This is a genomic window from Methylomonas subterranea (assembly GCF_024505185.1).
In the GTDB taxonomy this organism is placed as follows: domain Bacteria; phylum Pseudomonadota; class Gammaproteobacteria; order Methylococcales; family Methylomonadaceae; genus Methylomonas; species Methylomonas subterranea.
Genome location: NZ_JANIBJ010000035.1, coordinates 1 through 44,580, shown reverse-complemented (window position 1 = coordinate 44,580; position 44,580 = coordinate 1). Strand labels below are relative to the sequence as shown.

Below are 44,580 nucleotides of genomic sequence, written 5' to 3'. Positions count from 1 at the left end.
TTAGCTATTCAAGAAAACGAACTGAATTCGTCACCTCAAAACAATAATTGAAAGGACTACATGCTTGCAATTCGAACCCAGCCATATTTTGAACGCCTTGGCTCGGCCAGAACCCGCCGAATGGAACAAAAGCACCAAGCGCAAATGTCCAGCCAAAAGCAGGCGTAGCATGTGGTGAGTTTATGAACCGCAAAACTTGCGAAAGATGAAGTACAGGTTGTTTACCGCATCGACGATCCTGCCGCTGCGCAATTCCTCGCCCAGATGTAGGCCGGAATAAGCGATAGCGTTTCCGGCAGAATCTTATAAACAGAACAAACATTGCCGGAAACGCCTATCGGCTTATTCCGGCCTACTTGGCTGGCGGTCGGCCAAAAGCCGTCATTCAAAACTGGCCTAACGATCATTAAACCGGCACTCAATTCAACAACTTTGCCCGGGGCAATGTCGGCGGTTTTTGGCGCATCCGTTCAAACAGGCGCTCGAATTCGGTCCGAGGTATCGGCCTGCTGTATAAAAAGCCTTGGTAGACATGGCAGCCGTGCGTTTCCAGGAACGCCTGCTGCGCCTCCGTCTCCACCCCTTCGGCGATACTCTCTATGTTCAAGTTTATCGCCATGCCGATGATGGTTTGCACAATCACGGCATCGCTTTGAGTCAGGCCGATATTACGCACGAAGGACTGGTCGATTTTCAATTGATCGATCGGCAGTTTGGTCAGGTAATACAGGGACGAATAGCCGGTACCGAAATCGTCCAGGGAAAAACTGATGCCGATTTCCTTGAGCCTGTGCATTTTGACGATAGTATCCTCGATATCGTCCAGCACCAGACTTTCGGTAAGCTCCAGTTTGAGCCGGTTAGGCGCTATCCGGTGTCGACAAATGGCTTGATCGACTTGCTGGACAAAATCGGCTTGATGAAACTGGCGGGCGCTTACATTGACGGCCAATTGCAAGACCGACTTGTCCGCATCGGCTTCCCACTGCTTTAGTTGCGCGCAAGCGGTTTCTATCACCCAGTTGCCAATAGGCAATATCAAGCCGGTTTCTTCGGCCAGCGGAATAAAATCCAGCGGCGATACCAAGCCGCGCAGCGGGTGTTGCCAGCGCATCAAGACCTCGGCCCCGATAATGCGACCATCCCGATTAATCTGCATCTGGTAATACAGCACGAACTGGTCCTCCAGCAGCGCGCGGCGCAAATCGTTTTCCAGTGCCGCGCGTTGCTCCAATGCCGCCTGCATGGCGGGATCGTAGAACAGCAAGGTATTGCGTCCGCCTTTTTTGGCCTGATACAGGGCGGTGTCGGTGTAGCGCAGCAATTCCTCCGCAGTCTTCTCCTGATTGTGAAACAAACCGATGCCCATGCTGGCGGAACAATGGTGCTCGAAGCCCTCCAACACATAAGGCTGGCCAATGGCCAACAGCATTTTGCGGCCGATTTTCTCCGTATCGGCGGATGCCTGCTCGGCATCGTCGCTCAAACCGTTCAAAATGACCACAAACTCGTCGCCGCCCAGTCGCGCCACGGTATCGCCTTCCCGCACGCAGGCCTGCAGGCGCCGGGCAACTTCGATCAGCAACAGGTCGCCGGCGTTATGTCCCCGGGTATCGTTGAGAGCCTTGAAATTATCCAGGTCGATAAACAAGGCCGCGCCGTGATGGGCATGCCGCGCGTTGGCGACTATGGCCTGTTGCAATCGATCGTACAACAGGCGGCGGTTGGGTAAATTGGTCAGCGGGTCGTAAAACGCCAAGCGCTCTATCTCCTGCTCGGCGCGTTTTTGCGCCATCGCCAGGCTAAAGTTCTCCAGGGCGAAATTGATGTCCATCGACATTTCCACCAGCAGATCCTGGGCGGCCGCGTCGAAGGCATTGATACGGTCGGCATACAGAATGAAAGCGCCTATCACCTCGCCGTCCTGTTTAAGCGGCAAGGAAGCCGACGCGGCCCAACCGGCCCGCAGAGCCAGTTCTTTCCACGGCGCGGTAATCGGGTCGTTGAGAAAATCCTGACACCAATACGGCCGCTGTTCGCGGATGGCCTTGGCGGTGGGGCCGTGTCCGAACGGGCTGTCGATATCCACCGAGGCATACAGCTGTTGCAGACTGTCGGCGCCCTCGCCGAAACTGGCGGCTGGCAAAATCAAGCGGCTGTTGGGTTCTATCCTGCCGACCCATGCCATCTTCATGCCGCCGAAATGCACGGCGGCCCGGCAAACCTCCAAAAACAATTCCGCTTCGCCGGTGCAATGGGCGATGGCCTTGTTGCATCTGCTCAAGGCCGCATACAGCCGCATATGGCGCTGAATCTGCTCCTCGGCCGCCTTGCGCTCGGTAATGTCGCGGGCTATACCCAACACCCCGATCAATTTGCCGGCCGAATCCCGCATCGGGGTTTTCAGAGTTTCGAACAGACCGCGATAGCCGTTGTCGGCAAAGGTCAGCCACTCTTCGTTGGCCTGGACCTGACCGGCCGCCACGGTCTTAAGATCGTTGGCGCGAAAACAATCGGCCAGTTCGCGGTCGACAAAGTCGTAATCGGTTTTGCCGATGATATCGGCTTCGGCGGCGCCGAGAAAACGCTCGAATTGCCGATTGCAGGTTAGAAAAACCCCATTGGGATCCTTCAACCAGACCAACTCGGGGATGGTGTGCAGCAAGGTGCGCAGTTGCGCATTGGCGAACATGGAGTCGTTCAGACTGCTCAGCAAGCGGGTTTCGCTTTCGGCGAGCCGCAGGCTACGCTCCAGCACCATATCTTCCAGATGGTTACGCAGGCGTTCGATTTCCAGATGGGTGCGCACCCGGCTCAACAGTTCCTCCCGCTGATAGGGCTTGGTGACGAAGTCGACCGCGCCCAGGCCGAAGCCTTGTACCTTTTCATCGGTATCCGACAAGGCGCTGATGAAAATGACCGGCACATGCCGGGTGTTCGGGTTGGCTTTCAGCCGACGGCACACTTCAAAACCATCCATGCCCGGCATCAGAACATCCAACAACAGCAGGTCCGGCGGATTGCTGATTGCCGATTCCAGGGCCAATTCGCCGCTGATGGCGGAACGCACCTCGTAACCTTCGGCTTTCAGCAAGTCGGACAACAGCTTCAAGGAAGCCAGCGTGTCGTCCACCACCAAAATTTTGCTTTTATTTGTCATGTTCGTCCTGACCTGATCTAAGCGCCTTGAGGATCGCCGGATAAGCGTAATTATAAACAAGCTGATTCAATTCGGCCGCCAACTCCCGATCGCACTCGGCTATCCGATTGACGATGAGATCGATACGCTCGCTTTCCAGGCTAACCAGCGCGTTTTCCAAGTCCCGCCGTAAATGTTCCGGCAAGGCCGATACGCTTTCCAGATTCGATACCCTGTCCGGCATGGCAAGCGCGGAAGTTTCGCTAGTCAGGAACTTTACCCCCAATTGCCTGGAAAGGCATTCATAAATCTCATAAGCGTGATAAGGCTTGCGAATAAAATCGTCCATGCCGGCCGCCAGCATTTCGCTGCGTTGCTCGGCAAATGCGGATGCGGTCACCGCGACTATTTTCACCTTATCTCCGCCGGGTTGCCGGCGGATGATTCGGCTGGCTTCCAGGCCGTCCATCACCGGCATCTGCCTGTCCATCCAGATAAAATGCGGTTGCCAGGCTTGAAAAATATCCACGGCCCGGCGGCCGTTTTCGGCCGATTTGACCTGGAAACCCACCCGTTCCAACAGCTTGACCAGCAACAATTGATTGTCGAGCTGGTCTTCGACCACTAAAATCCTGAAATCTGCCTGGCCCGGCGCCAGCGCCACCACGTCCCTTGCCTCCAGGTGTTGAAGCTGGTGTATATCCTGGGCATCGGCATGCCCCAACGGCAAATCGACTCGAAACAGCGCGCCATGCCCCGGACTGCTTTCCAGACTCATTTTACCCTTCATAAGCTGCACGAATTGCCGGGTGATGCTCAAGCCCAAGCCGGTGCCCTTGTTATCGGCGGTTTTACCCAGTTGGACGAAGGGCTCGAAGATCCTGGCCTGATCTTCCGGCGCAATACCGGGCCCGGTATCCTGGACTTCAATCAGCAAATGCGCCACGGCATTGTTCTTGGTGCCCAAGCGTATGGTCACCCCGCCCTGCTGGGTGAATTTCAAGGCATTACCGACCAGATTGATCAATATCTGCCGCAGACGGGCTTCGTCGCCAACGATAAACCGCGGAAAGTCCGAAGACTGGTCGATGGCCAGCCGCAGGTTTTTCTCCCTGGCCCGCACCTGCATCATGTCCGTGACGTCGCGCACCATGGCGCCCAGATCGAAGGCGGCTTCTTCCAGTTGCAGTCTGCCGGCTTCTATCTTGGCCATTTCCAACACCTCGTTGATCAGACTCAACAGGTGTTCGCCGCTACGGTTGATGATATCGATATTGTTCCTGTCGCTCTCGGCCAGCGCCGGATTTTTACGCATGAGGGCGGAAAAACCCAAAATGGCATTCAGGGGAGTACGCAGTTCGTGGCTCATATTGGCCAGAAAGGCACTCTTGGCTTTATTGGCCGCCTCGGCGGCGTCCCGCGTCAACAGCAATTCCGCCGTGCGTTGCTGTACGGTCTCCTCCAGTTGGTCCCGGTAACGCCGCAGGTCTTCCTCGGCCCGCTTGCGCTCGGTGATGTCGCGGGCGATTTTAGCGGCGCCGACGATTTCGCCTTGCGAATTGCGCAGGGGCGAAACGGTTATCGAGACATCGATCAAGCTCCCGTCCTTGCGGCGCCGCACGGTTTCATAATGACTGACGCGTTCTCCATTGCGGATTTTTTGCATGATTTCCTGTTCTTCGCTGTTCTGCTCCTCCGCAAAAAGCGTACTGATGGACTTGCCTATGATTTCATCGGCCGGATAGCCCAGCATGCGTTCCGCGCCCTTGTTCCAGCTGGTGATCATGCCGTCCAGGGTTTTGCCTATGATGGCGTCGTCGGTGGATTCGACAATGGCGACATATTCAAGCAAGGCTTTCTCCGTTTTTTTGCGTTCGGTAATATCCCGGCAAATCGCCAGATTGTAGATCTTGCCGGCGTATTCAAAATAATTTCCGGTCACTTCCACCGGGAAGGTGCGGCCGTTCCGGGTGCGATGCACGGTTTCGAACTGTATTTGACGGCGGCTGGCCAATTCAGGCCAGAATTCGCGCCAGACATCCGGCGACCAGGCCGGATCGATGTCGTATACGCTCATGCCGCCGGTCAATTCTTCCCGGCTATACCCCAAGGTCAAGGCAGTGCTCTGGTTGACATAGAGAAAATGCGGGTCGTTGTCGCCCATCAGCACGATGGTTTCCTTCACCCTGTCCAGGGCGAAACCCAACAGACGCAATTGATTTTCCGTCTGCTTGCGCTCGCTGAGATCGTAAGCCAACCCTAAAAAACCGCTGACATGTCCCGTTTCATCCCGCAACGCGGTAACGGACAGACTGACCGGAATGCGCGCGCCGTCCCGGCGGATGAAGGTCCACTCGCTCTGTTCCGGCAGATTACGTAGCGGCCGGGCCGTAAACACCTCGAAGCCGGGGGATATGCAGGTACCCAATTCGGCGGATAAACCGACGGCATACTGGTTTATCTCTTGCTGATCGTGCCAGAGCGCCGGACTGCGCACGCCCACTACCTCGCGCGCCGCGTAGCCCAGCAAGCGTTCGGCGGCCGGATTGAAGCTGGTGACGATGCCGTCCGGAGCGGTCGAAATGATGGCGTGGGCCGCGTGATCCAGAATGGTGCGCTGAAACACCGTCAACCGGCGCAAGGCCTCTTCCCTGTCCTGGATGGCCTGCATCATGGCGTTGAAGTTGCGGCCCAGAAGGGCGACTTCATCGTGACCCGTTACCGGCACACGCTGCTCGTAATCGGCCGCGGCCCTTGCCCGCTCGGTTGCCGTCGTCAACGAAGCGATGGGAGTCACTATGGTGCGCCGCAATACCAGCAACTGCCCCAGCGTGGCAAACAACAGCACCATAACACCGGCGCCGAATATCCATAGCGCCTGATGGGTTTGTTGACTGAGCTGCTCCAGGCTCATGATCAGGTGCAAATATCCGCCGCTGGGCAAGTCTTGCAAAAGCTCGGCTTTGTCGGAGCCGATGCTGATTTTGATGCCGTTTGGCTTGGCCGGCGTGGGCGCGGGCCGGCTATCCGTTTGTGCATTGATGCTGGCCAGCATGCGGCCATTGCTTAAATAAATCTCCGCTTCGCGGATGTACGGATTAACCCTGAGGGTATCGAGTATCTCCTGCGCGCGGTGCGGGTCTTCAAAAGCCACCGCCGCATCGGTACCGACGGAAACCAACTGGGCATAAGGTTCCATGATTTGCCGCACCCGGGTGTCCAGCGTCAACCGGTCGACCAGCAGGAAAGTCGCCGCCGCCACCATGAAAGCCAGCAGCGCCGACCCCCACAGCACCAGCGACAAGCGTTTATGTATATTCATCCGCATGGACATGATTTATCTGATCCGGCGAAATTCGCCGCCTTCGAGAATATCGCTGGCAACTTCCAGCATTTTGGTCTGGATAGTCAAGGCCGAGTCCCTGGCCCGATCTAGGTTGATCCCTATCCCTACCGTGTCGCCAACCCGCAGTTGAATGACGCCGCCTTCGCGCATAAATTCCGCGGCGTCGCCCACCGTCAGCACCGGTCTGCCCTTCAATTTATCCAGCGCCATGCGGCGCTGGTCGGCGCTGTCGTAGTTGATGAAAACGATCTGGCAGGGCGGCAGTTGCTCCGGACTGGCGGCCCGATAGAGCGCGAACCCGCGACCGTTCTCGCTACGGTCTTTAAAAGTCGCCTCCAGTATATCGCCGAAGGGGTCCGGGCCGAGTATGCCTATGCACCACGGCGACTGCTCATCCAAAAAAGCGTATGGGGGCCAGTTTACGTAGTGGGCGAAATTGCGCAGAAAAGCGGCTTCCACTTCCCGAAAATTCCGCGCCTCGCCTCGGCAAGGCGCGGCGGGCAGCAGCGTCAGCAGTAAAAACAGGACTAGCGCGTGTCGACAGCCGCCTTGGCGCACCGTCGGAAAGCGGTCGGAGCGAGACACGCTCAGCATTTGAGGTGATTGACGGTAAGGTAGTTATCGGTATTGCCGGCGCGGAGCAGCCTTGGTATGCCGGCTCTGATATAGTCATCGCACTTCAAATTTCGGCTTTTAATCCCCTCACCCCAACCCTCTCCCGGTGGGAGAAGGGGCAGGTGTGCCGAAATTTGAAGTGCGCAAGGTATAACTTCCGCATTTTGTTCCCTCTCCCTCTGGGAGAGGGCCAGGGTGAGGGAACAAGTTATTGTGGGCGGAATCCTTAAGCAGGTAGACAGTGTATGGGTAAATCCAAGCATCGCTGGCCGCCGGCTTCAGTATCTGACCGAGAAGGTGAAGAAAAACTCTCGCGGACGGCCGCGCGTACTTTGCGAGGGCCGGTATTGTTCGTCAAGCAGGTTTTTTCCCAGCAAATCCAGGCTCATCCGGTGACCGCCGACCTCCCAGGAATAGCCGATTGCCGCATTCAAAAGGGCATACGTCTGCCGCGCCGAACTGGGGGAGTCCGATAGCAGCGTCTGATCGAAAATCAGGTTGAAGCCGCCGCCGACATGCAGTCCGCGCAGGGTTTCGGATTCGAAATCGTAGCGCGTCCACAGATTGGCCAGATGCGGCGCACTCATTTGCAGCGGCGCGTTGTGAAAACGCAAAGCGTTCTTGTAATAAGCCCGCTCGGTGGCGTCCAGGGTATTGGGGTCTTGCGCCAGTATGGCGTCGTCGCGGCCGGTAAATTCAATGATCCTGGCATCCATGAAGCTGTAGGACAAATAGAGCTGCCATTGGTCGGTCAGTTTGGCGGTGGCGTCCCATTCGATGCCGCGCGAGCGCTGTTTGCCGCTGGGTACGCCGTAAATGGTGGTTACGCCGCCGCTGTCGGTCACCGCCAGGTCGTTGACGATGTTTTTGTTCTGGATGTCGAAATAGCTCAAGGTGGTCGACAGTCGGCCGTCGAACAGTTCGGCCTTGATACCGAGGTCGTAACCCCGGCCCTCGGTTGGGTCGGGAATTGAGGTGCTACCGTCCAAATTGTTGATTAAAAAAGTTCCCGGCACGAAGGATTCGGCATAACTGCCGAACAGCGCGATGTCCGGCGTCAATTTATACAGCAAGCCATATTGCGGCGTGACCTTGCTGGCGGCGGCTTTGGGTTGCGCCTCATTGTTCAGCAAATCCGTCAGGCGGCTTTCGGTTTCGCTCCAGCGCCAACCGGTCAGCACCAACAAACGTTCGTCGAAAAAGCCGAAGGTGGAACCGCCGTAAACCGATTTGTCCACCGCATCGACAGTTTGATCGAAACGGCCGGCGGTCAATTGCGCCAAGGGAATGAAGGTGTTGCGATTCCAGGTTGCGGGATCGCTCAAGTCCCACAAGGGTAAGGGCGAACCGGTCGGGTTGCTGCCCAGGGCCGGATCGTTGGGGGCCTGGCCGGCCCAGCGGTGAAAATTGCGGTCGACATACTGCCCGCCCAACAGCAGACGCAAACTGGCAAAGCCCAGATCGTACTTGCCGACACCCTGCACTTCTATGGTGTCGTCGCGGTTGCTGTAAACCTGATTTCTGACCCGGCGGCCCTGCAGCAGCGTATTGTTGTTGGCCATGCCGAGGTTGCCGGTAAACAAAGCATCGATATCGTATTCCAGATGCGAATAAGTACTGCGCACATTCCAGTGCTCGTCGACTTTGAAATCCAGCCAGGCATTGAGATTATGCGTGGTGCTGTTGCGAAAATCGCTATTGGCCATGCTGTTCCAGTTGTTCGGCAGTCCCGGCACGTCGACCCCGCTCAGGTTAGGATTGGACGGACTGGGCAATACACCGGACCAAGTGCCGTAGCCAGGTTTTTGCATCAACTGCGGTTGTTCTATCTTTTCATAGTGCTCGTATTTCAAGGTCACGCTGAGGCGGTCGCTGGGTTGCCACAGTATGGACGGCGAAATATTCCAGCTTTGGGCGTCGTAAGGCTTCCAGTAATCGATGTCCTGATCGTGGGATGCCGTCAGCCGATAAGCCAGCGTGTCGCCAGCCGGCCCGGTCACGTCCACATCGAAGCGGTATTGGTCGTAAGCGCCGTAACGGGCATCGGCACGGGCCGCGAAGCGGCGTTGCGGGGTTTTGCTAATGATGTTGACGATGCCGCCCGGCGCCACCTGGCCGTAGAGAAAAGAGGCAGGCCCCTTGACCACCTCGACCCGGGCGATATTGGTGAAATCGAAAATAGACGGTCCGTGCACGCCGTCGCGCAATACCTGAATATTACCGCCGGCCAGGGAGCCGACCGTAAAGCCGCGTATGGCCAGATTGGCATTGCCCTCGTTGAAATCGTTGCCGCGAAAAGTGACGCCGGGCGAATAACGGGCTATGTCGTAAAGGTCTCGCGGCTTTTGGTCTTCGATGAACGACTCGGTAAAAGCCTGAATGGCAAACGGCAGGTCTTTGATCGGCGCGTCGAAGCGGGACCCGGTCACGGCGTTGGATGCGTGATAACCGCGATCCAGCTGGCTGGATACTTCGAAGGGCGATACCTTCAGCAACACCAGTTCGGTGATATCCATATCGGCCACGCTTTTCTCCGAACCGACTTCAGCCGGCGCGGCGCCGGCGAAGGTTTTTGCCGGGCTTGTTTCCGCGGCAAACGATGCCGGGAAGGCGGAATACTGCGTCGGCAGAGAACAAAGTATGCCGATGCCGATAGCCGCGCATGGCCCGCGCTTGGGACGGCCATAGTTCGGCTGATGGGTGTGCCCGACGAATCGAAACATAGGCGGTCCCAATGCGTTTAGTGTCGGCAACAAGCGTGACTGTCCGCTACCTCCAACCCAACATTAAAACGCAAGTTAAAATACATCGAACTTGCCGATTCGAAGGCGCGGAAGTTGGAGTACATAGACAAACTGCATTGAATAGCCATGACGGTTCTCAATATAGTGTTTCGATATTGTCAGTGTAACGGTTTTTCATCGTTTGATCAGCTTGTTTGACGGACTTGTCAAAGTTCCAGCCGGCAGGCCCGCGCCCTTGAGTTCAACGCGGTGCGAGCTACTCTGAAAGTCATGATGGGAGCGCCGCGCAGGCGCAATTCAAAACATCAACATCGCGGCCGTGCGTCGCTGACTTTGATTGGCCGGGGCGATTGTCGCGCCGTAATGCTCGATACCGGCCATACCGGTGCTATTCAGGCAGCAAAGACAATTCGTGTACCGTCTCGCCGGCCCGCAGCGGGGCCGCAATGCCATCCCGCCATAGAGGCTGCTGGTCGCGATAATGCGCGGAAAATGGATGTCCGGATTGGCCGCCGGGCATATGAAAAATCGCATCTTCCGGATGCGAGGGCGACAATACCAAGCGTTCGCTGGCGCCATGACCGGCATCCAGCACCTTGACACACAGGGAGGCACAACCGTCGCTGTGGAAAGCGGGCATGTCCAATAGACGGCCCAGCAAGGGCGAAACCTTGCCGAACGGATGCTGTACGGCTATGGCATGAGTTTCGCTCCACCCCAGCCGGGTCAAGTCTTTTTCCGGATGCCGCCGCCGCACCTCTTGGCTGGCCTGGCGCAAGGCTTCGAGAATCATAGTCCGCCAATCGTCGCGGTATCGGGCCGCCAACACCCCGGCCGGCCGTTGGCTTAACAACTGGCGTAGCGGGGTTTCCATTTCCCGCCAAGCATATCTGAATTCCGGATCGTACTTTTGACAGGCCGCCACCACTTTGGCGAATACCTGTTTAGCCAGTTGGTTTCTGAATTCCGCCAACAAAACAGCCCCGATACTGTGGTCCCGCATATGCCCGTCCCAGGCCGTCAGCGCCAGTTCGGCTTCCAGCAATTGCGGATCCTTGCCGCTTATACCCCGAATTTCATCCAAGGCCAATTGCCGGTAAAAGTCGAATACGGCGTTGCGAGTATCCAATTGTATGGCCAGTAAATCAGCCTCGGTCAGTTTATCCCGGCCGCGCAGCAATTCGGCGATGCGGAAGGCTCGGTAACCCAGCGCCCAATTGTGCGCAATCGCGTGCGGATAGTCGCTGCCCAGCGTGCGATTGTTGGCGGTGGCGATAAAGCCTTCCGGCGGATCGAACAAACGCGGCAACTCTTGCGCTGCAATAAAGCCTTGCCAGCCCGCCTCGCCATTTGCCCAGGAAACGCTGCCTAAACCGTCGAAGCCCCGCCGTTGCGGGAAGCGCCCCATATATGTCCAGCCGATATGGCCGAACCGGTCGGCCAGCACCACGTTTTGCGGCGGCCCGCCGGCTTTATTTATCACGGCCATGGCCTGTTGGGTGGTGTTGACCCCGTCCATGTGCAACAAACCCAAGTCCACGCCGTAACGCTCCAACGCCGTCCATTTGACCGCCACCGGCTTGCCCAGCAGGGTCCGGCCGGAAACCGGCCCCCAAATCGTATCCCGCAAGCTAATTTCGCTTGCCGGCGCGTCCTTGACATAAATGGTTTCCCGATGGCCGGTAAACTCAAGCCATCCTTGCGGCGCGCGGTATTGCAGCGGGTTCTCGGGATTGATTTCCAGGCTGATCAAATCCAGCAAATCGGCGGTGACATTGGTAAAGCCCCAGGCCACATCGTCATTGCCGCCGACTATCACGCCGGGTACGCCGGGCAATGTAACGCCGAACACGTGCCGGTCCGGATACCTGATATCGGCCCGGTACCAGAGATTGGGCACGGCCAAACCCAGATGCATATCGTTTGCAACCATGGCGCGGCCATCGGTGGTTTTATCGCCGGACACCACCCAATTATTGGAGCCGGCCACGATAGTCTGGGTATCGACGGCGTTGGCCGCCAGGCTGGCATCGGGTTCCGGCAAGCCGGCAAATGCGCCCGCCTCTATACTTGGACTAAAGCGGCGCGGCGATAGGCCTCCCACCAAGGCGGTGGTGTAGTCGTCGGTATCGGGGGTTAGAAATTTCAGCAAATCCCCGGGCAAGGCCTTTTCCATTACGCTGAACATGCGTTCGTCCTGCTCATGGCCGTTGAGGGTTTGAAACATGCTCAACACCACCAACAGACTATCTTCCTCACGCCATGGCTCCGGCCGCCGCCGCAACAGCAAAAATTCCGGGGCCGGCATGCGAGTGCTCGCCAGATAGGTATTGACGCCCGCTACATAGGCCCGCAACAGCCGGCGCTGGTCGGCGGGCAAATCCCGCACGATTTGCCGCGCCGCTCTCTCCAACTGATAAGCGCGCTGGTTACGGTCGCTGTCCAGCGCCACCGACCCGAATAATTCCGCCAGGCGTCCGGCGCTTTTGCGCCGCATCAATTCCATTTGAAACAAACGGTCCCGCGCATGTAAAAAACCCAACACCGCGAGCGCATCTTCCCTGTTGCCGGCCGAAATAGCCGGAACGCCCAATCCGTCGCTGGCCACGGTGACCTTGGCGGTTAAACCGGGAAGTTTCAATTCGCCGTCTTCCAGCGGCAGGGATGCCGACATCAGTGCATATAAAAGGCCCGTGACCAACAAAGCCGTCAACAGCACGATTTTCAAAGCTAGCCTAAGTGCGCGCATATATCTATCTGTCGAAGTCAGGTCTATCCGAAAGCGGAAATTACTCTGAAAGTAAAAAATCGAGCGGGTACGGTTGCTTGCTGGACAGGCGTCGGCAGCAAGGATGCTGCCGTCGAGCCTACACGGACGTATTTACGGCGTCCTGTCCGGCGAGGAACCGTGCCCAACTGCACTACTTTCATTTGCCGGGGTGATTGCCAGGCCTTCATGAGCGTTACTGTAAAAGTATAATATTGGAAAGCACGCGGTTGCTTGCTGGACAGGCGTCGGCGGCAAGGATGCTGCCGTCGAGCCTACACGGACGTATTCACAGCGTCCTGTCCGGCAAGCAACCGCGCGCTTTCATGAGCCGGAGCGATGCACTGGCTTCATGATCGTTAGGCGGTGCTTCAGAGCCTTTTCGCCACCTTGTACAAACTCCAGCCCAACACCAATACCGTCAGGCCGATAACCAACCCCAGAAACAGTGGGCTGTTGAGCAGCACTATCGGATCGAATCCGCCGGGCGGAAGGTCGGCGGCGATTTCCGGCCCCAAAGCGGCTACAACGGGCTGATAGCCCTCGCTCAACAACGTCTGCATCGGCAATACCTCGTAGCGCGGCATCGAGGCCTGATTCGCGCCGTAACGCAATCGATAGGTCTGGCCGGGTTGAGCCAGAAACACCAATTGGTAGCCGGGGCCCGTGCCGGTGACATTGGCGATGCGCAAGGGCGGATTGTCGTCGTTGTAGAGCACGATACGGTAGTTTTGCCGGCGCTGTTCGGCGAAGCCGATATGGGTTTCGTCCCGATTGATTTCCTTGAAATGCAGAGCGGACACAGTGCCCTGGGCCAGGGTTTGCATGCGGGTTTCGATACCCTGCTTGAGCGGCACCTGTACCTCGGCCCGGCGGTTGAAGTTGGGATTGGCTATATCGAGTTTAAAGCCGGTCAATGGCTGGTTTCGGCTCGCAATATCGATCAGCGTGATCTTGCGCTCGGCGTCCTGGCTGACGGTAAATCCGTTCAAGGCATAATCGAACTGTTGTTCGGCATCGCTGACGGTTTCGCTTCGATTGGCCCATGGTTCGATGCGCTCGATATGCAGGGGCTGGCGCCTGATGGCGATTTTTTCGTCGCGCCGCAGTTCGGTTTCGCCTTGCAGGGTGCGGCTCAACTCCAGCAACTCGGCCGCTTGGCTTTCGACCGCGCTGTCAATGGCGATTTGGAAAAAGCGGTCCCGGTTTGCCGGCAGCGCCACTTCGGTATTGGCGATCGGCATGAAGCGCGAATAATCGAAAATCAGCGCTTTATCAACCAGTGGGTGCCAGTTTTTCCCGTCCGCCGAGCCTTGCACCCGCAGGCTGTATTCGAAATCCCGCTGCGAGGTCACCAGGTTGAATCCGTCGATATCGAGCGCGTCCTGGCTCAAGGCCAGACTGACGACGATACCGTCCGGGCCGTTTTTCCGCAGGTCGGTTTTTGCGGCGCGGCTGGGGATGCGCTGGAGCACGGTCTTGCGGCCGGCTATTTTTTGCAACCAATACGGCGTTTCCAGGCCGGCCGCATCGATCAGTCGCAAATCGCCGAGATCGGCATTGGCGCCGGCGTAGACCTCCGCATCCAGGGGTAATGCCAGCAGGGTTTGTTGAGCATTGTCGGCGGCTATCACAGCGCGGCTGAAACGGTAAACAGCCCCCTCCCCGGCCCGCGCACCCGGCAAGGCCAGAAAAAACAACAGCATTACTCTGATTATCATGAGGGGGTCTCGTCGTTGGTTTGGGCGATAAAACTTTGTTGATAACGCATATAAAAAAACGCTCCGCCCAAGGCCAGCATGCCGAGCACGATAAAGGCCAGGATGCGGTAAAGTTGTTCCAGCCGGGCCAAATCCATGAAAAACACCTTCCAGGCCACCAAGCCGAACAAGCCCAAACCGACCAGCCTGAACAGACGGATTTTACGTCTGATGCCCTGGAACACCAGAGTCAAGGCAAATGCCGACCACAAAATCGACACCCCCCCGGCCCGCAGACCGGGCACGTACTGGGACAACAGGGAATTGACTTCCAGACTCAAGAAGGTAAACAACAAGACCAGCGCGGCGCCGGCAAAACCTTGGCGAATGGCGGCCTGTGGCGTATCCGTCGCCGGTAGGCGCCGGCAGGCAAACCACAAAAAGCCTATGATGGCGGCGAAATCCAGCAAACGCATCAGCGCCAGGCGGAAGGAATATTGGCCGCCGTAACGCAAGGTCCAGACGCTATCCAGCGGCGAAGTATGACCCATGCTTAAATCCCAGGACGGCAGATCGAAAAACAACAGCTTCAGCAACACGCCGGCCACCAGCAGGCGCAGGATCGCCAACAACCAGTCGCCTGGCGCCGCCAGATATCGCAACAGCATTACAGTGGCCGCCGCCAGCCACACCAGGGTCAACATCGGCAGCCGCAACGGCGGGTACAAGTAGCCGAAGCCGCGGTACAGTTCCAGTTGCAACACCACGAACAACAGCACGGCGGCGCTGATCAGAATCGCCCGCAGCAGCCAATTGTCCTCTAAGCGGTTCGGCACATCGTTACCGGCATCGCAAGCCAAGGCGCCGGCCTCGGCGGGCTTTTCGGTCAAGCGATAGGCCAAGCCCAGCGAGGCTATGGGTACGCCGAAACCGATCGCCCGCTCCAGCACGCCGAGCAAAAAGCTCATAAGGCTTTGCTCGGCGGGTCCGTCAATCGCGTAGCGGTCGGCCAGGTCGATAAAGCAAAACCGGAACAACACGATCAAATACAGGCCGTAGGCGAGCTGGCGTAAAAACTGGCTGCGCATCTTGCCGGCCATCCACAGCATCAGCACGGCCTGCAAGGACCAGCTGACGGTGAGCCATTGCTTGGATAACAGCAACGGCAGGGTGATGGTGATAAAAAAGGCCGCCAGACCGATAAAACTCAACAGCAGCTCCCTGTCGGCAATCCGCTTGGCCAGGCAATAGTAGACATGGCCCATGTAAAAACCGGCCAGCGCGACCGTCAGCAATGCCAGCCAGATTTGGCCGTATTGGTCGGCGATCAACTGGTGGGCGGCGGCGAAAAAAATGCCGGCGTTGACGATCAGGGCCAGTAAATCCAGCAGGGTCGATTTGACCCGGTTGACCAGACAAAACAGGAACACCATGGTCGAATACAACACAAAAAAACCGGCCAGAAACGGGAATACCTGCCAGAAATAACCGGGCTGATACTTTTGCAAGGCGGCGAAAAACAGCAGGTAATTGAAGAAAAAACTCAGAAAATTCAGCAAATGCCACTGCTTGTACCAGTTGATGCCGAGTATGCCGACGCCGAGCAGCAACATGTAGGTATACAAACCGACAAAATTGACCTGGCCGGTGGACAGCAAAATCGGCGTGCAATAACCGCCGATGATGGCAAATATCGCCACCAACATGGAATCCAGCCGGATCGCCAAGCTTGCCGCGCTGGCGGTCACCAATATCATCAGGGCGAAGGTTGGGTATACGCTCAACAGATGATAAAAGCTGAAGGCGGCGAATACGCTGAAATACAACACGGCGATGCCGCCGCCCAGCAAGCCCTGACCGAACAAATGATATTGGCCGCCGACCAAGCGCACTCCGCCGATGATCATGCCCAGGCCGGCCAGCAGCGTCAGCGCCACCCGCGCTTGTTCGCCCAGCAGACCGTTGTCGATGGAATATTTCAGAAAAAAGCCGATACCGGTCACCAAAATCAGCACGCCGATGCGCAACAACCAGTTGCTGGCCACCGCATATTCCATGCTGGCACCCTCCGGCCGGTGGCCTTCGCCGACGATGATCCAGTTCCAGATTTGCCGCAGGATTTGCCGGGCCGCCAGTTCGAAGCGGCTGGGTTCGGCGGCGGGGTAGTCGATTTGTTGCCAAGGGTCTCTTGCGGGCGCAAGCTCGAATGTTTCGGCTTCGACCGCCAAATCGGCGGGCGTTATTTCTTCACTGGTGTCGGGAATCTCGGCGGCCGGACTTGCGGCTGCTTCCACCGCCGGGGTCGGTGGCGGCGGGATTTCGCTGGCCGGCGGCGGGGCGCCGGTTGCGCCGGCCGATGCCAGCAATTCCCGCAGCTGTAGCGATTGTTGCCGAATCGCCGCGTCGATTTGGCGCAACGCTTGAGCAATTTCATCGCGGTGGCGCTGCTGCCGGCTCAACAACATGATCAATATGACGACCATGGCTATCGGCACCATTATCGCCAGCGCAATGATAAATCCCCAAAAATCGTCCACCCGACACCTCGCAAATTGACGCTGTTAATTCGACCAAGCATAGTCCGTGGCTGCCGGGGCCGCCATCCAGCCGGAGCTTGATCGCCGTTTACCGGATCAGAACCCGGTTCAATAGCGGATTTTGAGCAGCGCCGAACGGGCTGTCGTCGGCGGTTTTTTCAATCAAGGCCCGCAACGCATGCAAACACTCCTTGCCGGCCCGCTCGCTATCCGCAATGACCTGCTCCGTATCGCCCCTGAAACGGGACAACACCTGAAGCAAGCCCTTATTCAGACCCGCAAGGGCGGCTGTTCGCAACGACGGCTGCAACTTTCTGTGCAGGAAAAACGGCAGCAGCCAGCTCAAGCCGATCAGCAGGCTGCTGTGCACCGCGAAATCCACACCCAGGTAGGCCGTCGAATCGGCGGCGCTGTGGTAGTAACCGGAAAACACCTGATAGCCGACGATCAGCATGGCCGATATCGGCAGCAGGGTTTCGCAAATGCCGGTCAAGCGCAACAAGGACCGTTGCAGCCGGTTGCCGGGATTTATCAATGCCTGCCTGGCGGCCAGTTCGATTTGTTGCGCGGCGGCCTTTTCGGTGGCGGATTTTAAGGTATCCAAGCCCGGTTTTAAGGCCTTGCTGGAAATCCCGCGCTGATCGGCCTGTTGCAGCAAATCTTCCAGAATATCGCCGACGCGGGTTTGCGCCCAGGCATCCCACAGTTTGATTTCGCCCTTTGCGCCCGGGCCGCCGGCAATGGCGTCGGCGTAGGCGTGAAAAGCCCACGCCAAGCCTTGTTGAAAGGTGGACTCCGCCTGTTGCCAGCTGGCGGAAAAATGTTGCCGTAACCCCGCGTAGTCCCGACCCGCAAGTTGTTGCGCATACTGCCGCAAGCGGGCTTCCAGGTCCTGTAGCCGCCGGCGCCGGTTATGCTGGGTTATTTCATGCATGGTTTGCCGGGACGACAAGGCCGCGAGCTGCTCCAGCAATTCGGGAAACCGGTCGTTTGCGGGTTCGCTACAACTGGTATACAGTACTAGCGGATCGCTGAAACCGGCCCTGCCCAATTGCTGCTTGAAGTCTTCGAGTTGAGATGGAACCGCCCTATCCCACTGGTTCATCACGAATATCCAGGCATGCTTGCCGCCTTCGGCCCGCAACAGCTGCCAAGCCTTGTTATCCCGATAACGCTCGGGACTCACCACATACAACAGCACGTCGATATGCGGTAACCACTCCAGTACCAAGGTTTTGTTTCCCAACTCTATGCTGTCGAAATCCGGCATGTCTATCCAGACGATATGCTGGTTTTGCGCGTTGTCGTGCTGGGCGATTTTGGTCTTTTCCAACGGCAGGCTGGCCGGTAATTGCCCTAGCTGTAGCGAACGGTGATGATACAGAGTCACTTCGCGCGAAGTGGGCCGTTCGATGCCGGCCCTGGCCACGGCCTGCCCCGCCAGCCGATTTAACAGGGAGCTTTTACCCACGCCGGTACCGCCGATAAAGGCCACGATGAGCGGCCTATGCGGCGAGGACTGCTGGTCGAACAATTGCTCCGGGCCGCGCGCATCCAGCTCGAACAACTCCCGCGCACTCTGCTGTTTTAAATGACCTTGCGCCAGGGCGGTTTGCGCCCAATCCCGCGCCATCGCTAAAAGTTCAGAGTATTCGTAAGCCATTTTTTTTCTCGTGCAACGCTTGTTCGGCCTGCCGGCATTGTTGTTCGCTGATGTTGAAGCGGGTGGAAAGCTGAATGCCCAGCGGCAATTCATAAAGTCGTTCGCGCAAAACCGCTTGGAACAGGCGGGCATTGACGGTCCGCATCTGTTGCTGTTTCAATTCGCTTTCCACCCGGCCCATGTAGCCGCCGATGGCGCTTTCTGCCAGCAGGGACGTCATGCTGAGCATCAGCGGGGTAAGCAGCAGATCGTGCACGCCGACGCCGCCGGCCTGAATTGCCAAGAACAGCCCTCCCGCGTCGGTGGAAATGCGCGTCGCCCGCAGACTGTTCAACACCAGCGGCTGCTCCTCCAGTTTATGGTACAAGCGATGGGCGGCGGCATCGATCTCGCCCAGAAAGTCTTGCTGGTACTGTAAAACGGCTTGTTGATAGTCCTGTGTCAATTCGGCGCGTTTTTGCCGGAGCAGGACCGCTGTTTCCCGCCACCAACCGACATTCAGACGTTCGGTTTCGGTTTTTTCCAGCAATCGATCCGCCAGCTGTATCAGCACGTGCGAGCCGATTTGGTTCAAAATGCCGATTTCCTGCACCGGGCTGGCGTTAAATTCGTCCCGCCCCAGTTTCATCAAGCGGCGTACCGGCCAGGTCATTGCCCTGCGGGCTTTGCCGGCAATTTTGGCCAGACCCGGAATTTCCAGCAAATTCAATAAATTCAGCAAGGCTGACTGAAAGGTCTGGTAATGGTGCGGATGTTCCAGATAATCGCGCCGATAGGCGACAACCGCCTGTTCCAGCATCCGGTCGACCAAGCCTTGCCACTCGCCTTGGGCTTTATGCTCGGCGTAAACCGGTTCCAGCCATTCCCGCCAGTGACGGCTGAAGAACTGCTGCTGATAGCAAAGATGTTTGGCCCGCTCAACCCGTTTGACCGCATCCGTCAGCAGGTTTTTTGCGCCGGGCGGCCAAACCGGCGCGGACGTCGACTTCTCAAACAGCAGCGGCACCACTGGTGGTACGGTGTCGCCACGGCTTTGCAGCCATTTTTGCCGCAACGAATCTTCTATCAGGCTTTCGCTGCCTTCGGCGAGCTTATTCAGGCAAATCACAGTGGGCTGGCCAAGGGGCCGCAGGGTTTGCATGACCTCCCAAACCGATTGATCGGCGTATTTTTCCTTGCTGACCACCAGCACCAATACATCGGCCAAGGCCAGGGTTCTGATGACGCCCTCCCGGTAATCGGCGGCATCGATGGAATCGAAATCCGGGGTGTCCCACACCACGCAGGCCGGCAACAGATCCGATATGGCCGATGATTGGCCGATCGAATAGCAGTCGTAGCGGCTTCGGCTCAGCGCGGCGGCATCCAGACACTGAAAACGGCCGAAATAATGTTGCAGACCATCCAGATCGTCGGCGGCGACGCGATGACAAAAGCCCTGCGCATGCACGGTATAGCCGGCCAGGGGACTGACGCCGGCCAAACTATCGTTCAGCAGCAGATTGACGACGGAACTTTTGCCGGCCTGGGTCGGACCGATTACGGCGATTTGCAGTGGACATTGCGGAAATTCGTGGATTAATACCCCCCTGCGCAGAAATGCCTCCGCATACAGCAACTGCTCGCTCCGCTGCTGGTATTCGAAATACAGGGGACTTTTCGGCGCCAGTTCGGTCAGCACGGACTGGTAGCGCTGTTTGAGAAGTTGGATAAATTCCAGCATGATAAAAGGGCTTGGGTTTATAATTACCGAGTAATTTAGTTTGTTTAATAACCCGGGCCCACGCATTATAAATATAAAATTCCGGGATTGTTTATTAAGGCCACAGGGGGGCTTTCATCATGAAAAAAGCGACAACCATTCTGGTTTTCTTGCTCTGCGCGTTTGCGGTAGCTTGCAATAAAAGCCATCAAATCAACGGCAGCAGCCTGAAGACCGTCAATCGGTCGATCAACGCCATCAAGGAAAAATTGCCGTTGGACCAACGCATCGAGTTTGAGGTGTCCTTCTGGACCCTGCGCGATGAAATCAGAAACAACAAGGATTTTCTGAATGAAATCGACGGCAAAACGCCCGAGCAACTGATCGCCAAGGGCAAGGAACTCTTTGAGAAGCGCAAGGCCAGCGGCAACAAGGAATATGCGCAATACAACAACTGGGATCAAATGATCACCCAATACACGCAAGAACGTATCGATCAGAACCGCAAGAAAACCCCGGATGCGCGCGATAAAACCAACCCGCACCGGGTCGATTACAAAATGCAGGCCATGTAACTCAACGCCGCAAAACCGGGGCCGGCAATTGTTTTTGTTCCACCAGAACGGACACGAACTGACTGGCCTCGGCGATGGTTTTTTCCATTACCTCTATCAATTTGGAAATATCCAGGCCCATCTCGATGAACTCGTGCCGCAGTGCCGCAATGGCGTGGGCATTCAGATTATGCTTTAAAAACAAGACCTGATCCTGAAACGCCGCCAACACCGGCTGCATGCGCGCTTCGGCCATTTGCAGGCTCTTGACCAGCCGGCCGTATTGTTGCCGCGATTTTTTCAACTGCTGCTGGCTGCGGGCCCGCAAAGCCCGATTGCTGTATAGCTCCAACTCGGCTTCCCATTCGGCGAATAGCGCCGCGCTGACTTCCTCTATGGCCTGAATCCGCTGCCCGACCTGATCGGCCTTGCCTCGGCAGATATCGTAGCGTTTTTTCAATTGTTGATAACGCAGTTCCAGTGGGCTGTCGTCATATCGGGCGATGGTTTTGAATTTTTCCAGCGCATCGACGAATTGATCCCGGCTATCCTTCAGACTTTCGCAGGCCTGATCGACCTGGGCCACCACGATGTCGCGCTTGTGGTGGCCCAGCAGGGACTCCCGGCTTTGGTAATACGCGTTACGTAGGGGTTTGTTCAAGAGTGCTTTAATGAATCTGATCATGCGAAGCCAGCAAATTGTCCTTATTGATGATGCGAATGTTAAATCCGGCATGCTCGGCAAAGTGGGCAAAACCGCTGTCGATAATGCCCTGTTGTTGCAGCCGCGCCAACGAATCGCCGGGCCGGATCGGACATGACTTCACCAGCAGCAATTCGTCGGCCCCTACCCTGCCGGCCAGCCAAGCCGACAGACTGTCCGAAGTGACATGCCAGCCGGCGGCCACCCCGGCTTGCTCCAATTCGCGCGGGCAAGGCGACCAAATCGCCGTTTTGCCGCTATTGCCGGCCGCTGCGACTGTTTCGAACACACCAAAGTCGGGGTGCAGGCCGTGAAACAACCAAGCCATTTGCCGCATGGCCAAAATGGCCATGCGGTGCGCGACGACGTCGTTAAATCCCCACTGTTTTTGCGCCGCCCTTACCTGATCGGCAAACACACCGCCGCCCGGCACGATCAACACCTTACCCGGATAAGCGGCCAATCCGGCCAGACAGTCGGGCAATACCTTCGCGGACAACAAACTGCCTCCCAGCTTGACCACCGTGATCATTGCTGAAATTGTTGCAGTAATTGCAGCAGGGCGGCGGCCTTGTCGAAACATTCTTGATACTCGGCGTCTTCCAGCGAATCGTTGACGATGCCGCCGCCCACCCAAAAACGCATGCTGTCCTGGTTATGCACCAATGTACGAATGGCGATATTGGTATCCATATTGCCGTCGAAACCGATATAACCGATTGCGCCGCAATAGACACCGCGCCGATGCGGCTCCAGTTCCTCGATGATTTCCATTGCGCGAATTTTCGGCGCGCCGGTAATCGAACCGCCGGGGAAGCAACTGCGCAGCAAATCCAAGGCGTGCTGATTTTCGGCCAGTTCGCCGGTGACGGTACTGACCAAATGGTGCACGGTGGCATAGCTCTCCACCGCGAACAACTCCGGTACCCGTACCGTTCCCTTCCGGCAAGTTTTGCCGAGGTCGTTCCTGAGCAGATCCACTATCATGACGTTTTCCGCCCTATCCTTGTCGCTGGCGGCCAGGGCGGCAATCTGTTTTTGGTCTTCGCACGCCAAGGCCTTGCGCGGCAAAGTGCCCTTGATCGGCTTGGTTTCTACCCGTCCATTGATGACTTGTAAAAACCTTTCCGGCGAAGAGCTCAGCACCCGGGCATCGGGCAGGTTCAAATAGGCGCTGAACGGCGCGGCGTTGATTCTGCGCAGCGTTTGATAGGCAAACCAGGGGTTGCCGCGACAGGGACTGACAAAGCGTTGGGTCAAATTGACCTGATAGCAGTCGCCTTCCTTCAGATAATGCTTGATCCTGGCAAAGGCCCGCCCGTAGTCGTGTCGACTCATGTTGGACCGGGGCGCCCGCAAAACCTTGAAGTCGTTCAACGGAAAATGTTCCGGCATCTTGCTGAATTGCGCCGACACCCGCTCTATCAGGTCTTCGGCCAGATCGTAACCGACCAGCCAACTTTGCCGTTTTTGGTGGTCCACCACTACCGCCCAGCGGTAAATGCCAATAGCCATATCCGGCAATTGTTCGGCGGCCTGGGCGGAAACCGGCAAATTTTCGATGCGCCGGGCCAAGTCATAGGCAAAATAGCCGATTGCGCCGCCGTTGAACGGCAAATCGTCCATGGCCGGCAACGCCGGGCCCAGACGGGTTTTCAGCAAGGCAAAGGGATCTTCCCGACTGACGGTTTGCGCGCCGCGCTGGTTAATACGGGTCGAGTCGCCGTAGGTTTGCAGGGTACAGACCGGATCGTAGGCCATGATATCGAAGCGGCCTTGCCTGCTGAGCGGGAAAGCGCTATCCAGATAAACCGCCCACGGCTGGTCGGCGCAGGCGGCAAATAACAAGGAGCTGTCCTCGACATACGGCAAGGCTAGTTTGGTAGCTTTAACTAAAGGCATTAAGTGATGTGGTGATGACGATCCGGCCAAGCCGAATGAATGCAAGGCAATGGACGGATTTTATACCAGCCGCCGACATTAACCAACCGCGCGGGCAAGATAAGCTACCGCAACCGCCGGAGCGCAATCGGCGGCATCCACCGATCCGTCAAGCGCGCCGGACTCCAGCAATTGGTTAAAATCCTTGAACGGCAGTTCAAGCTGGTCGGCGATTTCCCTGGCCAAAAACCGGCCGACACCGGCGCCGATCACCGTCAAGCGCCCGCCAGCCGCGCTTCTTTGCATCTGCCGCAGACAGGCCCGCCGAATATGATCTTTTTGCCGGTCTTTCAAGCCCCGGGCAAATGTCAACCACAGCGGCCAGTCGCTTTCGGCAAAGTCGTAACCGGTCATGCGCGACAAGCGGCGGGCGCTGGCCACGGGCGTCTTTTCGGCGCCGTCGGCGGTATCGCATTGATCGTGGGCTTCGTTCAAGTCGCCGGTCAGCCGATAGACGTCCGCCATGTTGGCAAAATATTCGCCCATCAAACCCATCGATTGGCCGTTAAATTCGGCCTGTTGGGTAACCGCCATTACCGCCGTGCGCACAATGCCGGTATACACCAACTCGCCCGTCACCAAGCGTTGATAATCGCTGTAACCCAGCGCCCGCAAGGCATGTTGCTCAAGCAGCAGAATATCGGTGGTGGTGCTGCCGATGTCCACCAGCAGGCCCCGCTCTATTCGTTGCGCCGCCAGCTCGGCGGTGGCTATCCAGTTGGCGGAGGCTATGCACGCGTAATGCCGTGTTTCCACCTTATCGGCTTCGACGAAGCCTTTGGAGCCGGCGTAAAGCAATAGCCGGTTGGCGGGCAGGCTGTCCTTCATGGTCTGGATAATAGACCGCACCCCATGTTCACGGTCGGAAAAACAATCCGCCAATTCGCCGGTCATGGTCACTGCATGGCTATCGCCATGCTCCGGCAACGCCGCTAAAATCGCCGCGACGGTCCGCCGCAGATAGGCCAAACCTTTCCAGAGCGGACAGGGTTGTTGAATTACCCTTATCACCTCGCCGCATTGATTAACCAGCGCCGCCTTGACGTGCGCGCCGCCTATGTCCCAGCCTATGATATTTTTTTGCATAATCGGATATTATTGAATATCAACCCGTACTTCCTGGTTGTTGGAAAAACATAAAAAGGGATCGCCATCCAGCAAGCGAAACACCTGTTCCACCACGTTGATGCCGATTGCCCGGCGGATGCCGACATAAGAAGTGGTCAAGCGCGGATTGATTTCCAGAATCAGCGGCCCTCGATCCGGCGTTTCGATGATATCGATACCGATATAGCCCCATAAGCCGGGCAAGGCCCTGGCGACTCGATCGACCAGGTCTTGATACTGGTCTAGGCCCGGATGATCGGCGTTGACCAGACAAGCCCGCAGATTGAAGCTTCGTTGCGTGACCGCGAGTTGCTGGCGATTGCGGCACAACAGCCAGCCCCTGCCCCGCTTGAACAAACAGGACAGACTTATGGCCTGCCCGGCTTGCATGGGTTGAATCAACAGTTTTTCCGGTGTAGGCAGGTTTTCGACGGCGGCCGAATATTCGGCGGGATTTTCCACGATCAGGCTGCCTTCACAACCAACCCCGTCAATCGGCTTGATCACGCAGACGGGATAAGGCGGCTCATTCAAGCCCGCCAAACCCAGCGTCTCGACTGCCGGGATACCATTAGCCGACAAACAGCGGTAGGTGGCTAGCTTGTCCGCGCAAATGGCCAGGGTGTCGGGCGGCGACAGCAATAAAATTTTTCGTTGTTGCACAACCATCCGCGCCAGCCCCGCCAACAGGCCACCGCTCTCGGGCGCAATCAACCAGACAAAGCCAGCCCGCTCTATCAAGTCGGACAGCCGTTGGCGGATATCATCCGAGCGCTTGATCGGAACGACCTGGGTATTGGCCGGCAAGGAAAAATCCGCACAGCGTTCATCCAACGGTAACAACAGATGTAAATTCGGCAAGGACTTCAGATCGTCCAGCAAAGCCTGTAACATCATGCGGCCTTCGGCCAGCAGGGAAGCGGGTAGATCCTGTCCCGCCAAACCACCGCCGCTGACGTACTCAAACACAAGAATTTTCAAAAATTTTCCACCTTATGCAAATTATCCCGGTAATCGATTTAAAAGACGGTTTGGTCGTACATGCCAAGCGCGGCGAAAGGGCTGGCTATCAGCCGATACATCAGAGTTCCATTTTAACGGCCAGCAGCGAATTCGATGCGGTGATGGCGGGATTTTTGACTTTATATCCGTTCAAAACGTTTTATATCGCCGACTTGAATGCCATCACCGGAACCGGCCACCATCGACCGTTAATCGATACGCTGTTTACCCGTTATCCCCGCATCGAATTCTGGATAGATAACGGCAGTCAATTATCTCAGATAAGAACGGACAGTCCGACTCTGAAATACGTCATAGGCACCGAATCGCAACTATCGCGTCCCCGGCGCGGCGATTTGCCGTTCGTGCTGTCATTGGATTATAAAAATCAGCAAGCGATCGGCCTGCCTGAGTGGTTCGAGCAAAGCCAGTTCTGGCCCGACCAAGTAATCGTGATGAGTTTGAGCCGCGTGGGCAGCGGCGAGGGGCCTGACTTGAAAAAACTGACCGAATTGCAGCGCCTGCATCCGTCCAAACATTTTATTGCCGCCGGCGGCATACGCGATATCGATGATCTGAAAGAACTGAAAGGACACGGCTTGTACGCCGCGCTGCTAGCCACGGCCCTGCACGCGGGCAGCATAAGCCGCGGGCAAATCGAAAACCTTTAGGCAAAAAAATACCCCGGCAAGCCGGGGTATTTCAACAGCCGGTACAGCTACAACTTATGCTTCGTTGTTAACCGCGAATGGGTGTTTAGCTTCTTTTTTGCCGGCAACAACTTCAGCAGCAGTTGGTGAACCCGCAACAGCGCGTTTCAGAGCTTCTTTGGTTGCAGCATAGTTGAAAGATTCGATTTTAGCGTCGTCTTCAGCCAACCAGTGGATGAAAACACCAACGGAAACGAACAAATCATCAGCTTCGTCAGCAGGGATGGTGCCGTCTTCAACGCAATCAGCAACAGCCATGGCAACGCCGCGTTGCGCTGGTCCAAACATTTGAACAGCTTGTTTTGAACCTTTGATGGTAACTTTGTTGAACAGAATGGTAGCTGGTTTAACCATCAGGTTAGGTGCTACTACAGCCAACAGAGTAGAGAAACCGTCTTTGTTGTTAGTCAAAGCGTTTGCAAACGCTGTTTCAGCAGCTGAACCACGTGGGCCGACGATCAAGTCGATGTGAGCAATTTCATTGCCTTCGCCAACCAAGGATTCGCCAACGCGCATGTTTGTAATTTTAGCCATTTTAAATTTATCCCCTAAAGATAAGATTGAACCAAGTAAAAGACACGTTTAGTCCGTTTTATAGACGCTTCTGGGCAATTCCCTTAAACACTTTTTAGACATCAGTTTGTCTAAAAAGCTGTTCCAGTAGCACCACCAGTACTGTTGCGACAGTGATGTCAGCGGTTGTACCCGGATTGATTTTATTAGCCTTGAAGGACTCGTCGATGCGATACAGCATCGGCAACACCTCGTCCGGCTTATTCGCGGTTTCCATGGCCTTGCATAACAAGGCCATCTCCGCCGCAATCCACTCTGAATACTGCTTTCCATACTTTCGCTCAATATGGCTATCCGGATAACGAGCTAGCATTTCGGCGAAAACCGTCAATGCAGCCCAGCCGCTATCGCCAGACAAAACGAAAGCACGATTATACGCTAAAACTGTAAAATCAAAAATATCTTTAAAGCAACTTGTATACTGCAGAGCAATTCTATCCCTATCCGCCGCCAACTCCATGGCCCGCGACAGCGTTACCGTGGCCCGCCCCCGCACGTCGTGCCGTTCGGATTCACCCAAACCGCCAGGCGACGCCAACGCAATGGCCCGAAATACCCAATCCGCATCCTGTTCGGTAGTGCTGTTTAAAACGGCAGCCAACGCTTGCCGTAAATCGGCCGGCCGCTTCGAGGATTGCGCAGCCTGCAGCAAGGGCGCGCACAGCAGGATAATGCCCAGATTGGTGTTGCAAGCGACCGCCTCTCGCGTGGATTGGACGGCGTAATAGATTTTTTCGCCCAGACTATAGGCCGGATCGGTAATCGGCACCGCGCTGACTTCGGCGCTGAGCCTGAAATCCGCCACCGTCATATCGTGGCCGTCGCTATACACACTGACATTACCGGGCTTGAAAGCCTGTAATTCCGTCTCGCAGGCCAGCAGGTAGGCCTCTGCCAATGCCTGGCGAGCTATCACGCTACGGCCTTTATGCTATACATATGCCGCTGCAGCAGATCGTCGACCAACAAGCCCGCAATATCGACGCCGCAAGCACCTTGCAAGCCCTTCCAGGCCGGCACGCTGTTGACTTCGATCACCGTCGGCCGGCCGTCCCGCTCCCGGATGATATCCACGCCGGCATAATCCATCCGCAACGCGGCGACCGCCCTCACCGCCAGCTCGGCAACTTCTTCAGTCAGCTCGATAGCCTCGCAGGAAGCCCCGCGGGCCACGTTGTTTAACCAGGAAGTGCCGCGCCGGCGCATGCCGGACACCGCCTTGCCGTTAATCACGAAAATGCGCTTATCCGAATAACCATCGCCGTCGCATTCGATAAAGCGCTGCAGGTAATAAATACCGTGACTACCGGTTAGCCAAAGCAGATCGGTGGATTTTTCCAGCCGCCGGATACCTTCGCCTTGCGAGCCGAACAAGGGTTTGCTGATGACGTAATGTCCCAGCGCCAATTCACGTTCAACCACGGCCAAGGCTTGTTCGCGCTCGCGCAGCACCCAGGTTTTGGGCGTGGATATGCCGGCCCGTTGCAACAAAAAACTGGTCATGGCTTTGTCGACGCTACGCTCGATGGCGCGACCATCGTTGTAAACCGGCACCCCCAACATTTTCAGGGCGTGCAGCACGTCCAGATAAAACACCACCTCTTCCAGCGAACCGCCCGGCACGCCGCGTACAAACACCGCATCGGGCAGTTCTTGTTCGAAACCGGGAATGACAACGGGCAATTCGTCGCCGACCTGCAGCCGGCAGGCAGTGAGGGAAACGTAGTCCGCGCGGCATGAGCGTGCCGCAAACGCGCGGCAAAGCTGTTTGCCGTGCCAGCCGGGATCATCGGTAAAGATGGCTATTCGAGGTAATGGATTGGTCACGATTTTCAGATGCACACAAAAAAGCCGGACTCAAAAAGCCCGGCTTGCAACACAAATTAAAGCTTAAAGACCGAAGGACTGATCCAGCAGCGCATTATCCAATTTGCCGGCCCGGAAGCTTTTGCCGGACTCTACCGCTGTCACAATTACCACGGCCGGGCTGAACAGCATGGCATCGACCTTAAAGAAGTCGTATTCATAGGCTTTAAAAATATCGGCAAACGGTTTGCCGTAATCCTTCGAGGTCGAGCTGGGCAATTCTTTGGCCAATTTTTCAGCCGCCTCGTCGCTGCCTTTGACAAACAAATGCACCTGGCCGGCAAACAGAATTGCATCGTTGGTGCGCCCCATGGCTTTGACGAAATTGGGATGAGGCGGGCAAACCGGCGCGGAACCCGTGCCGTCGATAATATTTTCCAACGGAAAATGCAAGGCATGCGCCTTGTGCATCGCCACTTCCAGTACCCGGCCCACCACCTGCACACCGCCGGCCAAACTGCTGGTCGGCGTAACGATAATGGTCAGATCGGCCGGCGACACACCACAGGCGGCGGCCACTTTTTCGACGATTTCAAGTGGCGGCACGGCGTCGTTCTCGATCACCAGCACGGTTTTGTCGCAACTGTCGCGGTACTCCAGCTCTTTATACAGCTCCTCGACCGGTTCGACCGCGCCGTCCTTGACCTTGGTGGCCATGGCGCGGGCCGGACCGGAACCCAGCGCATAATATTTGCCGTGCGACAGGCTCCAGCCGGCATATTGGCTGCCCAGGCAGGACAATACTGGATTAGTCGCATGCACGTTAATCGTCAACGGCCAGTGATTGGTGTAGCAACTTTGCGACAAGGTCGCCGTACCCATGCCGCCCATGCAGATTTCGGTAATGATGCGGCCGGCTTCCAGACCGCCGGGAACCTTGATGCCGGCATCGATAATCGTGCAACCGTTTTCCAGTTTCTCGACACACAGTCTCAGCTTGTCGGCGTTATCGAGCAGGTGAGCCACCAGGGGCTGGGTGAGTTTATTGACGCTAGCTTGGTATTGCATGAGTTAAGTGACCTGTATATAAAAAATTTTCGATGATAAGTTGCCGACGCCGAAGCCTATCCTCTACCTGTTGGGCATCGTTTCCGCCGGCAATGATACTGCATACGGGCCGCCCCTTGCCAACAAAAGCGCCATCCGCGGGCCTGTCCACCACCCATTCGGGCCAGCTGACTCCAGACGAAATTAACAAGTCATTTCGGGCAAATACGGTGTGAAATCCGGCCGGCTCCGACGAACCGATTTCAACGGTTCTCCCCAAACAGGCCAGACAATGCGCCGTAAAAACCGACTTGCCGTAAAGTTGGGCGCTGGCCGGAATGCGGGCGTTCAATTCCAGCATATAACACTGCCCGTCCTTGACAATAAAATCCAGGCTACCCAAGCCCCGCAGCGGATAAACCTTACCCAACCCGTCCAGCCATTCGACCAGTAGAGCGCGGTTTTGCGACGAAACATGAGCATGATTGGCGATCCCGGCAAAGGTAAACGGTTGTTCATGGCCTTCGGCGATCCATTGCCGATTGAAACCGAACAACTTGATTTTGCCGTGGTCCGCGACAAATAAAACTGACATCGCTTGACCATTCAGGTAGCGTTGCCAATAAAACCGACCCGCGTCAACCGTCTGCTCCAAACAATGGCGGCTTATGGCAAAACCGCCCTCGCCCCGCATCGGCTTGACTAACCAAGCCTGATCAGCGGCCGGCGGCGAAAAAACCGTGTCGGGATAGGGAATGGCTAACTGTTGCAGGTGGCGGAAAAATGCCGGCTTATCCTGAAAGCGCATGAACAGCGTGGGTGGGTTACCGAGCACGATCAAGCGGCTTTCCAAATACCGCAAGCTGTCGACATGAGCCTCAAAACCGCTGCCGTAGACCGCGTGCGTCAAGCCGTGCTTTTGCGTCAGAGCCTCTACAGCCTCGGCAATATCGGCCACGGCCAAGTCGGCAACCCTGACCGTTTCCGTCGCCAGCCGGCAGGTGTCCAGGTCGGCATAACAATCGATGGCAACCACCTGAAAACCGGCATCCACCGCCAGTTGCGCCAACATCCGCGCCGAACGGCCAATTACCAACAACCTCAGCGGGATACTCAAACCGTTCACTCAAGGCAAGCAATAAAATTTTATGGTAGCAAGAAAAAACGCTGGATTTAAAAAAATATTCTGGCATAATGCGCGGCTCTTGGAGAGCTGGCTGAGCGGTCGAAAGCGGCGGTCTTGAAAACCGTTGAAGGTTTATCCCTTCCTGGGGTTCGAATCCCTAGCTCTCCGCCATTATATACAGTTAAGGCCTTGATAAATAACAATTTATCAAGGCCTTAATTTTTTCTACCCTACTCCCTACCCTACTTTTGATTCTAATAACCATCACTGATTCCATTTCAGTGGGCGTTATTTGATACAGAACCATTATCAGCCATTTGTCGACTCCGCGCATGATCTGAGGCAAAGCTCGCAAAGTTATTAGCATCATGCCGTAACAAAATCACAGCTACGACATCAGCAAACCAGCCTTAGCCTTATTTCAGCCTTTTAACTCATTTGATTCGGCTCAATACGCATTTTTGTGTAGGGAGCCTTCAATGGCTATTAAACAATGCCTAGCTTGCGGCCAGTCTTTTCAACCACGTCCACAAGTTCCACTGCAAACCTATTGCTCGGCGCCTTCATGCCAACAGCATCGTAAACGACAATGGCACCGCAACAAACTGCAAACAGACCCTGATTATCAAGAGAACCAACAACGGGCTCAACAATCGTGGATAGAGCGCAATCCCGATTATTGGCGTCAATACCGTGAATCTCATCCAAAGTATGTTGATCGTAATCGAACTTTGCAACGGACACGCAACGCCAAATCCAAGAATAATCGAATTGCAAATATGGACGGGTCAACTCCAGAAAAACTGCTGCCATCAGGGATTTACAGACTAAGTTTGGTGACAGAAACCAATATTGCAAAGATGGACGTCTGGACCGTAGAAATCACGGTACATGCTTGCGAATGTCGGCCATAAGCCAGTGTTGCAAATAGATGACTTGATCGGCAAACCAATCTGATTCTTATACCGTATTGTCAGTTCGCTCTTGGTAAACCCTGGATTTGGCTGTCCCTGCTTAGAAGATAGCTCCTGTCCACAAGTGGCTTAGCGAGAGCCTAATTTTCATGCGATCGGGGATCATCAGGTTTGATAAATCAAATTGAATCCAACGAAGAACAGCCAGAAACGTTCGTCAAATTACGCGCAGGAATATGTGCGAATGTCGACAGAGCATCAGCAATATTCCACTGAAAACCAGTCTGACAAAATCCGCGAATACGCCGCTCGTCATGATATTGAGATCGTCCGAACCTACACCGATGCCGGTAAAAGTGGTTTGCGCATCGATGGCCGAGCTTCATTACAACAGCTGTTGAAAGATGTTGAAAGTGGCTCTGCCGACTTTTCAATGATTTTAGTTTATGACGTTAGCCGCTGGGGACGATTCCAGGATGCTGATGAGAGCGCTTACTATGAATATCGGTGCCGGAAAGCTGGTATTCAAGTTACTTACTGTGCCGAGCAGTTTGAAAACGACGGTTCTCCTGTTTCCACCATTGTCAAAGGTGTCAAACGGGCTATGGCGGGTGAATACAGCCGAGAATTGTCGGCTAAGGTTTTCGCCGGGCAGTCTCGACTAATTGAACTCGGTTTTCGTCAAGGTGGCCCTGCTGGATATGGCCTCCGCCGGGTATTACTCGATCAAAACGGTTCCATTAAAGCCGAACTGGCCAGAGGCGAACATAAAAGCCTGCAAACTGACCGTGTCATCCTCATGCCTGGTCCCGAGGCGGAAATCCGCACCGTCAATTTGATGTATCACTGGTTCATCGAGGATGGACTGGTCGAGTCCGAAATTGCCGAACGCTTGAACGGCATGGGATTACGTACCGATCTGGACCGGCAGTGGACCCGCGCAACGGCGCAAGAGATCCTGACCAATGAAAAATACATTGGTAACAATGTCTATAACCGCATTTCCTTCAAGCTCAAAAAGCTAAGAGTGGTTAATCCTTCTGATATGTGGATCAAAAAAGAAGGCGCATTCGAACCTATCGTACCGCCTGAACTGTTTTACACCGCGCAAGGAATCATTCGAGCCAGAGTTCACCGATATACCGACAAGGAATTAATCGAGCGTCTGCGAGCCCTTTACCAGCGCAGAGGCCTTCTGTCGGGATTGATCATCAACGAATCCGAAGGCATGCCATCCACGTCCGTTTACGCGCATCGTTTCGGTAGCCTAGTGCGAGCCTACCAAATGGTCGGTTTCACGCCCGATCGGGATTATCGATATCTGGAGATCAACCAATTCCTCCGTCGTTTTCACCCAGAAACCGTCAATGAAACCGAACGCCAGATCATGGCATTAGGCGGCACCGTCAAACGCGACGCTGGCACGGATCTGCTGCAAGTCAATAATGAATTCAGTGTTTCCATAGTATTGGCGCGCTGCCAGAGTACCGAGAGTGGTCGTCATCATTGGAAGGTCCGGTTTGATACCAGTTTGGCCCCAGACATCACCGTGGCGGTTCGCCTTGATGAGACAAATCACGCCGCGCTCGATTACTACCTATTACCGCGACTGGATTTCGACCAACCCCGCATCCGTCTCGCCGAACACAACCCAATCGAATTCGAAAGCTACCGTTTCGACAGTTTGGATTATCTGTACGGGATGGCGGAACACACACGTTTGAGGAGAGCAGCATGACCGAAACAATCAAGACTGGCCAAATGCAAATGATCCCAATTAACTTGATTGATGTCCTTAATCCAAGAGAAAGAAACAAGCGTGTTTTCGAAGAGATCGTCACCAATATCCAAACAATCGGGCTCAAGAAGCCAATCACAGTGACGCCGCGACCCGCAACAGACGGCACTGACCGCTATCTTTTGGTGTGCGGTGAAGGCCGAATGAAGGCATTTCATGCTTTGGGTGAAGCAACAATTCCTGCCCTGGTTATTGAAGTCAGCGACGAAAATGCATTCATCATGAGTTTGACCGAAAATATCGCTCGCCGCCATTATCGACCGTTAAAGTTATTGGCAGGTATTCAGCAGCTTCACGAACAGGGATACGACAAAAAAGTCATAGCCCAAAAAACCGGACTCTGCGTCGAGTATGTCCACGGCATACTCACCTTGCTGATGAAAGGCGAAGAACGTTTGTTGGTTGCCGTGGGAAAAGGCAAAATCCCATTGAATGCAGCCTTATCCATTGTCGGCGCGGGTGATGATGATCAAGCCATCCAGGCCGCCCTACAGGAAGCCTACGAGACTGGAAAGCTACGGGGAAAACAATTGATACAGGCGCGACGAGTTATCGAACGCCGACAAACGTTAGGACCATCGGTTGCCAAAGGTACACCCCGAAAAGCGCAAGATGTCACGACCGCAAGTCTGGTCAGAGTCTACCAAAAGGAAGTCGACCGCCAAAAACTGGTCGTTAAAAAGGCCCAGTTGACTCAACAACGCTTGTTGTTTGTCGTCAGTGCCCTCCGAGAATTATTTGCCGATGAGAATTTCTCGACTCTTCTGCGCGCAGAGGGCTTAGACTCTCTGCCGAAATATCTCGCTGAACGTGTCTTGTCGGGAGGCCGCACGATATGACCAATATACCTCTGGGATTCTGTCTCGAACCGATTTCAGTGCCCGTAGATAAGATCCTGCCCTCGCGGAGAACACCTACTGGCGTTACCACCTCGCGAAAATATTTGCAGATACGCACATCGATACAGGAAATTGGACTGATTGAGCCACTATCGGTCGGGCCTGCCGATGCTAAAACCGATCAGCTCATTTTACTGGATGGCCACATCCGACTGATCGCTTTGCAGGAATTGGGATATATCGAGGTTCCATGCCTGGTTGCTACTGATGACGAGAGTTACACGTATAACAGCCGCAATAATCGATTGTCGACTATACAGGAACATCACATGATTCGCCGCGCCATCGAACGCGGCGTCACCCCAGAACGGTTGGCCAAGGCGCTGAGCGTCGATCCCCGCACCATTGAACGCAAAGCGGCATTATTAGAAGGCATATGCCCCGAGGCAGCAGAACTGTTGAAAGATCACCAATTTCCAACGGATCTGTCACGAGTATTGCGAAAAATGAAACCAACCCGCCAACTCGAATGCGTCGAACTCATGATATCAGCCAATACCATCACCATAAATTATGCTGAAGCACTATTGGTCGCCACCCCTTCGTCGATGCTGGTCGAAGGCAAAAAGCCCAAAAAGCTGAGCGGTCTAACTGCGGAGCAAATAGCCAAAATGGAGCGAGAAATGAGCAATCTTCAAGAACGATACAAAATGGTTGAGCAGACATACGGACAAGATGTCCTCAATTTGGTACTGGCTAAGGGCTACTTAGCCAAATTACTTGAAAATCCAGCAATAAAACGGTTTCTGCAGCAAAGGCAGCCGGAATTCTTGGCGGAATTCGACGCCATTGTTCAAACAGTATCACTGGATCAATGACGAGCCTTATTTGTTATTGAACTTAACGTTGCTCAAAATTCCTACATCGCCGCCATTTATCCACCACAATACGCCAGCCAAATTCACTGCATCGTTGTTCTGACACTTGCAGGAATCGACAACTGGCACAGCGCACGAATCCTCGCGTATCGCCGTGGTGAATTCGCAGGGTATCTTCGGCCAGTTGCAAGGCGTAATGCAGGATGTCGGGGCTTACAGCGCATTCGCTGAGAAACTCGTCGATGACCGATGAATCGGTTTCACCAATGGCGTTCAGATAGGCCATAAGTCTGGCTTGGTCTTGGGCGTTGAGCTTGTTAACGTTGTTTTGTCGGTATTCGCTATTTTGAAGTGTTACCGGTATTACTGGTGTTACCGTCAATTCTGGCGCGGGTCGTTTTTGACCTTTTCGGCATCGACCTCGTCAACGTTGAACGGCGGATTGGCCATCACGAAATCGGCGCTACCGAACAGGCCATCGTGCTGATCGTTGTAATAGGTTATAGCCGGTTCGCCGCCGATGATATTGCCTTCCAAACCGTGCACCGCCAGATTCATCTTGGCCAAACGGGTGGTGACGCGGTTTTTCTCGTGGCCGTAAAAAGTCAGTTGGGTCGGGTCTTGTTGGTGCTGCTCCATGAAATGCGCGCTTTGCACAAACATGCCGCCGGAACCGCAGACCGGGTCGAAAATCTTGCCGTGATCGGGTTCGATGACGTTGACGATCAGTTGTACCAAGGACACCGGGGTAAAGAACTCGCCGCCGTCGTGCGCGCCTTGGTCGGCAAAGGCGGTTAAAAAGTACTCGTAGATGCGGCCAAAGATGTCGCCGGTGGCTTTTTTGAGTTCGTCCGGATTAAGTCCACGCAGCAGTTGACCCAACACCTCATTCGGAATGGTGCGGTATTCCTGCTTGGGCAATTGGTCGCGCAGGTTGCGGTAATCGGCTTCGATGGCCTCCATGGCCTGAATGATTTTTTCGGCACGGTCATCGGCATCGGTCAGCGCCACCAGGTAATCAAACTGCGCTTCCGGCTTGAGGAAAATCGCGCTTTTTTGCGAGAAATCTTCCTTGGTCAGTTCGCGGGTTTTACCGCCACGGCTGGGCAGCTTGGCGACAATATCATCTTTAATCGCCAAGTAACGGCTATAGGCATGACGCAGAAAAATCAGGCCCATCACGGGCAGGAAGTATTCGTTGCTGGCTAGTTCCGAGTTGCTGCGCAGTGTGTCTGCGGCTTTCCACAGGCGTTTTTCGATGGCTTCGATGTTTTCTAATTGGGCCATGTTGGTTTGGTGATGTCCTTATAGGGCTAACGAGTGGTGTTTAGCCGCTTGGTTGAAATGGGATTATCTTCGGGTGGTTTTGATCGTCTTAAACCGGTAAAACCCGTACTTCCGGCGTAGTACCGGCTTCGCGCGCGGATTTGCAAAAATCGCGGTCGAAGGTATGCATCACGGCTTTACCGCAAACTGCCAGATGCAAGGCATCAGCGAAATCGGCACCTTGGGCGTACCATTCCAAAGCATGGCTGACGGCATCGGCATCCTCTACCACGGTGTTGTCGACTTCCAATAACGCGGTAAAAAAAGCGCCGAGTTGGTCGCGGGATTTTTTATAGCGGGCGCGCAGAACCCATTCGGTTTCCAGCAGAACGGTGCGCGAGATAAAAATGCTGTCGCTGGCGATCAACTGCCGAACCACGGCCACCTGTTCGGGATGATCGTCCACCAGCACCCGCACCAGCAGATTAGTATCAAAAGCGATCATGACGAGGCCGAACTGTCTTCTTCGTTGAGATCTACCGGCTGACATAAGACTTCAGTGGAAAGCGCCGGCCCGTCGTGCTTTAGCATGCCGATCAAGTCTGCCAAATTACGGCCGGTTTTCTTGGGCACCGCTTTCAGCGTAACGCCGGACGCATTGGAAACCAGGGTTAGTTCCGTGCCGGCTTCCCAATGCAGTTCGTCGCGAATTTCCTTGGGGATGACAACCTGGCCCTTGCTGGATAGGGTAATCGTGGCGGTAGACACTGGCATACTCCTTTGAGTAAGTCGAAAAGTAAGCCTGATTATCCGCTGGGGATGGCTTGTTGACAAGTTTGGGTTGATGTCGTTACCTATTGATAGATTCTGCCGCTCCATGTTGTTTGATGGAAACGAATTTTTATATCGATCCTCCGAAAATTATCTAAGAAACACATCTCAATGAGTAATCAGCACAATTTTTCAGAACTGTACCAAGCCTTCCTGACCGAGTACGACACTCAGGCCATGGATAACACTTGGCTAGCCTTAAGCCAACAGTTCAAGCAATTCTGGAATGAGCGTATTTTGTCGGCTGACCCTGCGCCCATATCGGATTCTGACTGCGACGGCATTGTGCGTATCCTGGATCGGAACGGTAAAGGCAACACCAAGAACAGCGAAGCGGTGGCTAAGGCGATGGTGCCGCAAGGCGCTTGGCGGCGAATGTTTAACGAATTTCACGCCAATCAAAAACTCGGCGCACTGGTTTACCGAATACTCACCGAAGCGGAACGGGATCGCAAAGCGCAACTCATCGATGAGCTGTATACGATGAACGCCGGTCAGCGCAATAACCTGACCGGACCGAGCGGCAACACGGTGGGCGCATTTTTGGCAGCCTATGACCCGATCAACAACCTGTCGATGATTTCACTCAATGACCGCCGGGCCATCATCGAGTTTTTGAATCTGCCGGTGCCGTTTGATTGGGATACGGCGTCGATTGGTACACGGATTACCGCGACCAATGCCCTTATTCTCGAAGGTGTGAGAGCGCAAGGTCTGCAGGGCTCAGCTAGAACGCTAACCCGATTCTTCTATTCGCCAGCCATTCAGGCGCTTTGGAAAGGACAGCATACGGTCAAAAGAACGGATAAGAAAGTGAGCGTCACGGTACCCACTGTTCCCGACGACGAGACAGAAATCGTAGATGATGCGGGATAGGTACGGGAGTCCATGCAAATCCAAGGACTACTCGCCAAGATTGGCACATTAATGGGTTGTACCATTTGGCTGCCGAGAGCAGACCGTGGGCGGGTATTGAAAGTCTGGCATGCACAACAGGGCGAACTGTTAGACGAGCTACCGCTAGGCTATGACGCCACCACGATGAAAACCATCGAGCAAATCGATGTCATTTGGCTGCGCAACCGCTCCATTGTCCGGGCATTTGAAGTGGAACACACCACCTCGGTTTATTCCGGTCTTTTGCGAATGGCTGACTTGGTCGCCTTGCAGCCCAACATCAACATCAAATTGCATATCGTCGCGCCCGCCGAAAAACGCGAAAAAGTCCTGCAGGAAATTCAGCGCCCGGTCTTCTCGTTACTGGAAGGCCGCGCGCTGGCGGAAATGTGCACCTATCTGTCTTACGACAATGTCATTGAGATTGGTGAGTTGAAACATCTTGCGCATTTGTCGGATAAGGTGATTGAGGAATATGAGGAAAGTGCGGAGTGATCTCGTGAGCACATTTTTTGATTCAGTACATCATCAAAATTGATGCCGAGTAAACGTTATGCGAACCACTGTAACCATAGACGATGCGTTGTACGAAATAGCCCTGGAAATGGCCGATCCGGACATGGATAAAACCGAAATCTTCCGGGAAGCAATGAAAGCCTTCGTCCGGATTCAGGCCGCCAAACGCTGGGCCGCCTTGGGCGGAACCATGCCGGAGCTGGCCGATATTCCCCGAGAACGCGACCAAACCGAACCGTCTGCATGATATTGGTCGATACGTCGGTTTAGGTTTAGCGAGTTAGCTCCTCTATAGTCCTGCCATTAGGCGCATACGCTCAATCACTATCGATACCCTCGACTGATCAAATTCACTAGGGCCTAGATGCATTTGAATGCAATCAATGAAGTTTGTATCTGCTAATAAATCGTCAAATTCCTGCTCAACGAAGTCACGCAGATGTTTAGGCGACTCGCGTAGTTCATCAATTATTTCGGGACGACCATCTACGAGATTAACAATGTCTTCTATATCGTGATGAAGATAGTCACCCGCACCACGCCCATAGAAGGACTCAATTTTTGTTGCCATCAATAATGGGGCTGAGATGTGTTGGATAGTTATGCCACTTGGTAGCATAGTTTTTAAAGGCTTCTCTGCGGCCAGCCTGTACCATGAGTTAGTAAAACCGAGTACATTTTCGTCCGTAGGCATGACATCAATAATTAGCTCTCCTTTGGTCCAGCGACAAATGATGTCGCCTTTCTCTTCAAAACCTAACTTTCTAAGCTTTTCACCTAATTTGTAGTAATTTGAGAGTGGAGTAACCTCCGCCAGCAGATCAACATCTATCGTATATCTTACAGGTGGCCGCGCTCGGTCTGTAATTAGTATGCCTACGGCACATCCTCCGACAAGCACTAATTCGTCCAATAGCGGTTTTAAAGCGTGGGCTGCTAATTCCAGTGTGCCGAGATTTGGATCGTCATTGATCATCCTAGGCGACTCATTAGTTCTGATGTAGCAATTTCCCGGTCTCGAGCTGCTCCAGCTCTTAACGCGTCAACGATTACAAGAATTTCATAAAGGCGGGAATCAGCCCTTGCAGCCGCCGGTACAGATGGGTAAAGAGGCTGAATGCTAAGGCCTCGCTCCTCGCCTTGAGGATCAGGCCATACAGCCCCCAATATTTCATTCTGTGGAAAAAATTTGTTTAATGGAGGAGCCGCAATGCCTGTTAGCATTCCTCGTGTAACGGTACCCTGCACTCCGGGGAATACGTATTTCACTCCATGTAAAATAAATTCTTGCAGCGATAAGCGTATGGCCCGCAACTGACCAAATTCCCGAATTATTAGGTGGGACATTTCAGCCCTTCGAGTAGCCGCATGCACTTCTGATGTTGACATCGATAATTCATGACCTAGTTCCATAAAGGTCATCATCCTATCGCTATTTACTGCAATTTTTAAAGCCACAAGCAGATCCTGTGGCTTTAAAACCGGTTGCCTTTGCCGTATTGCAAGCATGCGTTTTCTCTATTCGCGAATCGTGGATAGCAATTCTATCATTACACGCCAGTTGGAGATCAACAAGAAATTTTGCTATTCGCGAATGACGAAAACCTAAGTTTAAACTACAATATCCGCCAACAAACTCGAAAAAAATATAAAAAAACTCCAATAAAAGAATAAAAAATACTTTAAAAAACAATGAATAGATGTAAACTTAAGTATGTAATTAGTTATGCGCAAAGAAATCTAAGCGCATAAACGTCTTCTTTTAACGTTTATGAGATAGCTATGACTGGCATACCACGAAAAAAAAGCCCGCGCGCCCCATCACTGCCATTGAATGAAGCTCTTGAGCGAGCGATAAAAATATATGATCGTGAAAGATTGCATCCTGCAACTACAGACATCATTGCTCAGCATTTAGGCTACAAAAGTGCCAACAATGGAAGCGCACTAAGTATTTTGGCTTCTCTTCGGTACTTTGGATTGCTAGATCGTCCAAAGGAAGGAATGCTCTCTGTAGCCAAAGAAGTGGAATCATACAAATTTGCACCAGATGCAAATCTAAGACGATCTTTACTATTAGGTTTTCTCGGCCGTCCCGCCCTTTACAGCGATTTGCTAGAGAAGTACGCCTCAGGGTTACCGTCAGATGCAAATCTAAAATACGAATTGATCCAGCGAGGCTTTGCACCACAAGCAGCAGAGTCTGCTTTAACTGTATTCAAGGGATCAGTTGGTTTTGCCAATTATTTCGGTAGCGAATCCGATAATGAATTTGAGGGAGATACCGGCGATGATTTTCAAGACCCTATTACAGAACCAGAAGAAGCTCAGCCCGTTGCTGAAAATGTAGTTCCTGCCATTTCATCATTACCTTTGCCCAACAAAATCAGTCAAGAGGATGCTGATTTAGACCGAATTCCAGTTCGTCTTCCAGGCGGGCGTCGAGCTTGGCTGCTTATTCCAACTCCTTTCTATAATGCCGACAAGGCGAGGCTCAAAGCTCAAATAGATTTGCTACTAACATTAGAAGACGAAGAGGGATAATAAATGCCTTTGGGCCAAGGTAGTCAGATTATTCTCAGTTGGCGCTATCAGGCGGCGTTGACCGGTGATTTAACCTTGGCGGCCTGCAAATCGATAAATTTCTCGGTATGAGAGCAGGAAAACGCTGCGTTTTTACGGTAATGCGAGCAGCCCCAGAATTGGCCATGCGGTCCTTTGCGCAATACCATGGCGCCCTGGCAACACGGGCAGATCGGTTCGACAAAGTCGCAACGGCGATTTTCACAAACGCGAAAGCGGCCTTGGATTTTCAAGCCTCCGCCGCACCATTGACAAGCCCGCTCGGTGTGATTGCACAGTGGGTATTGATTGCAGCCAAAGAAACTGCCGTACTGGCTATCTCTGGGTACCATCCAGCCGGTTTTGCAGGCGGGACAGGGGATGTCGGCTAGCCTCTCCTGAAAGCCGGGCCCGGTAAATTCGTCGATGGTGACGGCATAGTCACCGTCGACTAACTCTCTGATGAATGGCGACGGGTTCAGACCGTTGGTGACTAAATACACATGATGCCGCGCCCGTGTCAGTGCCACGTAGAACAGGCGGCGCTCTTCGGCATGCGCGAAGGCTTCGGCTTGAGGCAGCAATAATTCCAGTAAGGGATGAGTGGCTTTTTCCGACGGAAAGCCGTGTTCGCCCTTCTCCAAGCCAAACACGATCACGTAATCGGCTTCTTTGCCTTTGGAGGCATGCACCGTCATGAATTGCAGTGACAATTGCAGATAGCGGCGCTTCAAGGCGGCGACATCGGGCCGTTTGAAGTTAAAGCGCGCAAGCATCAATACACTGGCGGATGGCTTGGCCCTGCCGGCGATGACGTCGAGTGCCGCATGAATACCCACTAAATCCTGATCGGTTTTGATGAGGGATACGGCGGGACGGTCGACCAGCCGCAGGCTACGAATCTGTTTGTCGATCTGGCTGGGATTTTGGGTGACGAAACGTGACGCCACTTCACCGATTTTGTTATTGAAGCGAAAGGTTTGATCCAGCACGCTGGTCGCCGTATTGCCAAAGTGGGCTTGAAAATCTTTGGTCAATGCGACATCGCTGCCGGTAAAGCGGTAGATGGATTGCCAGTCGTCGCCAACGCCGAATAAGCTGGCTTCGGCTTGCTGCGCCATCAACGCTTTTAACAAGCGTGCCCGGCTGGCGGAAATATCCTGAAACTCGTCCACCAGTAAATATCGATATGGCGATGAAAAACGCCCGGATTCAACGTATTCAATGGCGCGGCCAATCATGTCGTCAAAATCGAGGGTGGCGTTGTCGCGGAGCCGTTGCTGGTAGGCTTGGTAGATCGGTTCGAATAAATGCGCCGCAGCACGCATGCGTTCCTGGTCTTCATGCTTCTCCGCCTTTTCCACCAGTTGTTTGATGCTGAGGTAAGCGGCTTTGAACAGGCTGAGGATTTGCGCCATCAGTTTGCTGAATTCCGATACCCGGCCTAACTCATTCAGTTGGGTCAGTAACTCGTTTTGCGGCAAGGCATTGAACTGAACGCCGGCCGCTTGTAACTTTTCGCTGAGTACCTCGGTCAGTCGCCCTTGTTGTTTCAGGTAGCTGTAGGTTTCGATCAGCGGGGTTTGATATTTTGCGTGTAGCGCCCGTTTCCATTCCATGCCGGCCAGGTAGCGTTCTTGATCGATAAACGGCGGCGTTTGGTTGTGTTCGTTTACAGCAAAGTGTTCGATATAGATGCCGTAAGTCGGCAGAAAGAAGTCCGGTTGGTAGACGCGGTAGTCCGGGCCGGAGGTGTTGACCTGATAATTGGCCTCGTATTGATAGGCTATGCCTTGTCGATACAAGAAATTGGCGATCTCGCATTCCTCGTAGCTTTTAACCAGCTCGCCTTGCAGCGTACGAATATCGTTTTCCAGGATGTACGCATTGTAAGCGCCTAAACTCTTGAAATTGAATTGGCTTTTATAGGGATGGGCAAAGCGTAGGAAATAGGTCAGCAAGCGCGAGCGATAGCGTTCATCTTCCAGCAGGCTTTGAATTTGGCTATCGACAAACGCAGCCCGCTGGGTTTCATCTTCCGCCATTTTGTCGATGGCCGGCCTGACACCCTCAACCTGGCTGATGATGTCTAAACCCAGGCTATGAAAGGTTTTCACGGTCAGATTTTGAATCCCTAATTTCGACCGGATGCGCTCGCCCATCTCTTCCGCCGCTTTGCGGGCATAGGCCAGCATCAGAATCTGTTCGGGGTTTGCCAGACCGGCTTTGATCAAATAACCGGCGCGGCCGATCATGGTACTGGTCTTACCGGTCCCCGCGCCGGCCAGCACTAGGTTGTGCTGCTCGTCGATGATGCAGGCCTTGCGTTGCGCTTCGGTCAGCGGATTGGTTTCGACCTGATCAAAAAAATCCCTGAACAGTTGGGCTTGTTGATCAATAAACGCTTGATTGAAACGGGTGATCTGCTCATCCGTGTTGTCTATTAGCGGACGGACATGTCGATAGTCTTGATGCAGCTCGCTCGGCAAATACTGTAAACAATCAGGACGCTTGAGGCCCGTCGCTAACGCAACATGGCGTTTAACCCAATGATTCGCCAGAGCACGGCGAATATAACGTTGGCCGGAAAATATCAATCTGGCTTCTTGAGCTGCTCCTATCAGGGCCGGAGAAAACTCTTGATAGAAACGTTGGATGCGTTGGTGGACGTGGCGCTTCATCGATACTTGTAACAATGCCGACTGCTTTTTCTCGACACCGCCAAAACGTAAGGTCTGGCCATCTATCTGAGAAATCAACAACGTGTCCCAAAACCAACCGGATTCGATGCCAATTGCTGGCTGAATACTCAGTACGTGATGTTTATGTTTCTTTTGAAATTTGTCCGTCAACACCAGCGTTTCTTGATCGAGAGCAAAGGCGTGAAAGCGGCGATCGTTGGCAAACCACTTGGCCCATTGACTCAGTTGGTAACGTGGTAAGTGATTAGGCGTTGGCGTCTGCATATATCCTTAATTTATTTAAATGAGCTTGCCGAGTCGGCACTACCAAGTAACGAGAGTGGCTAAAAAGACAAAATTAGCATTTTTAAGCCGGTGGAAGCAAAGTAAAAACCGACGCAAGCCGATTTCGTCTGACGTTGTCGATAGCCGTTTTAGTCATCTGTGGCATCTGCAATCGGCTTGGGCGGCTGACCCGGTTTATCGGTCCATTCCCAGATCACACACAACGCCAGCCAATAGGCATGGGCGGTTTTCGGCGCCAGGTCGCGGTGGGCTTTCCAGAAGGCAATGACATGACGTTTGCCGATTTCATGCAGGTTGTGCGGCCGTTCCG

Annotated in this window: 37 protein-coding genes and 1 tRNA gene; 10 read left to right on the top strand and 28 right to left on the bottom strand. The window is 54.4% G+C overall.

The annotated features are described in order from the left end of the window. Nucleotides 1-418 precede the first annotated feature (418 nt). From NP590_RS16485 to NP590_RS16445, 9 genes are all read right to left on the bottom strand, one after another. Entirely contained in the window at nt 419-3,160 is a 2,742-nt protein-coding gene (locus tag NP590_RS16485; RefSeq protein ID WP_256603729.1) for an EAL domain-containing protein, read from the bottom strand. Continuing rightward, the gene (locus NP590_RS16480) at nt 3,150-6,461 is read right to left on the bottom strand and encodes a PAS domain S-box protein (protein ID WP_256603728.1); all 3,312 of its coding nucleotides are present in this window, start codon (nt 6,459-6,461) and stop codon (nt 3,150-3,152) included. Before NP590_RS16480 ends, NP590_RS16485 begins: the two co-directional genes overlap by 11 nt. 15 nt (nt 6,462-6,476) lie before the next feature. After that, nucleotides 6,477-7,070 (bottom strand): YfiR family protein, encoded by a 594-nt coding sequence (locus NP590_RS16475; protein WP_256603727.1) that lies wholly within the window; start codon nt 7,068-7,070, stop codon nt 6,477-6,479. Between the two features lie 308 nt (nt 7,071-7,378). After that, nucleotides 7,379-9,823 (bottom strand): TonB-dependent siderophore receptor, encoded by a 2,445-nt coding sequence (locus NP590_RS16470; RefSeq protein WP_256603726.1) that lies wholly within the window; start codon nt 9,821-9,823, stop codon nt 7,379-7,381. Nucleotides 9,824-10,232: 409 nt separating this feature from the next. Then, a complete protein-coding gene (locus NP590_RS16465) occupies nt 10,233-12,563 on the bottom strand; it encodes a penicillin acylase family protein (protein ID WP_256603730.1) in 2,331 nt (776 codons plus the stop codon). Nucleotides 12,564-12,982: 419 nt separating this feature from the next. Further along, nucleotides 12,983-14,332, bottom strand: a complete 1,350-nt coding sequence (locus tag NP590_RS16460; RefSeq protein WP_256603725.1) for a DUF3999 family protein — start codon at nt 14,330-14,332, stop codon at nt 12,983-12,985. After that, entirely contained in the window at nt 14,329-16,848 is a 2,520-nt protein-coding gene (locus NP590_RS16455) for a DUF2339 domain-containing protein (protein WP_256603724.1), read from the bottom strand. The genes NP590_RS16460 and NP590_RS16455 overlap by 4 nt, the downstream gene beginning before the upstream one ends. An 88-nt stretch (nt 16,849-16,936) precedes the next feature. After that, nucleotides 16,937-18,511, bottom strand: a complete 1,575-nt coding sequence (locus NP590_RS16450; protein WP_256603723.1) for a GTPase domain-containing protein — start codon at nt 18,509-18,511, stop codon at nt 16,937-16,939. Continuing rightward, a complete protein-coding gene (locus NP590_RS16445) occupies nt 18,492-20,234 on the bottom strand; it encodes a GTPase (protein WP_256603721.1) in 1,743 nt (580 codons plus the stop codon). Before NP590_RS16445 ends, NP590_RS16450 begins: the two co-directional genes overlap by 20 nt. 119 nt (nt 20,235-20,353) lie before the next feature. On the opposite strand from NP590_RS16445, the gene NP590_RS16440 reads away from it, so the two are divergent. After that, nucleotides 20,354-20,788 (top strand): hypothetical protein, encoded by a 435-nt coding sequence (locus NP590_RS16440; RefSeq protein WP_256603719.1) that lies wholly within the window; start codon nt 20,354-20,356, stop codon nt 20,786-20,788. Nucleotide 20,789: 1 nt separating this feature from the next. Here the strand turns inward: NP590_RS16440 and NP590_RS16435 are convergent, their stop codons facing one another. The 5 genes from NP590_RS16435 to NP590_RS16415 all read right to left on the bottom strand — a co-directional run bounded on the left by NP590_RS16435 (nt 20,790) and on the right by NP590_RS16415 (nt 25,499). Beyond that, on the bottom strand, nt 20,790-21,452 hold the full coding sequence (locus NP590_RS16435) for a DUF2959 domain-containing protein (protein ID WP_256603718.1): 663 nt from the start codon (nt 21,450-21,452) through the stop codon (nt 20,790-20,792). Next, the gene (locus NP590_RS16430) at nt 21,436-22,002 is read right to left on the bottom strand and encodes an amino acid kinase family protein (protein WP_256603717.1); all 567 of its coding nucleotides are present in this window, start codon (nt 22,000-22,002) and stop codon (nt 21,436-21,438) included. The genes NP590_RS16435 and NP590_RS16430 overlap by 17 nt, the downstream gene beginning before the upstream one ends. Continuing rightward, a complete protein-coding gene (gene pabB / locus NP590_RS16425) occupies nt 21,999-23,372 on the bottom strand; it encodes an aminodeoxychorismate synthase component I (RefSeq protein WP_256603716.1) in 1,374 nt (457 codons plus the stop codon). Before pabB ends, NP590_RS16430 begins: the two co-directional genes overlap by 4 nt. Before the next feature lie 78 nt (nt 23,373-23,450). Beyond that, on the bottom strand, nt 23,451-24,497 hold the full coding sequence (locus NP590_RS16420) for a hydantoinase/oxoprolinase family protein (RefSeq protein WP_256603715.1): 1,047 nt from the start codon (nt 24,495-24,497) through the stop codon (nt 23,451-23,453). Between the two features lie 9 nt (nt 24,498-24,506). Beyond that, complete coding sequence (locus NP590_RS16415; RefSeq protein ID WP_256603714.1) at nt 24,507-25,499, bottom strand: ATP-grasp domain-containing protein; 993 nt, start codon at nt 25,497-25,499, stop codon at nt 24,507-24,509. Nucleotides 25,500-25,513: 14 nt separating this feature from the next. Here NP590_RS16415 and NP590_RS16410 point away from each other — a divergent pair, with 14 nt between their 5' ends. Then, nucleotides 25,514-26,191: a HisA/HisF-related TIM barrel protein gene (locus NP590_RS16410; protein ID WP_256603713.1), complete on the top strand. Its 678-nt coding sequence runs from the start codon at nt 25,514-25,516 to the stop codon at nt 26,189-26,191. Nucleotides 26,192-26,245: 54 nt separating this feature from the next. Here the strand turns inward: NP590_RS16410 and fae are convergent, their stop codons facing one another. The 5 genes from fae to NP590_RS16385 all read right to left on the bottom strand — a co-directional run bounded on the left by fae (nt 26,246) and on the right by NP590_RS16385 (nt 30,773). Continuing rightward, entirely contained in the window at nt 26,246-26,764 is a 519-nt protein-coding gene (gene fae, locus NP590_RS16405; protein WP_256603712.1) for a formaldehyde-activating enzyme, read from the bottom strand. Between the two features lie 94 nt (nt 26,765-26,858). Then, entirely contained in the window at nt 26,859-27,719 is an 861-nt protein-coding gene (locus tag NP590_RS16400; RefSeq protein ID WP_256603711.1) for a triphosphoribosyl-dephospho-CoA synthase, read from the bottom strand. Continuing rightward, nucleotides 27,716-28,645, bottom strand: a complete 930-nt coding sequence (locus NP590_RS16395; protein ID WP_256603710.1) for an ATP-grasp domain-containing protein — start codon at nt 28,643-28,645, stop codon at nt 27,716-27,718. The genes NP590_RS16400 and NP590_RS16395 overlap by 4 nt, the downstream gene beginning before the upstream one ends. A gap of 48 nt (nt 28,646-28,693) precedes the next feature. After that, the gene (gene mch, locus NP590_RS16390; protein WP_256603709.1) at nt 28,694-29,677 is read right to left on the bottom strand and encodes a methenyltetrahydromethanopterin cyclohydrolase; all 984 of its coding nucleotides are present in this window, start codon (nt 29,675-29,677) and stop codon (nt 28,694-28,696) included. Further along, a complete protein-coding gene (locus NP590_RS16385; RefSeq protein WP_256603708.1) occupies nt 29,661-30,773 on the bottom strand; it encodes an ATP-grasp domain-containing protein in 1,113 nt (370 codons plus the stop codon). The genes mch and NP590_RS16385 overlap by 17 nt, the downstream gene beginning before the upstream one ends. A gap of 90 nt (nt 30,774-30,863) precedes the next feature. Here NP590_RS16385 and NP590_RS16380 point away from each other — a divergent pair. After that, nucleotides 30,864-30,953, top strand: a tRNA-Ser gene (locus NP590_RS16380). 315 nt (nt 30,954-31,268) lie between these two features. Here the strand turns inward: NP590_RS16380 and NP590_RS16375 are convergent. Continuing rightward, a complete protein-coding gene (locus NP590_RS16375; protein WP_256603707.1) occupies nt 31,269-31,595 on the bottom strand; it encodes a hypothetical protein in 327 nt (108 codons plus the stop codon). Nucleotides 31,596-31,940: 345 nt separating this feature from the next. Between NP590_RS16375 and NP590_RS16370 the strand changes: the two genes are divergently transcribed. From NP590_RS16370 to NP590_RS16360, 3 genes are read left to right on the top strand one after another with little or no spacing between them, the layout of a single operon-like run. Beyond that, nucleotides 31,941-33,434 carry a recombinase family protein gene (locus NP590_RS16370; protein WP_256603706.1) on the top strand — a complete coding sequence of 498 codons (1,494 nt, stop codon included), beginning with the start codon at nt 31,941-31,943 and terminating at the stop codon, nt 33,432-33,434. After that, nucleotides 33,431-34,333, top strand: a complete 903-nt coding sequence (locus NP590_RS16365; RefSeq protein ID WP_256603705.1) for a plasmid partitioning protein RepB C-terminal domain-containing protein — start codon at nt 33,431-33,433, stop codon at nt 34,331-34,333. Before NP590_RS16370 ends, NP590_RS16365 begins: the two co-directional genes overlap by 4 nt. Beyond that, nucleotides 34,330-35,211, top strand: a complete 882-nt coding sequence (locus NP590_RS16360; protein WP_256603704.1) for a plasmid partitioning protein RepB C-terminal domain-containing protein — start codon at nt 34,330-34,332, stop codon at nt 35,209-35,211. The genes NP590_RS16365 and NP590_RS16360 overlap by 4 nt, the downstream gene beginning before the upstream one ends. Nucleotides 35,212-35,233: 22 nt before the next feature. Here the strand turns inward: NP590_RS16360 and NP590_RS16355 are convergent, their stop codons facing one another. From NP590_RS16355 to NP590_RS16340, 4 genes are all read right to left on the bottom strand, one after another. Next, nucleotides 35,234-35,497 carry a hypothetical protein gene (locus NP590_RS16355; RefSeq protein ID WP_256603703.1) on the bottom strand — a complete coding sequence of 88 codons (264 nt, stop codon included), beginning with the start codon at nt 35,495-35,497 and terminating at the stop codon, nt 35,234-35,236. 92 nt (nt 35,498-35,589) lie between these two features. Then, nucleotides 35,590-36,498 carry a class I SAM-dependent DNA methyltransferase gene (locus NP590_RS16350; RefSeq protein ID WP_256603702.1) on the bottom strand — a complete coding sequence of 303 codons (909 nt, stop codon included), beginning with the start codon at nt 36,496-36,498 and terminating at the stop codon, nt 35,590-35,592. 88 nt (nt 36,499-36,586) lie between these two features. Then, complete coding sequence (locus NP590_RS16345; protein WP_256603701.1) at nt 36,587-36,982, bottom strand: type II toxin-antitoxin system VapC family toxin; 396 nt, start codon at nt 36,980-36,982, stop codon at nt 36,587-36,589. Then, entirely contained in the window at nt 36,979-37,245 is a 267-nt protein-coding gene (locus tag NP590_RS16340) for an AbrB/MazE/SpoVT family DNA-binding domain-containing protein (RefSeq protein WP_256603700.1), read from the bottom strand. Before NP590_RS16340 ends, NP590_RS16345 begins: the two co-directional genes overlap by 4 nt. Before the next feature lie 174 nt (nt 37,246-37,419). On the opposite strand from NP590_RS16340, the gene NP590_RS16335 reads away from it, so the two are divergent. Genes NP590_RS16335 through NP590_RS16325 form a run of 3 tightly spaced genes read left to right on the top strand, consistent with a single transcriptional unit; the run spans nt 37,420 to nt 38,968 of the window. After that, nucleotides 37,420-38,184, top strand: a complete 765-nt coding sequence (locus tag NP590_RS16335) for a hypothetical protein (RefSeq protein WP_256603699.1) — start codon at nt 37,420-37,422, stop codon at nt 38,182-38,184. Nucleotides 38,185-38,196: 12 nt separating this feature from the next. Continuing rightward, the gene (locus NP590_RS16330) at nt 38,197-38,700 is read left to right on the top strand and encodes a type II restriction enzyme NmeDI-related protein (protein ID WP_504222749.1); all 504 of its coding nucleotides are present in this window, start codon (nt 38,197-38,199) and stop codon (nt 38,698-38,700) included. Between the two features lie 58 nt (nt 38,701-38,758). Continuing rightward, nucleotides 38,759-38,968 carry a type II toxin-antitoxin system VapB family antitoxin gene (locus NP590_RS16325; RefSeq protein ID WP_256603697.1) on the top strand — a complete coding sequence of 70 codons (210 nt, stop codon included), beginning with the start codon at nt 38,759-38,761 and terminating at the stop codon, nt 38,966-38,968. Nucleotides 38,969-39,010: 42 nt separating this feature from the next. On the opposite strand, the gene NP590_RS16320 is transcribed toward NP590_RS16325, so the two are convergent. Both NP590_RS16320 and NP590_RS16315 read right to left on the bottom strand, forming a co-directional pair. Next, a complete protein-coding gene (locus NP590_RS16320) occupies nt 39,011-39,697 on the bottom strand; it encodes a hypothetical protein (RefSeq protein ID WP_256603696.1) in 687 nt (228 codons plus the stop codon). After that, complete coding sequence (locus NP590_RS16315) at nt 39,694-40,230, bottom strand: hypothetical protein (protein WP_256603695.1); 537 nt, start codon at nt 40,228-40,230, stop codon at nt 39,694-39,696. Before NP590_RS16315 ends, NP590_RS16320 begins: the two co-directional genes overlap by 4 nt. 273 nt (nt 40,231-40,503) lie before the next feature. Here NP590_RS16315 and NP590_RS16310 point away from each other — a divergent pair, with 273 nt between their 5' ends. Then, nucleotides 40,504-41,265, top strand: a complete 762-nt coding sequence (locus NP590_RS16310; protein WP_256603694.1) for a hypothetical protein — start codon at nt 40,504-40,506, stop codon at nt 41,263-41,265. 47 nt (nt 41,266-41,312) lie between these two features. On the opposite strand, the gene NP590_RS16305 is transcribed toward NP590_RS16310, so the two are convergent. Both NP590_RS16305 and NP590_RS16300 read right to left on the bottom strand, forming a co-directional pair. Beyond that, complete coding sequence (locus tag NP590_RS16305) at nt 41,313-44,249, bottom strand: UvrD-helicase domain-containing protein (RefSeq protein WP_256603693.1); 2,937 nt, start codon at nt 44,247-44,249, stop codon at nt 41,313-41,315. 149 nt (nt 44,250-44,398) lie between these two features. Next, the coding region (locus NP590_RS16300; RefSeq protein WP_256603692.1) for a hypothetical protein at nt 44,399-44,580 on the bottom strand (182 nt) is incomplete at its 5' end.

Excerpts from the sequence above, each read along its gene's own strand:
- NP590_RS16485 (WP_256603729.1), bottom strand. The coding sequence starts at position 3,160 with ATGACAAATAAAAGCAAAATTTTGGTGGTGGACGACACGCTGGCTTCC.
- NP590_RS16480 (WP_256603728.1), bottom strand. The coding sequence starts at position 6,461 with ATGAATATACATAAACGCTTGTCGCTGGTGCTGTGGGGGTCGGCGCTG.
- NP590_RS16470 (WP_256603726.1), bottom strand. The coding sequence starts at position 9,823 with ATGTTTCGATTCGTCGGGCACACCCATCAGCCGAACTATGGCCGTCCC.
- NP590_RS16460 (WP_256603725.1), bottom strand. The coding sequence starts at position 14,332 with ATGATAATCAGAGTAATGCTGTTGTTTTTTCTGGCCTTGCCGGGTGCG.
- NP590_RS16450 (WP_256603723.1), bottom strand. The coding sequence starts at position 18,511 with ATGGCTTACGAATACTCTGAACTTTTAGCGATGGCGCGGGATTGGGCG.
- NP590_RS16445 (WP_256603721.1), bottom strand. The coding sequence starts at position 20,234 with ATGCTGGAATTTATCCAACTTCTCAAACAGCGCTACCAGTCCGTGCTG.
- NP590_RS16440 (WP_256603719.1), top strand. The coding sequence starts at position 20,354 with ATGAAAAAAGCGACAACCATTCTGGTTTTCTTGCTCTGCGCGTTTGCG.
- NP590_RS16435 (WP_256603718.1), bottom strand. The coding sequence starts at position 21,452 with ATGATCAGATTCATTAAAGCACTCTTGAACAAACCCCTACGTAACGCG.
- NP590_RS16430 (WP_256603717.1), bottom strand. The coding sequence starts at position 22,002 with ATGATCACGGTGGTCAAGCTGGGAGGCAGTTTGTTGTCCGCGAAGGTA.
- pabB (WP_256603716.1), bottom strand. The coding sequence starts at position 23,372 with ATGCCTTTAGTTAAAGCTACCAAACTAGCCTTGCCGTATGTCGAGGAC.
- NP590_RS16420 (WP_256603715.1), bottom strand. The coding sequence starts at position 24,497 with ATGCAAAAAAATATCATAGGCTGGGACATAGGCGGCGCGCACGTCAAG.
- NP590_RS16410 (WP_256603713.1), top strand. The coding sequence starts at position 25,514 with ATGCAAATTATCCCGGTAATCGATTTAAAAGACGGTTTGGTCGTACAT.
- fae (WP_256603712.1), bottom strand. The coding sequence starts at position 26,764 with ATGGCTAAAATTACAAACATGCGCGTTGGCGAATCCTTGGTTGGCGAA.
- mch (WP_256603709.1), bottom strand. The coding sequence starts at position 29,677 with ATGCAATACCAAGCTAGCGTCAATAAACTCACCCAGCCCCTGGTGGCT.
- NP590_RS16375 (WP_256603707.1), bottom strand. The coding sequence starts at position 31,595 with ATGGCAGCAGTTTTTCTGGAGTTGACCCGTCCATATTTGCAATTCGAT.
- NP590_RS16370 (WP_256603706.1), top strand. The coding sequence starts at position 31,941 with ATGTCGACAGAGCATCAGCAATATTCCACTGAAAACCAGTCTGACAAA.
- NP590_RS16365 (WP_256603705.1), top strand. The coding sequence starts at position 33,431 with ATGACCGAAACAATCAAGACTGGCCAAATGCAAATGATCCCAATTAAC.
- NP590_RS16360 (WP_256603704.1), top strand. The coding sequence starts at position 34,330 with ATGACCAATATACCTCTGGGATTCTGTCTCGAACCGATTTCAGTGCCC.
- NP590_RS16355 (WP_256603703.1), bottom strand. The coding sequence starts at position 35,497 with ATGGCCTATCTGAACGCCATTGGTGAAACCGATTCATCGGTCATCGAC.
- NP590_RS16350 (WP_256603702.1), bottom strand. The coding sequence starts at position 36,498 with ATGGCCCAATTAGAAAACATCGAAGCCATCGAAAAACGCCTGTGGAAA.
- NP590_RS16345 (WP_256603701.1), bottom strand. The coding sequence starts at position 36,982 with ATGATCGCTTTTGATACTAATCTGCTGGTGCGGGTGCTGGTGGACGAT.
- NP590_RS16335 (WP_256603699.1), top strand. The coding sequence starts at position 37,420 with ATGAGTAATCAGCACAATTTTTCAGAACTGTACCAAGCCTTCCTGACC.
- NP590_RS16330 (WP_504222749.1), top strand. The coding sequence starts at position 38,197 with ATGCAAATCCAAGGACTACTCGCCAAGATTGGCACATTAATGGGTTGT.
- NP590_RS16325 (WP_256603697.1), top strand. The coding sequence starts at position 38,759 with ATGCGAACCACTGTAACCATAGACGATGCGTTGTACGAAATAGCCCTG.
- NP590_RS16320 (WP_256603696.1), bottom strand. The coding sequence starts at position 39,697 with ATGATCAATGACGATCCAAATCTCGGCACACTGGAATTAGCAGCCCAC.
- NP590_RS16315 (WP_256603695.1), bottom strand. The coding sequence starts at position 40,230 with ATGCTTGCAATACGGCAAAGGCAACCGGTTTTAAAGCCACAGGATCTG.
- NP590_RS16310 (WP_256603694.1), top strand. The coding sequence starts at position 40,504 with ATGACTGGCATACCACGAAAAAAAAGCCCGCGCGCCCCATCACTGCCA.
- NP590_RS16305 (WP_256603693.1), bottom strand. The coding sequence starts at position 44,249 with ATGCAGACGCCAACGCCTAATCACTTACCACGTTACCAACTGAGTCAA.